At 37.2% G+C, this 45,700-nt stretch carries 36 protein-coding genes and 3 pseudogenes; 20 read left to right on the forward strand and 19 right to left on the reverse strand.

The window, feature by feature from the left end; all coding sequences use genetic code 11:
- The 4 genes and pseudogenes from ASG38_RS18340 to mobA form a co-directional block, all read right to left on the reverse strand.
- Nucleotides 1-349, reverse strand: a pseudogene (locus ASG38_RS18340) (DNA (cytosine-5-)-methyltransferase); the annotation flags it as partial.
- A 15-nt stretch (nucleotides 350-364) separates the two neighbouring features.
- Nucleotides 365-583 carry a helix-turn-helix domain-containing protein gene (locus tag ASG38_RS15390; RefSeq protein WP_056073103.1) on the reverse strand — a complete coding sequence of 73 codons (219 nt, stop codon included), beginning with the start codon at nucleotides 581-583 and terminating at the stop codon, nucleotides 365-367.
- A 126-nt stretch (nucleotides 584-709) separates the two neighbouring features.
- Complete coding sequence (gene mobB, locus ASG38_RS15395) at nucleotides 710-1,972, reverse strand: conjugal transfer protein MobB (protein WP_056073106.1); 1,263 nt, start codon at nucleotides 1,970-1,972, stop codon at nucleotides 710-712.
- 4 nt (nucleotides 1,973-1,976) lie between these two features.
- Nucleotides 1,977-2,411 (reverse strand): annotated as a pseudogene (gene mobA / locus ASG38_RS15400) (conjugal transfer protein MobA).
- A gap of 535 nt (nucleotides 2,412-2,946) precedes the next feature.
- Here mobA and ASG38_RS15405 point away from each other — a divergent pair.
- From ASG38_RS15405 to ASG38_RS15420, 4 genes are all read left to right on the forward strand, one after another.
- Complete coding sequence (locus ASG38_RS15405) at nucleotides 2,947-3,390, forward strand: DUF3408 domain-containing protein (RefSeq protein WP_056073109.1); 444 nt, start codon at nucleotides 2,947-2,949, stop codon at nucleotides 3,388-3,390.
- Between the two features lie 511 nt (nucleotides 3,391-3,901).
- The gene (locus tag ASG38_RS15410; protein WP_235498610.1) at nucleotides 3,902-4,300 is read left to right on the forward strand and encodes a hypothetical protein; all 399 of its coding nucleotides are present in this window, start codon (nucleotides 3,902-3,904) and stop codon (nucleotides 4,298-4,300) included.
- A gap of 36 nt (nucleotides 4,301-4,336) precedes the next feature.
- Nucleotides 4,337-4,633, forward strand: a complete 297-nt coding sequence (locus ASG38_RS15415) for a helix-turn-helix domain-containing protein (protein WP_056073112.1) — start codon at nucleotides 4,337-4,339, stop codon at nucleotides 4,631-4,633.
- Complete coding sequence (locus ASG38_RS15420) at nucleotides 4,630-4,911, forward strand: helix-turn-helix domain-containing protein (protein ID WP_056073115.1); 282 nt, start codon at nucleotides 4,630-4,632, stop codon at nucleotides 4,909-4,911. The genes ASG38_RS15415 and ASG38_RS15420 overlap by 4 nt, the downstream gene beginning before the upstream one ends.
- Nucleotides 4,912-4,988: 77 nt before the next feature.
- Here the strand turns inward: ASG38_RS15420 and ASG38_RS15425 are convergent, their stop codons facing one another.
- From ASG38_RS15425 to pheT, 3 genes and pseudogenes are all read right to left on the reverse strand, one after another.
- The gene (locus ASG38_RS15425; protein WP_056073119.1) at nucleotides 4,989-5,780 is read right to left on the reverse strand and encodes a hypothetical protein; all 792 of its coding nucleotides are present in this window, start codon (nucleotides 5,778-5,780) and stop codon (nucleotides 4,989-4,991) included.
- Between the two features lie 84 nt (nucleotides 5,781-5,864).
- A pseudogene (locus ASG38_RS15430) lies at nucleotides 5,865-7,115 on the reverse strand (site-specific integrase).
- 277 nt (nucleotides 7,116-7,392) lie between these two features.
- Entirely contained in the window at nucleotides 7,393-9,816 is a 2,424-nt protein-coding gene (pheT, locus tag ASG38_RS15435) for a phenylalanine--tRNA ligase subunit beta (RefSeq protein WP_056073122.1), read from the reverse strand.
- 238 nt (nucleotides 9,817-10,054) lie between these two features.
- Here pheT and ASG38_RS15445 point away from each other — a divergent pair, with 238 nt between their 5' ends.
- Complete coding sequence (locus ASG38_RS15445; RefSeq protein ID WP_056073127.1) at nucleotides 10,055-11,998, forward strand: KUP/HAK/KT family potassium transporter; 1,944 nt, start codon at nucleotides 10,055-10,057, stop codon at nucleotides 11,996-11,998.
- Between the two features lie 395 nt (nucleotides 11,999-12,393).
- On the opposite strand, the gene ASG38_RS15450 is transcribed toward ASG38_RS15445, so the two are convergent.
- Both ASG38_RS15450 and recG read right to left on the reverse strand, forming a co-directional pair.
- Nucleotides 12,394-13,260, reverse strand: a complete 867-nt coding sequence (locus ASG38_RS15450) for a bestrophin family protein (RefSeq protein ID WP_056073131.1) — start codon at nucleotides 13,258-13,260, stop codon at nucleotides 12,394-12,396.
- Between the two features lie 22 nt (nucleotides 13,261-13,282).
- Nucleotides 13,283-15,388, reverse strand: coding sequence for an ATP-dependent DNA helicase RecG (gene recG / locus ASG38_RS15455; RefSeq protein ID WP_056073134.1), 2,106 nt, complete (start codon nucleotides 15,386-15,388; stop codon nucleotides 13,283-13,285).
- Nucleotides 15,389-15,545: 157 nt separating this feature from the next.
- Between recG and ASG38_RS15460 the strand changes: the two genes are divergently transcribed.
- Nucleotides 15,546-17,240, forward strand: coding sequence for a carbamoyltransferase C-terminal domain-containing protein (locus tag ASG38_RS15460; protein WP_056073137.1), 1,695 nt, complete (start codon nucleotides 15,546-15,548; stop codon nucleotides 17,238-17,240).
- Between the two features lie 118 nt (nucleotides 17,241-17,358).
- On the opposite strand, the gene ASG38_RS15465 is transcribed toward ASG38_RS15460, so the two are convergent.
- Both ASG38_RS15465 and ASG38_RS15470 read right to left on the reverse strand, forming a co-directional pair.
- Nucleotides 17,359-18,045: an aspartyl/asparaginyl beta-hydroxylase domain-containing protein gene (locus ASG38_RS15465; RefSeq protein WP_056073139.1), complete on the reverse strand. Its 687-nt coding sequence runs from the start codon at nucleotides 18,043-18,045 to the stop codon at nucleotides 17,359-17,361.
- A 4-nt stretch (nucleotides 18,046-18,049) separates the two neighbouring features.
- A complete protein-coding gene (locus ASG38_RS15470; protein ID WP_056073142.1) occupies nucleotides 18,050-18,553 on the reverse strand; it encodes a hypothetical protein in 504 nt (167 codons plus the stop codon).
- 126 nt (nucleotides 18,554-18,679) lie between these two features.
- On the opposite strand from ASG38_RS15470, the gene ASG38_RS15475 reads away from it, so the two are divergent.
- A complete protein-coding gene (locus ASG38_RS15475; RefSeq protein WP_056073147.1) occupies nucleotides 18,680-20,749 on the forward strand; it encodes a M1 family metallopeptidase in 2,070 nt (689 codons plus the stop codon).
- A gap of 65 nt (nucleotides 20,750-20,814) precedes the next feature.
- Entirely contained in the window at nucleotides 20,815-21,717 is a 903-nt protein-coding gene (locus ASG38_RS15480; protein ID WP_056073150.1) for a patatin family protein, read from the forward strand.
- A gap of 33 nt (nucleotides 21,718-21,750) precedes the next feature.
- Here ASG38_RS15480 and ASG38_RS15485 read toward each other — a convergent pair whose 3' ends face one another.
- Nucleotides 21,751-22,272 carry a hypothetical protein gene (locus ASG38_RS15485; protein WP_056073153.1) on the reverse strand — a complete coding sequence of 174 codons (522 nt, stop codon included), beginning with the start codon at nucleotides 22,270-22,272 and terminating at the stop codon, nucleotides 21,751-21,753.
- Nucleotides 22,273-22,497: 225 nt separating this feature from the next.
- On the opposite strand from ASG38_RS15485, the gene ASG38_RS15490 reads away from it, so the two are divergent.
- From ASG38_RS15490 to ASG38_RS15500, 3 genes are all read left to right on the forward strand, one after another.
- Nucleotides 22,498-23,832 (forward strand): peptide-N-glycosidase F-related protein, encoded by a 1,335-nt coding sequence (locus ASG38_RS15490; protein ID WP_162239711.1) that lies wholly within the window; start codon nucleotides 22,498-22,500, stop codon nucleotides 23,830-23,832.
- Nucleotides 23,833-23,940: 108 nt separating this feature from the next.
- Nucleotides 23,941-26,277, forward strand: coding sequence for an ATP-dependent helicase (locus ASG38_RS15495; protein ID WP_056073156.1), 2,337 nt, complete (start codon nucleotides 23,941-23,943; stop codon nucleotides 26,275-26,277).
- 124 nt (nucleotides 26,278-26,401) lie between these two features.
- Nucleotides 26,402-27,022 (forward strand): L-threonylcarbamoyladenylate synthase, encoded by a 621-nt coding sequence (locus ASG38_RS15500; protein ID WP_056073159.1) that lies wholly within the window; start codon nucleotides 26,402-26,404, stop codon nucleotides 27,020-27,022.
- Nucleotides 27,023-27,235: 213 nt separating this feature from the next.
- Here the strand turns inward: ASG38_RS15500 and ASG38_RS15505 are convergent, their stop codons facing one another.
- The 4 genes from ASG38_RS15505 to ASG38_RS15520 form a co-directional block, all read right to left on the reverse strand.
- A complete protein-coding gene (locus ASG38_RS15505; RefSeq protein ID WP_056073162.1) occupies nucleotides 27,236-28,075 on the reverse strand; it encodes an OmpA family protein in 840 nt (279 codons plus the stop codon).
- Nucleotides 28,076-28,150: 75 nt separating this feature from the next.
- Complete coding sequence (locus ASG38_RS15510) at nucleotides 28,151-29,146, reverse strand: glycosyltransferase family 2 protein (RefSeq protein ID WP_056073763.1); 996 nt, start codon at nucleotides 29,144-29,146, stop codon at nucleotides 28,151-28,153.
- Between the two features lie 18 nt (nucleotides 29,147-29,164).
- Entirely contained in the window at nucleotides 29,165-29,608 is a 444-nt protein-coding gene (locus tag ASG38_RS15515; protein ID WP_056073165.1) for a type I restriction enzyme HsdR N-terminal domain-containing protein, read from the reverse strand.
- A gap of 25 nt (nucleotides 29,609-29,633) precedes the next feature.
- Nucleotides 29,634-30,392, reverse strand: coding sequence for a phosphatase PAP2 family protein (locus ASG38_RS15520; protein WP_056073168.1), 759 nt, complete (start codon nucleotides 30,390-30,392; stop codon nucleotides 29,634-29,636).
- Nucleotides 30,393-30,650: 258 nt separating this feature from the next.
- On the opposite strand from ASG38_RS15520, the gene ASG38_RS15525 reads away from it, so the two are divergent.
- From ASG38_RS15525 to holA, 3 genes are all read left to right on the forward strand, one after another.
- On the forward strand, nucleotides 30,651-31,475 hold the full coding sequence (locus tag ASG38_RS15525; RefSeq protein ID WP_056073172.1) for a helix-turn-helix domain-containing protein: 825 nt from the start codon (nucleotides 30,651-30,653) through the stop codon (nucleotides 31,473-31,475).
- Between the two features lie 116 nt (nucleotides 31,476-31,591).
- Nucleotides 31,592-31,996: a hypothetical protein gene (locus ASG38_RS15530; RefSeq protein WP_056073175.1), complete on the forward strand. Its 405-nt coding sequence runs from the start codon at nucleotides 31,592-31,594 to the stop codon at nucleotides 31,994-31,996.
- Nucleotides 31,997-32,219: 223 nt separating this feature from the next.
- Entirely contained in the window at nucleotides 32,220-33,224 is a 1,005-nt protein-coding gene (gene holA / locus ASG38_RS15535) for a DNA polymerase III subunit delta (RefSeq protein ID WP_056073178.1), read from the forward strand.
- Between the two features lie 243 nt (nucleotides 33,225-33,467).
- Here the strand turns inward: holA and ASG38_RS15540 are convergent, their stop codons facing one another.
- The gene (locus tag ASG38_RS15540) at nucleotides 33,468-38,621 is read right to left on the reverse strand and encodes a GEVED domain-containing protein (protein WP_082482240.1); all 5,154 of its coding nucleotides are present in this window, start codon (nucleotides 38,619-38,621) and stop codon (nucleotides 33,468-33,470) included.
- A 1,073-nt stretch (nucleotides 38,622-39,694) separates the two neighbouring features.
- Here ASG38_RS15540 and ASG38_RS15545 point away from each other — a divergent pair.
- From ASG38_RS15545 to ASG38_RS15570, 5 genes are all read left to right on the forward strand, one after another.
- Nucleotides 39,695-40,348 carry a hypothetical protein gene (locus ASG38_RS15545; RefSeq protein ID WP_056073183.1) on the forward strand — a complete coding sequence of 218 codons (654 nt, stop codon included), beginning with the start codon at nucleotides 39,695-39,697 and terminating at the stop codon, nucleotides 40,346-40,348.
- 351 nt (nucleotides 40,349-40,699) lie between these two features.
- Nucleotides 40,700-41,206, forward strand: a complete 507-nt coding sequence (locus tag ASG38_RS15550) for a hypothetical protein (RefSeq protein ID WP_056073184.1) — start codon at nucleotides 40,700-40,702, stop codon at nucleotides 41,204-41,206.
- Nucleotides 41,207-41,247: 41 nt separating this feature from the next.
- Nucleotides 41,248-41,814 carry a YdcF family protein gene (locus ASG38_RS15555; RefSeq protein WP_056073187.1) on the forward strand — a complete coding sequence of 189 codons (567 nt, stop codon included), beginning with the start codon at nucleotides 41,248-41,250 and terminating at the stop codon, nucleotides 41,812-41,814.
- Nucleotides 41,815-41,819: 5 nt separating this feature from the next.
- The gene (locus ASG38_RS18160) at nucleotides 41,820-42,929 is read left to right on the forward strand and encodes a GyrI-like domain-containing protein (protein WP_200937046.1); all 1,110 of its coding nucleotides are present in this window, start codon (nucleotides 41,820-41,822) and stop codon (nucleotides 42,927-42,929) included.
- A gap of 162 nt (nucleotides 42,930-43,091) precedes the next feature.
- Complete coding sequence (locus ASG38_RS15570) at nucleotides 43,092-43,274, forward strand: CAL67264 family membrane protein (protein WP_056073191.1); 183 nt, start codon at nucleotides 43,092-43,094, stop codon at nucleotides 43,272-43,274.
- A gap of 49 nt (nucleotides 43,275-43,323) precedes the next feature.
- Here ASG38_RS15570 and ASG38_RS15575 read toward each other — a convergent pair whose 3' ends face one another.
- Entirely contained in the window at nucleotides 43,324-44,322 is a 999-nt protein-coding gene (locus tag ASG38_RS15575) for an AraC family transcriptional regulator (RefSeq protein ID WP_056073194.1), read from the reverse strand.
- Between the two features lie 116 nt (nucleotides 44,323-44,438).
- On the opposite strand from ASG38_RS15575, the gene ASG38_RS15580 reads away from it, so the two are divergent.
- Nucleotides 44,439-45,167 (forward strand): siderophore-interacting protein, encoded by a 729-nt coding sequence (locus tag ASG38_RS15580; RefSeq protein WP_056073197.1) that lies wholly within the window; start codon nucleotides 44,439-44,441, stop codon nucleotides 45,165-45,167.
- Nucleotides 45,168-45,198: 31 nt separating this feature from the next.
- Here ASG38_RS15580 and ASG38_RS15585 read toward each other — a convergent pair whose 3' ends face one another.
- Entirely contained in the window at nucleotides 45,199-45,528 is a 330-nt protein-coding gene (locus ASG38_RS15585; RefSeq protein WP_056073199.1) for a multidrug efflux SMR transporter, read from the reverse strand.
- Nucleotides 45,529-45,700 lie beyond the last annotated feature (172 nt).

A 45,700-nucleotide genomic window follows, 5' to 3' on the forward strand; every position in this document is an offset into this window, starting at 1 on the left:
TGGCTAATCTGAATCCACCAATTCCTGCAAACAAATCAATAAATCTAAATTTGGGTTGTTCAGGAGAAGGAAAAGGTATATCCTCAATTCTATAATTAAATAACAAATACTGCATAGCATTTTCCGCAACAGTATTAGTGATTTCAATCTCTGGATATTTTAACTCTAATAAATGTTTTAAGTACAAATGTGCACTCTTTTTGTAGTATTTTGAGACTCCATTGGTACTATTGTGTAAATAATGCGTTAACGATGCTTTCCCATAATCAAGGCTTTCAATTAACCTTATTTTATAGGTTTTGCCGTTAATTTCCTCTAATGATATTTTTTCTACTAAATCTAATTCCATTCTCATTTTTACTATCTATGAAAGTTTTGCGGGAGTTTTACTTACTTTTATTTCTGTCAATAATTCTTTAGGCTCAACATCCAATATTTTTGCTATTTCAAATAGAATTTCCAATCTGGGTTGTTGTCTATTTTGAGTATAGGAATTTACCATATTATAGCTCTTACCAAGTCGCTCGGCAAGCCATTTTTGTTTGATACCTTTTTCTTCCAAAACTTCTTTAATTCTATTCATAACTCTAAATAGTTCCAGTCGGCTAATTTAGTCTTTATATCATTAATATCTCATTTTTTGAGATAAAAAAATATAATAAGCTGATAATGTTTAAGGTATTTTAAAACACGAAAATAGAAAAGTATGTTACAGTTTTCTTCCTTTCTTCTTTTTCTTCATTTGTTTAGCAAACTGTTCTTCTTCGTAGTCCTCGCTCTGTGCATCTGGTAACAGGCTGAACAATCCCAAATCAGAATTAGACGAATGCTCATTTGAAAGAAACTCAAAAAGGTTGTTAGTTGGTAAATCGGTCATTGTATTCGTTTTGGAAACAGGTCTGTCCTGTATTTTTAATTCGGGCTTAGTGCCGTTGTTCCACCAATCGTTAAACATATTTGCCGACAAATTTCTGTCTAATTGTGAACCGTTCCAAACGCTACGGCTTTCGTGGTCAATAAATGTTATACCGTAAATCCGTCCATTGTCGTTCCTACGGACAACGGTATTAATACCTTGTTCGGTCAATTGTTTTCTAAATTCTCTCTCGTTTCTTGTGCTATGCATGGCAAGCTCCACCGTGTTTTTCAGAACAGACCTTGCAGGGTTGGTTTTCATTTTCTCGTTTGACTGTTCAAAGTGCTTTTGTAGTTCTGTTACTCCTGCATCTTTTCCGAAAATTGATGTTTTGAACGGATTGCTAACCTTGTTGCCGTTTTTATCCAATGCCACATACACCAATCCGTTTACGGTCTGACCGTTCCGCTCGCCTTTGACTTCTTCTGCTGTGATATTGAAAAGGGAAAGTAACGCATTGTAGCTACCCATAGTTGAAAAGGTATAATACTTCGGCAGATGCCGTACTATCGAAGCAATTTGGCTCTTGATGTCACCATTTTTATAATTTACAGGCTTGAAAACTTTATTGGCTTGTTTCTGCTCTTGTTTAGTTGCCTTTGTCATATTATATTTATGTTCCAAATCCCTACAGATTGCCATTGAGCGTGGATGGTCGTAATCATCGGGGATTTTCTTGCCGTCAATGCCCACGCAGGTCGAAACGATATGGATATGTGTGCGGTCAATGTCCGTATGCTTGAAAACTATGTAAGGTTGATTGCCGTAGCCCATACGCTCCATATACTCCTGAGCCATTTCGGTAAACTGTTCATTGCTGACCTTATCCTTAGGATCTGGGTTCAGCGATATATGCCGTACCGTCTTTTCCGTTTTGATGTTTGCCGATAAATATGGCTCAAAGCATTTATTAAAATAGGCTACGGAATACTTACCGTCCACCGTATCGGGTATCTTGTTCAGCAATAAAACCGCTCCGTTTTCCTTATCCACTTTTTGTTGATTGTACAAAATCGCTCCGTACATATTGCTTCCCTTTCCGATTTTTGCAATCATAACTTTACTCTTTTTTCAGGTACTTATCTTCAAATTCCTGTGTCAAAAGGATAAGCTCTTTAGTAACTTTTATCAATTCTATGGTTTCCTTTTCCAATCTAAAAAGATATGTTCCTGCTTTTTTCTCTGAAAAATTGCGGTACAATATCTTCACAATCTGATTGTAATTTGTTCCGATTGCTCGGAACTGGCTAAAAAATCGGGTCAACTTTTCGTGATACTCGATGGCATCCATATCAATCTTTACGGTCTTTACGGTCTTCTAAAAGATGCAAGCGGTAATAAAATGAGCAATTACTTTCATTTCTGATTGGTCAAAGAGGGCAAGAAATTTGGCATTGTCCTCTGCGTTCAGGTTGATGGAATATCGATGAACCGCTGGGTCAATCTTTGGTTTTCTTCCTGATTTCTTAATCTGTTTTCTGTTTTTCTCTTCCATAATAATCCATTTTAATTTTTAAACAAACGGGCGACTTCGGAGCCGTTTCCAGCCCCCTGCAAGGGCAAGTGCTCTTGAGGTGCGGAAATTTATTTCGAGGACCTCAAGAGATAACTTGCTCTGAACACGGGTTCAGAAATTCCGTTTTGCAAACGGATTGGAGTTAGCAGGGAAAATCCATGACTTCCGATTACAAAGTTCGATAAGACTATTTGAATAACAGTCATTTACAATTACGCCAAATAAAGCCAATGGATGCCAAATAGTGCCACCTCTATACGGATTGGGACTGCTTTTATTTTCTTTGTATATGGTTAGCAGGTTGATTGGTTATATCCTCAATTAAGTATTTGAATGGCAAAAGAATCGATAGCAAATCTGCGTGAATGAATGCGGGCTAATTACATTTTTTTGAGTTAATGAACTAGCCAGTTAAGTGTATGCAGGTACGTAGGTAAATAGTTGGTTACATAGATACAACAGTATATACAACTAACCAGATAGCTAATTGGATATAATATTAAAAATAATAGATATGATACACGAAGAAAACAAAAATCAGCAACCCGAAAAAGAGGATTTCTCTATTGAAAATTTCCTAACTGATGAAAAGAAACAACCTTTGACGGAACAACAGGCAGTAACACATCGGGAAGATTTTGCCAAACCCGAAGTAGACGAGGAAATAGCCAAACCGTCAGCGAAGACCACGAAAAAAAGTATCTCCATGCCAAAGAAGCTGAACACAGAGGACTATTGCAAACAGTTTTTTAAAATTCCGACCACAACGGCAAGCAAAGGAAAATCGGTCTATGTACGGCAGGAGTACCACGATAAGTTTAACAGGCTTACGGGCATTATGGGCATTGACAAGCTGACGATTTATGCGTATCTCGACAACATTATTGAATACCATTTTCAGGAATTTGGGGAATTGATTAGCGAAATCTACAACGATAAGCACAAACCATTGTTCTGATTGTGGTGCGGTGTCGGGTTTGGTGCGTTGCTCCCTCTTAAAATTATTTTCCAAAACAAAAAAACAGAAAAAAAAGAAAGCCATTTTAACAAGGCGTACAAGGGAAAAACCAAAAGGAAACGGAATTAGTCCCGAAGGGTGGCAGGGCAAACACTACAACTCGGCGAAGCCACCATATTTGCCCTGCCATTATGCCGTAGTCTTTTGGTTGAGTGGTGCGATGGCTGTCCGCCTTAGCTTTGCTACCTTTTTGTTCTTTTTTTAATCCATTCCAATCAAAGAAAGCTTACTAAAAACATTTAGGGACTAAGGATAGGGTGTTTTTGGTATGCTTTTCCATTATCCGCACAAAACTTTTTAAATGTGTGAGGGCTTTGCGAGGAAAATTTAAAGTGTTTTGAGGATTGCTTTGCATTCATATTGTGCCAACACAAGCCAAATAATCCCACTAAACGCCAAAGGAAAACAAAACATTCCCTTGTGTTCTATATTGGGCAAAAATTTTGAACCTATGGCACAAAAAGCAACAACCGACAAAGAACGGAAAGAGAAAGAGCAAATCAAGAAAAAAGAGCATAACCCTTTGATACAGGTTGATAAGCACGGCGACCCGATTTCCAATTTCATCGCCAACTTTAAACGCCAATTCAAGGAAGCAAAAGGCTTATTAAATTGGGGCAAGCTGTTCGGGGGCAAACCTACTGAACCGCCAAAACAACCTGCCGAACCCGAAAGCGTAATAGGTGCGACAAAAACGGTTGTCCGTTCGGATTACAAAAACGCTGACAACAATCAAAACGCAACAAGCTCGCCCGAAAAACAACAAACCAAAATTGGGATTGTAGTACAGTATTCGGCAACTGAACGCCAAATGCTACCTCTGACTGCAACATTGGAACGCCCTTTATAAGTACCTTATACATTTGAAGTCTAAATTGATTGGAATATGGAAATAACAGTTTTAGACATTCAGATTTTGAAAGTATTGCACAAGGAAGTAAAGGAAGTTTCCAACCTGATTGCGGAAATGACTGCACCCTACAAGGCATTGCAACAGGCAACGAAATGGCTCGACCAACAGGAAGCCTGCCAACTGCTGAATATTAGTAAACGCACGTTACAAACGTACAGGGCAAAGGGTATTCTTGGGGCAACGCAAATCAATCGGAAAACGTATTTCAGATTATCCGAAGTGGAATTACTGATGCAGGGAGAGCGACCATTAAAAAAGCAAAAGAAATGAAACAGATTGGAAATTCAAACGAGGATATGCTTGCCCTACTCGAAGCTGTGGTAGGTATCAAAAACGAACTGCTGTATATCAGGGAATATTTCCACCCTCTGTTGCAGGGGGAAATCTACCTGACAGGCGAACAGGTCTGCGAGATGTTGCATATCAGCAAACGGACGTTGCAACAGTACAGAGATGACGGACTGATACCGTTTATCAAACTCGAACGGAAAATACTTTTCCGTGAAAGTGATATTATCAAGGTGTTGGAAAATGGTTATCAGCGTTAGCCGATTGTTTGAAATTGTAACCGTATCAGTCAATTAAAGAAACAGCCCACTACTTTAAGCGGTGGGCCGTGTTTTGCCTAATACCCTGTAGTTGTGGGTGTTTTTTCAAAATAACGAATTGGATTTGCCATTCCTCTAATTTTAGGAACTTCTTTATTCAGATATATATCAAGAATTTCTTTTACAGTAACTTCTGAACCTTCAAATCCCCATCTTTTTACACCTCTATTTTCAATATCTTGAACCCATTTTTTAGGCTTAAATATCGCTCTTATTACGCCTTTATACTCGGCTAAAACAAAATCTGAATTTTCTGCTCTGTTTTTGTCTAATACCCACCAACCTCTAGTTGCTTCATAAATATTTGGTCTGTCATAAATTGGGTTATCACTTTTCTTTTTTCGTTTATTATCGTATGTTTTGTTTATATTGATTACTAAAATATTATGCTTAATATCTTCATTTTTTAATACTTCACAATTGTAAAGTATTTCACACTCATTAACAGTTTTTATTCCTTGATTAAATGAATAATGTCCTGCAACAATATTTGAAATTTTCGCAATCTCCGCAAAATCCTTAAAAGTTAAAAAATCAATTAAAACAGATTCAACTATTAGTGCTTCATTTTCTTCTAATCCGTGTCTAACTATAAAGTGTTTTACTTTTAGATTTTCTAATTTAATAGCTCTTATAATCTCTAATTTTTCAGTTCCGCTTGGGTTGAATATAGCTTCATTAATATGAAAAAAAACACGATTTCCATAACCTTTTCCAACGTAGAATATTTTATTATCTCTTGGGTCTATCAAAATATAAACATAATATTTTAATTCTTCTTGCACCTTTTGTGAAAATTGTTCAATCATATTTTATATGTTTTATTGACTTCAAAAATACAAAAAAGCCAATGCAGTTTTTTGCATTGGCTTTCTTTAATCACTTCATTAGTTTTATAATTGCGAAACAAAAGACTGTTCCATTCCTTTAAATTTATGCGATACCTTTTGCATATCCTTTCCAACTTTCTCATTAAGTATCTTGGCATAAATCTGTGTGGTGGCAATGTTTTTATGCCCTAGCATTTTGCTTAAGCTTTCCAAAGGAACGCCCTCACTCAAAAACAATGTGGCAAAAGTATGACGTGCTAAATGAAAGGTTACCTTCTTTTCTTTAAGGCTTTCAATCAATTGAGATATTCTTTTTAAGCTGTCATTACAAACAGTATTTGAGGGTACAGGAAATACTTTGCCGTCCTTTGAAAATCCTGCATATTTTTCGATAATCATTTTAGGAATATCCAACAACATCACATTTGATGATGTAGCTGTTTTCTTCCTGCGTATAATAATCCACTGGTTACCGTCAAAGAAATCTTGGATATTACTGTTTCTTAGCCCTTTCATATCGGAATAGGATAGCCCCGTGAAGCAACTGAAAACAAACAAATCTTTAACCAATTCGTCTTTCTTTTTCTCGCAGTTGAATGTTACAAGCTGTTCCAACTCGCTTCGTAACAGATAACCTCTGTCTTTGTCCTTTTTGGTATTCTTGTATTCGCTGAACGGATTAAAAGCAAGGTGCTTTCTACTCATTGCCAATCGGCAAAGCGTGGTAAATCCAATCATATACAGCCAAATGGTGTTGTGTGTCAAGCTTTTGTCGTCACGCAGGTAATAATCAAAGTCCTGCACAAAATCTGAAGTAAGGTCATTGAATGATAAATCAGAGTAACCGTATTTTGTAAGTGCAAAATTTCGTAGGTGTTTCAAAAGTGTTTTGTACTTACTGCGTGTACCATTCACCCGAAGTCCATTATTGACCTTTTTCTCATAGTCAGAAAGGAACTGTTCGTAGAATTTGAAAAAGGTCAGTTCTTCGCTTTCCATTCCGAGAAAGGCATTCTTAAGTTTGGTACTGTTTACAGCTCCCTCATTCTTCAGAATTTTGGAATAGCATTCCTCAATACCCAAACGGATTTTGTCAAGTTTGCTGTTAGTGTCTTGGGCTTCTCGGCTCTTTCATAAAACCCTACCGTATTTCAAATCCCAATTTGTTGCGGAAATATCCAACTTGGTACTGAATGCAGACTGCTTGCAGTTTACGGTAATCCTACACATAATTGTAACCTTTCCGTTTTTCTTCGGGGCATTCTTTTTAAGGTAGAACAATACCTTAAACGTTGATTTTTTTGTCGTTTCCATACTCACAATTCTTAATGATAAAATTAAACCTATGTGAGCTACGGGACAATACGAAAAACTATGCAGAAAGCTGAAATACAGTATTTTACATGTGTTGGTTTTTGTTTTCAAAAGTAACGTTTTAGTAACCTTACTTTTGCCAAACCTCGCTTTTCTCTGCTTTTTACCTCATTACTAAAAAATCAAAAAACGATTGTAAAGCCTTTATTTACAATCGTTTTCCCTGTTATTAATCTTTGATGTGTTTTTACTGAAAATTTATTTTATAAAGTAAGTCTTAACGAAGAACAGCTCCAAGCTCTGTTTCGAGATTGTTCTTTAATTTGCCCATAATCTTGTCAATTTGGGCATCTGTAAGGGTTTTTGAACTATCCTGAATAATAAAGCTAACGGCATAGGATTTTTTACCTTCAGGAAGGTTTTTGCCTTCATATACGTCAAACAGATTGATGTCTTTGAGTAAAGATTTTTCAGTCTGGCGCGCAACAGTGTAAATGGAATCAAATGCTACATTCTGGTCAACCAAAAGCGCCAAATCTCTCCTTACCTCAGGATATTTAGGAATATCGGTAAACTTAATTTTGTTTGAAATCAATTTCAAGATCGAATTCCAGTTAAAGTCGGCAAACAAAACTTCCTGCTTGATGTCAAAATGTTTAAGAACCGATTTTTTTACTGTTCCTAACTCCACAATGATATCGTTTCCAACAGCAATGGCAATTCCTTCTGCAAATACGTCAGATTCAACCGGTTTGTTATTTGTTTTTTCAATCCCCAGCCTTGACAGGATTCCCATTACATAACCTTTGAATAAGAAGAAATCCGAAGGTTTTTGAGGCGTATTCCAGCTTTCTCCCAAACGATTTCCGGTTGTAAACAGGGTAAGGTGTTTGTTTTCGGTATATCCGGAAGGTAGTTTGTGGTATGATTTCCCGAATTCAAACAATTTTAAGTCTGAATTTTTTCGGTTAATATTATAAGAAACAGCTTCTAATCCGGAGAATAGTAACGACTGTCTCATTGCAGACAAATCATTGCTCAACGGATTCATGATTAATACGTTGAATTCTTCGCGAAGCATTTCAGATAGTTTTACATATTCCGGTGAAGTAAGCGAATTGGCCATCATTTCATTGAATCCCTGTGAATTCAATTGGGTAGCGATAATATTCTGCACCTTGTAATCTTCTGTTCTTGCCGCATTGGAAACGGTAGCGTTGAATTTTTTAGTGAAGTTGATATTATTATAACCGTAAACTCTTAGTATTTCTTCAATCACGTCAATTTCACGTTGCACGTCAACGCGATAGGAAGGTATAATCAGACCTAATCCCGCATCCGATACGCTGTTTACTTTTATGTCAAGCGAAACCAAAATCTTCTTGATGGTTTCTTTAGATATTTCCTGCCCGATAATTTTTGTTGCTTTTGCAAAATTCAGGAACACAGGGAAATCTTCGATCTTTTTTGGATAGATATCAATAATGTCAGAAGTAATTTCGCCTCCGGCTACTTCCTGAATTAATAATGCCGCACGCTTTAACGCATATTCGGTAATGGTTGGGTCAATACCTCTTTCAAAACGGAAAGAAGCATCGGTATTCAATCCGTGTCTTTTGGCAGATTTTCTGATACAAACCGGATTGAAGTATGCACTTTCCAGGAAAATAGAAGTTGTGTTTTCTGAAACCCCTGAGTTTTTACCGCCAAAAACCCCTGCTATACACATTGGTCCATTTTCATCACAAATCATCAGGTCTTCTTCATGAAGTGTTCTTTCTACATCATCAAGAGTTGTGAATTTTGTTCCGGCAGCTACTGTTTTTACGATTACCTTATTACCCTTTATTTTGGCAGCATCAAAAGCATGCAAAGGCTGTCCCAATTCATGCATTACATAATTGGTAACATCCACGATATTATTTTTTGGAGTCAGTCCAATAGCCTTTAGTCGGTTTTGCAGCCATTCCGGTGATTGTTTTACGACGATTCCGGAAATTGTCACACCACAATATCTTGGTGCCAGTTTTGCATCTTCAACTTTGATATCCATCTTTAACGTCCTTTTGTCAACCCTGAAGTTGCTGACAGAAGGCGTAATCAGTTCAGTATGTGCATTGGTCTGGAGCATACCGGCTCTTAAATCTCTGGCTACTCCAAGATGGCTCATTGCATCGGCTCGGTTAGGAGTCAGCCCTATTTCAAATACTTCGTCATTTTCAATACTGAAAACTTTTGATGCCGGTGTTCCCGGAGCATATTTGTCATCAAGAATCATAATTCCGTCATGACTCGTTCCCAGGCCTAATTCATCTTCTGCGCAAATCATACCGTGGCTTTCCTGGTCTCTGATTTTTCCCTTTTTAATCTGGAATGAATTTCCATCCTTGTCATATAGTGTAGTTCCTATAGTAGCTACAGGCACTTTTTGTCCGGCAGCTACATTGGATGCGCCGCAAACAATCTGCACCGGGCTACCGGTTCCAAGGTCTACCGTAGTTACTTTCAGACGGTCGGCATTGGGATGCTGAACGCACGTCAGGACATGGCCCACAACAATACCTTCCAAACCGCCTTTTACAGACTGGTATTTTTCAATACCTTCTACTTCCAATCCCAAATCGGTTAGGAGTGATGCGGTCTCATCAGATTTTAAATCTGTTTTGATAAATTGCTTAAGCCAGTTATATGAAATTTTCATTGTTGTTTTTGGTATTATTTTTTGTAAGGATGCAAAGATAGGTTTTTTTGATTTTTCAAAGAATTTTAAGGCTTCTAAATTAAAGAAAAATGTCTTAAAATTATTGGAAACCGAACAATATCGGACAGGAAAATACAATGTTTCAGACTTCTAAAAATTTTGTTAAAATAATACCTGCCTGATTTTAATTTGGATATGGTAATTATTTGTAATTTTGTCTCTTTTAAATTGACTTTCCGTGGGAAAACATATTCACAAATTATCTGCTGCCGGATTATTAGTTACTTTAGGGATTATTTTTGGTGACATCGGAACTTCTCCGTTGTACGTTTTAAATGCGATAGTTGGGAGCGATCCCATTAATTCCAGAGATATCGTAGGTGCCATTTCCGCCATATTTTGGACACTGACATTACAGACTACCGTAAAATATGTAATTATAACACTCCGTGCCGATAACAAGGGTGAGGGTGGAATTTTTTCCTTATATACCTTAATCAGAAAAACGAAAGTAAAGTGGCTGCTTTTTCCGGCTATTATCGGAGGAAGTACGCTTTTGGCCGATGGAATTATTACACCTCCGATTTCAGTTTCTTCGGCAATTGAAGGTCTTAGGGTAATCAATCCCGACATCCCTACTATTCCTATTGTTATTGCTATTATTACCATTCTTTTCGGTTTACAGCAATTCGGAACCAAACTTATTGGTAAATTTTTCGGACCAATTATGTTTACCTGGTTCTCAATGCTCGGAATTCTGGGAGGAATCCAATTGAGTACAAACATCAATGTCCTTTCGGCTTTTAACCCTTATCATGCTTATGAACTTTTGATGAATCATAAGCAGGGATTCCTGATTTTAGGTGCTGTGTTTTTATGTACAACAGGAGCAGAAGCCTTGTATTCTGATTTAGGACATTGCGGAAAAGAAAACATTCGTGTAAGCTGGATTTTTGTAAAAAGTATGCTTTTGCTCAATTATTTCGGACAGGGAGCATGGCTGATTTCACATGAAGGGAAAACCCTGAAAGAGGCCGGAGTAACGAATCCGTTTTATGCCATTATGCCGGATTGGTTTCTGCCTTTCGGAATTGGAATTGCGACTTTGGCTGCTGTTGTTGCCAGCCAGGCTATGATTAGCGGTTCGTTTACATTGATTAACGAAGCCATTCGTTTGAATTTCTGGCCAAAAGTAAAAATCAAATATCCTACAGAACTAAAAGGACAGTTATATATTCCTTCATTAAATTGGATGTTATGGATAGGCTGCGTTTTGGTAGTTTTATATTTTAAGGAGTCTTCAGGGATGGAGGCCGCTTATGGTCTGGCTATCGTAATGACGATGCTAATGACAACTTCACTTTTGAATTACTACCTCATTCTAAAAAGATACAATAAGATTTTTATTGCGGTATTGATTACGACCTATGCCGTTATAGAAATTTCATTCCTGATTGCCAATCTTCATAAATTCTCAGATGGAGGTTATATCACATTGCTTATTGCAATGATGCTTATGGCAACGATGTTTGTCTGGTACTTTGCCAGAAAAATCAGAAACCGCTACCTGGTGTTTGTTAAGTTGTCAGATTACCTGCCGGTTCTGGAAGATTTGAGCAAAGATTTGAGCGTGCCAAAATATGCTACGAACCTGGTTTATCTGACAAGCGCTGACCACAGGACTGAAATTGAATCAAAAATCATGTATTCGATTTTGAACAAACAGCCAAAACGTGCCGATATTTATTGGTTTGTCCATGTTCATGTTGTTGATGAACCGTATACAATGGAATATCGTGTCAATGAATTTATTCACGATGATGTAATTCGTATTGATTTCAGGCTTGGTTTCCGTGTGGCACCAAGAATCAGTCTGATGTTTAAAAAGGTAGTAGAGGACATGGTAAAAAATAAGGAAGTAGACGTAACCAGCCGTTATGCTTCGTTAAATAAAAACAATATCATTGGCGACTTTAGGTTTATATTGATAGAGAAATTTATTTCTTATGACAACGATTTGCCGTTCTATGAAAAATGGATTTTGGACTGCTATAACATCCTGAAGAAAATGGGACTTTCAGAAGAGAAAGCATTTGGTCTCGATTCCAGTTCCGTGACCATTGAGTCGTTCCCGTTATTGATTACGGCTCCTAGAGAAATTTGCCTGACAAGGGTTGATTAATCTTGATAGAAATAAATAAAAAAGTCGAAGCATTGCTTCGGCTTTTTTATGCTAATAAACCAGAACTTTATGCCTGAATCTAAAAAGCTTTTGGATTATAAATTTTTATTTCAGTTACATATTAAATGTTGGCACTGGATTTAAGAGGTCTGCTTTAACAACTTTCTCTTTTACCCAAAATCACATAAGCTTAGTGCTACGGGATCCTTAACTGCTTAGTAACTTTTAGCCGCAGATTAAAAGGATGACACAGATTTAAAGAGTTATCATCAAAAAGAAGATAAAAAAGAATATTCACTTCAATTACTTTCTTTGCGACACTGCGCCTTTGCGAGCAACATTTTTACACAAAGATCCGGAGTCGCAATAGTGGCAATAATCACTTAAACGAGCTATTAATAAATCAATTCCTCTACATTTTTTTGAATGTTTTCAGAAATCTTCTGTGTTGGCAGGTCATTCGGGTCATTTCCGAAAGGGTCTTCAATTTCTTCTGCAATAAGCTCCAAACTCGCCAGTACATAAAAGATAAAAACAACTACAGGAATGACATAGTAGCCCAATTGGAAAACATAGCCAAAAGGTAATGTAAGTACATACGTAAAGATGAATTTTTTAATAAAGGCACTGTAGGAATAGGGAATAGGAGTGTTTTTGATTCGTTCGCAAGCACCACAGATATCAGTAAAAGATTGTATTTCGGCATTCAGGACAATGAGCTGGTCGCCGGTAATTTTTCCGTCTTTATACATGTCGTTGATGCGCTGTATCATTGTTTTGGCTATTTGGTTAGGCTTGTGCTTGTAGTGGTCTTGTGATAAGGTTTTATCGTCAAAAAGTTCATGACTGATACTTTCCATCTTTAAATGCAGATTCAGTACAGAAGCATAGGCAGGGATGATTTTCTTGAAGAACTCTTTGTCTTCTTTATCCGTCAGCATTACGGACAGCTTTATAGCCAGATTACGGCTGTTGTTAACCAATGCGCCCCACATTTTTCTACCTTCCCACCAGCGGTCATAAGCGGTATTGGTTCGGAACACCAACAAAAGGGAAATGACAAACCCGAGCATGTTGTGCATTACCGTTATGTTTTTCACAAGGCTATTGGCAGACAGCTTCCAGTACTCCAATTCCAGATAGGCAATTCCGGCTGAATAGAGGGCGATAAGAATCATTATCCAGAAAAGCTTCCGGAAAGTATCGCCCTTATGAAAGTAGAAGATAAACGAAAGCCATTCTTTAGGGTTGTATGAAATCATGTATTTTGAGGTTTAAGGGTTCTTAACTGATATAGTTCCAAATATTCTTCTTTTTTGACATTTCGATAAAAGCCTGACGCAGGTTCTGATGTTCCGGTTTTACCATTGGTGCATCGTCTTTTAATAACTTAACGGCACAATGTCTGGCCAATTGCAGGATTTCCCGGTCTTTTACCAAATCAGCTATTTGCAGGTTCAATACACCGCTTTGCTGGGTTCCCATAATATCGCCCGGACCACGAAGTTTTAAATCAACTTCGGCTATTTCAAATCCGTCATTGGTTTTCGTCATCGTTTCCATGCGAATTTTACTGTCATTGCTTAATTTGTGTCCTGTCATCAGTATGCAATAGCTTTGTTCCGCACCACGACCTACGCGTCCGCGAAGCTGATGCAATTGTGACAAGCCAAAGCGTTCGGCACTTTCAATAATCATGACACTGGCGTTTGGGACATTCACCCCGACTTCAATAACGGTTGTGGCTACCATAATATTAGTTTTGCCTTGCGAAAAGCGTTGCATTTCGGAGTCCTTATCGGCCGGTTTCATTTTTCCGTGTACAATGCTCACACTGTATTTTGGCAAAGGAAAATCTCTTGAAATACTTTCGTAACCATCCATAAGGTCTTTATAATCCATGCTTTCAGATTCCTGAATCAGGGGATAAACGATATAAATCTGCCTTCCTTTTTCTATTTCGTCCCGGATGAATTTCCAGACTTTTAATCGGCTGGAGTCATAACGGTGTACGGTTTGAATGGGTTTTCTTCCCGGTGGGAGTTCATCAATTACAGAAATATCAAGGTCGCCATATAAACTCATGGCTAATGTTCTTGGAATTGGTGTTGCTGTCATGACCAGAACGTGAGGAGGAATTTCGTTCTTTTTCCAAAGTTTGGAACGTTGTTCTACTCCAAAACGATGCTGCTCGTCAATAATAGCAAGACCTAAATTATGGAATTTCACTTTGTCTTCTAATAGGGCATGGGTGCCAATAAGGATATGCAGACTGCCATTTTCCAGTTCTTCATGAATGATTTTTCTATCTGAAGTTTTAGTGGAACCTGTTAGTAATTTTATATTTATATTCAAAGGTTTAGCCAATTCTACCAATCCGTTAAAATGTTGGTTTGCCAGAATTTCTGTAGGTGCCATAAGACAGGCCTGAAACCCATTGTCGAGTGCCAATAACATGCTCATTAAAGCCACAATAGTTTTTCCGGAACCCACGTCACCTTGCAGCAAACGGTTCATCTGTGCAGGATTTCCCATATCGTTCCGGATTTCTTTCAGCACTCTTTTTTGAGCATTAGTCAGGTCAAAAGGCAAATGATTGTTGTAGAAATCATTAAAATAGACGCCTACTTTTTCAAAAGGATGCCCTTTGATTTTGTTCTTTCGAATCAGATTTTTTGTAATGAGCTGCAGTTGTATAAAAAACAATTCTTCAAATTTTAACCGGAATTGTGCTTTGGCTAGTAAGTCAGGGCTTTTAGGGAAATGGATGTTGAACAGCGCAGCATTTTTTGGAATCAGTTTTAATTCTTCCAGAAGATAATCAGGCAGTGGCTCCTTAAAAGCGGCTTGCGTTTCAATAAAAAGTTGTTGCATGATTTTGTTAATCGTGCGGTTTGAAATTCCTCTTTGGGTCAGTTTCTCCGTAGAAGGATAAACGGGTTGCATGGCTGAACGAAGGTTCTGCTCATGTTCTGCAAGCAATTCCATTTCGGGATGCGCCATATTGAATTGGCCATTGAAGGAAGTGCATTTCCCAAAAATAACATATATGGTATTCAGCTTTAAATTTTCACGTATCCATTTTTGCCCCTGAAACCAAACCAGTTCCATTTCTCCCGTTTCGTCAACAAAAGTAGCCACAAGGCGTTTTCCTTTTTTTTGCTCAACGGTTTTGATGTGGATAATCTTTCCAATGATCTGGACTTCAGCATTGGTATTCTGCAGTTCATTTATTTTGTAATAACGTGTGCGGTCAATATATCGGTTTGGGAATAAATTTATCAGGTCTCCATATTTGTGAATGCCTAATTCTTTGCGAAGCAATTCGCCGCGGGCTGGCCCGACGCCTTTTAGGTATTCAATAGGGGTTTCTAATAAATTGTTTTGCATTGCTATATGAAAACACGAATATAAGCCATTAATTGAAAACTATAAAATGGTATTTTGATTGGAAAACAGATTCCTCAATTGCGGTTTTGATTTATAAAAGTAAGATTTTGGCTAAAGAAAATGATATATTTGAAATTTAGAAATAGGAATCAAAATTATGGCAAAACCTATATATATCCTGGGAACAGGTCTTTCACATAACGGTTCGGCAGTTTTACTCAAAGACGGGCGTGTTTGTGTAGGTATCGAAAAAGAACGTTTGAGCCGCAAAAAGCATGATGGAGGTAATGACACGCTGGCGATACAATATTGTCTGGATGCTGAAGGAATAGGACTAGATGACCTTGCTCTTGTGGTTCAATGTGCCAATTTTGACATCCCGAACCGGAATTATTTTAAAGGAGAGCGGATTTTTTCAGGTCATGAAAAAATCGAGATTATAGATATTTCTCATCATTTAGCCCATGCCTACAGCGCAGTAGGAACTTCTCCTTTTTCGGAATGCAATGTGATGGTAATTGATGGTTGTGGAAGCCCACTTGAGCAGTTTTTAAAGTTGCATCCCGAGCAGGAGAAACAGATTGCTCCTGAATATTTAAATGAGGTAAGGATGCTTTGTGAAAAAGATAGCTTTTATCATTTTGACGGACAAAAGTTAGTGCCTTTAGTCAAGGATTTCAGTGTAATGTCGAATCAATCCGGCAACTTTTCACTACCTACGACCCAACACTCTATTGGTGGTTTTTATGCGTCCGTAAGCAATTATGTTTTTGGCGATATGGATGATGTGGGCAAGTTGATGGGATTGGCTCCGTATGGGAAATCCGGCATATATGATTTTGAGGCTTTTGAATTTCAATCGGGAAATTTATTTGTTAAGGAAGATTGGAAGAAAAAATTTGATAATCCGTCAACCGGATATGAATATTTTAAAGAACATTTTGAATACTATGCCAACATTGCACGCTGGGCACAGGAACAGGTAGAAAAGGCTGTATTGCAGTGCATCCATAACCGGTTGGAAAAGTTTCCCCATTCCAATCTTTGCTATACCGGAGGTGTAGCACTTAATGCCGTGGCCAATGCAAAACTGCAGGATTCCGGAATTGTCCGCGAAATTTATTTTGAGCCTGCTGCCGGAGATAATGGTTTGGCTTTAGGATGTGCTTATTATGGCTGGTTGGAATATCTGAAAATGCCAAAAATGCCTCATGATGGCAGCACCTGTTTTGGGAGGCCGTATTCTGAAGCAGAAATTGATGCTGCATTCCAAAAAGAAGAAAACAAAAAATATGTCCCGAAAAGAATAACCAATGAAGAGGAGTTGTTGGATTATTGCGCAGCAAAACTAAAAGAAGGAAAAACCATAGCCTGGTTTCAATCCGGTTCAGAGTTTGGGCCAAGAGCTTTAGGAAGGAGGAGTATTCTGGCACATCCCGGTATTGAAAAAATGAAAGACCATATTAATCTGGATATTAAGTTTCGGGAAGATTTTCGTCCTTTTGCACCGGCCGTATTGAAATCTAAAGTTGGTGAATATTTTGAATCGGCACGTTATAGTCCGTATATGATTCTGGTTGACAGAACGCGTGAAATATATTATAAAGAATTAAAAAATGTCACGCATGAAGACGGTTCCGCCCGGGTACAAACCGTAGAAGAAAGCTGGAATCCCAGGTTTGCCAAGCTCATAGAAGCCTTTTATAAGAAGACAGGTATTGCCGTTTTGCTTAATACCAGCCTGAATAAGAAAGGGATGCCTATAGTTGAAACACCGGAAGAAGCACTCTATTTGTTTGGAATAACAGACCTTGATGTGCTAGTTGTGGAAAATACGGTGGTTGAAAAATAATTAGCTTAGCTGCTCTGCGCCTTTGCAATTTTCTCTCGCAAAGGCACAGAGTCGCAAAGATGGAGAAGTGGGATAGTTCTTTCTTTCTTTCTTTCTTTCTTTCTTTCTTTCTGTTAGCTTATTCCAGAGTTTTTAATAGTTCTAAGGCGGCAGGTGTATTCATGCGTTGCAGTTCGGCTATCATCAGTCTTTTTTGTTCGTCACTTATGGTGGCTTCCGGTTTTATAAATCTGTCAGGTTTGGCTTCTTTGAAAAATAATTCGTCCGTCCATGCATTTCTTAACCCGTCAATAACCAAATGAATACGGTCTTCATTGCCACGATTGGCAACAGAATGCGTAAAATTAGCGTCAATATACCAGCATTCGCCTTCATTCATCATTAACCGGTTTCCATCCAAAATAAATTCGACTTCGCTGTTGGTAATTACCGGGATATGCATTCTGAAACAGCCATCTTCATAACCAAGGCAGTTGTCACTGTGTGGTTTCACTTCGGCACCAACAGCCAGTCGTAATAAACGGACAGCTGTTTTTTCAAATAGTAAACTATCAAGGATTTCCTGGAAATAGGTACATGAATTTAAAATTTCGGTAGGTACCAGTTTTTCAGAAACGGGCGAGGCATAAATCTGGTCTGATTTCCCACTTTCAGACATTAGGGCTATGGAAGTCCATTCGCCTGTATAATCCCTGGCATTATAATGGGCCGTCCAATTTTTATCAATAATTTTACTAAGGTCGTTTTTAAGCCTTTCGGTATCAAAAAACAATGGGAATTTTATGGAGCGTACTAAATTTTCCATGGTGCTATTCTCTTAACCATTTTGTCATTACAGGAAAAGCCTGCTTTCCTTCTTTTAGAGCACGTTCTTTTCCATAAGCCAAACCTGCCCATTCCAGCAATGGCAATCCGATATAATTCTCACTGTCGAAATTAGAAATCAGCCACTCAGAATTATCCTTATAGCCATTAGGATGAAATACAAATTCTACAGGTAGTTCTATATGTTTTACAGCGGCATATGACCAAAGCATGGCCGCAATTTCTTCTCCCTGTGTGGGCCATTCCGGGGCCATTTGTTCCGTTCCTGCAACATTTCTTTCTGCCGGAGTTGTAACGGCCAGATGCCCTGCTTCGTGTAACAGGTCGCCGGGATATTTTAGCTTTTCATAATCCACATAAATAACTCCGGGACCCAAAGCCAATCCGGGAAGGAAAGTACTGTCATTCAGTTTTTTTTCAGTAACCGGTATACCAATTCCCTCCAGAAATCGAACCGTTTTTTGCAAATCAGGATTTTTATCAACCATAATTATGATAGGTTTTCGCGATACAATATAGCAAATCCATCGCAATCCGAATCAAAAAAGTTCTTCAGAAAGGAACAGCAATTGTTTCTGAAACCTTCGTAACTTTGAAATCAAGATATTTTTAAAATGAGACGATTATTATATACTTTCCTTCTTGTTCCTTCTTGTCTTTTTTCACAGCAGTTCCAAAAGGTTGATTTTAAAACCTTAAATGCTACGCTTGCTTTAGATGCATCCCATAAAAAAATATCGGGACAAGTGACCTATACCTTTGAAGTACTTTCAGCCATTGACACCATCCGTATTGATGCCAGGAATATGGCTTTTTCAAATCTGAAGGTTAACAATGCCGTTACGGAATTTAAAAATTCAGGTAAAGAATTGCAGCTCTACAAAGGCTTTAAGAAAGGGAAAAATACGCTGACGTTTGGGTATGAGGCCATTCCTAAGCAGACACTGTATTTTATAGGAGAGAAGGAACACCTTCAAATATGGACACAGGGACAAGGGAAATATACCAGCCATTGGCTACCGAGTTTTGACGATGTAAATGAAAAAGTCGTCTTTGGATTGAGTATTTCATACGACAAAGATTTTGAAGTCTTGTCTAATGGAAAATTAAAAAGTGTGTCGGATAAAGGAAATGAAAAACAATGGGAGTACCAGATGGAAAAGCCCATGAGTTCCTATCTGGTCATGCTTGCTATTGGAAAATTTGCAAAACAAACCGAAACGGCAGCTTCCGGTACGCCTTTGGAAATGTACCTTTCTAAAGAAGATGCTTCAAAATTTGAATATACCTACAGATACAACAAGGCTATTTTTGACTTTCTTGAAAAAGAAATAGGAGTCAGATATCCATGGGGAATTTACCGTCAGGTTCCTGTAAGAGATTTTTTGTATGGAGGAATGGAAAATACGACAGCCACTATTTTTTCTGAGGATTATGTGGTGGACGAAATAGGTTATAATGATAGGAATTATATTAACGTAAATGCCCACGAACTGGCCCATCAATGGTTTGGAGACTTAATTACGGCCACTTCAGGAAAGCATCATTGGCTGCAGGAAGGATTTGCAACCTATTATGCCCTACTGGCAGAAAGAGAGCTGTTTGGAGAAGATCATTTTAACTGGCAGCTTTATGAAATCGCTGAAAGGCTCCAACAGGCCTCAAAAACTGATACGATTCCGCTGCTAAATGAAAAAGCAAGTTCGCTGACATTCTATCAAAAAGGAGCCTGGGCCTTGCATATACTAAGAGAAAATATAGGCGCAAAAAACTTTAACAAGGCCGTTAAAAAATACCTTGAAAAATATGCGTTTAAAAATGTCAGCACGGCTAATTTTTTGGCAGAAATTAATGCTGTTTCTAATTATGATACCAGGAGATTCCAACAGGTTTGGCTTGAACAATCCGGATTTGAAGTAGCAGAAGCTTTAGGAATATTGAAGAAAAATAAATTCATTGAACAATACTTAAATGTACTTTCAATGGCAGAAAAGCCTTTGGCAGAGAAACAGCAGGTCTTTGCGGAAACAATAGTATCTGATGTCTATTATCCGGTAAAGGAAGAAATACTTTTTCAGTTACAATCTGTAGATTTTTCTGAAAAGGAACCTATTATCAGACAGGCCATGCAGTCAAACAATATTAAAGTAAGGCAGGCTGTAGCAAAAACACTCAACCAGTTTCCGGAATCATTCAGGCCTGATTTTGAAACTTTTTTGGATGATAAATCGTATGTGACAAAAGAAATTGCCTTAAATGTTTTATGGTCACAGTTTCCGGATGACCGTGCCAAATATCTTGACAAATCCCGTAACTGGACTGGCATGAATGATAAAAATCTTAGAATCCTATGGCTCACAATGGCCCTGGCAACAAAAGATTTTGAGCCTGAACACAAACCTGCTTATTATGATGAACTCTTAGATTATACTTCACCTGATTATGAGAGTTCAATTCGACAGAATGCCATAACCAATCTTTTGTATATAAATGGGAATGACACAAATGTTTTAAAAGCGCTTGTCAATCCGCTGACCCATCACAAATGGCAGTTTTCCAAATTTGCAAGAGATAAAATACGGGAACTGGCCAAAAAAGAACGCTACAGATTGTACTATTTAGAACTTCTGCCATCATTGCAGGATAATGAGAAAACTATTCTGGAAAAATTGTTAAATTCATAGGATTGTTAAAGTTCGTCTCAATTTGACAGAATAACATTATTTTTAGAGAAAACATTAAAGAATTTATGCGAGCATTAGTCATTTCGGGTGGAGGAAGCAAAGGGGCATTTGCTGGTGGCGTGGCCCAATATCTCATGAAAGAAAAAAATATTGATTATGATTTATTTATAGGGTCGTCAGCAGGAAGTCTTTTGATTCCGCATTTGGCTTTAAATAGAGTAGACAAAATATTTAAGTTGTGTACAAATATTGACATGAATAAAATTTTCAGTGTTAATCCTTTCATCGTTAAGCATAAAAAAAACCAAGAAGTGATTACAATTAATCACTTTAATGTTATTATGCAGTTTATGAAAGGCAAACGCACTTTTGGTGAAAGCAAGAACCTGAAAAATTATATTGAAGACAATCTATCCAAGGAAGAATATGATCAATTACAAAATTCTTCAAAAGAAATTGTTGTGGCCGTTACCAATATCACTAAAAACTGTGTGGAGTATAAATCCATATTAGAATGCTGTTACGAAGATTTTTGCGATTGGATTTGGATTTCCTGTAATTATATTCCATTTATGAGTCTTGTCACTAAAAACCGGTTTGAATATGCCGATGGTGGAATTTCTAATGTTATCCCAATACAGGAAGCAATTAATCGTGGTGCAACTGAAATAGATGTCATCGTATTGGAAACAGAACAGAATACGTCAGAAAAAGTTATTGGAAAAAATCCATTCTCACTCACTATTGATTTGTTCGGGACAATTATTGATCAGGTAGAACGGAAAGATATTATTATTGGAAGGTTGGCTGCAGCTGCTAAAAATGTCAAGCTCAATTTTTATTATACGCCCACTAAATTGACAGATAATCCATTGGTGTTTAATAAAAAGTTGATGCACGATTGGTGGCATCAGGGCTATGAATACGCTAAAAACAAGAGCGAGACTATGAGCCAGATCCAGATATGAAAAAAGCCTCAAATTTTGAGGCTTTTTTTATTTTTACCAAAGTCCGCCGACTTCGTCTTTTATATAGGCTAACGCATTGTTGCTAGGGGATTGTTTTTCCAGCAATTCATTTAACACCGCTTCCCGTAATTTATTGGCAGTATCGACTTCAGGATTTAAAGCTGCTTTTCGAATCATCTGGATTGTGGCATTTTTTGCAGTTGTGATGATAGTCCAGCACTCGTCTGACAGATAGATTTGTTGCGTAAGATTGTGTTCAAATTCATTTTCAATATGCATGACAACCAGATTTTGGTAGTCCATTTTGTCACTTGAATTTGGTGCAATACGAATTAACAGGTTGGATGGATTGATTCTTTCTAAAAACAGGGCCATTCTTTCATAAGCCTGTAATCGGATTGGAAGGGCACTTTTTTGCGCATCTCTTTGTATTAAATATCTGCGGCGTCCTTCTTCGTTTTTTGTGTGTAGTTTAAAAAAGTAAAAAGCTACGCCTCCTGTTATTACTGCAGGTAATGTATAGCTTAACAGCTCAATTATTTTAGTTGTGTCCATAGAATTTATTTAATGAATGCAAAAATAGAATAAATTAAGTATAGTCAATTTATTTATTAGTTGATAGTGTATAGTTGATAGTGTATAGTTGATAGTGTATAGTTTGGTAACGTAGAGTCAAGTTAATTAGTGTTTAATTTTTAAATTGTTATAAAATTGTTTTTATTTTAAATATTTATATTTTTACATTAAATAATATAACTTGAATTTAAAATAAATTAATTTATGAAAAAAACGCTACTGTTTTTAACTTTCGGATTATTGATGTTGTCCGAAATAAAAGTTCAAGCCCAAAATGTACTTACTGTTTTTGATGAGATTTTATTTTATGACGGATATGCCGCAGTCGTAAATTTTCCGACTCCCGATGGTGTTATTCGACATAGAAATGATTTGTACGCCAAAAGAATTAATGGAGGATTACAGATGCCTTATGGATCTTCCATGACTATTGAGATAACAATTAAGGCGGCATGTGATAATTATGACCGTATAGGAAATGTGAATCTGGTATTGGCTCCAAAAGGATTGGTGAGTTATAATCCTGATAACGTAAGACGAATAGAATTAGGTAGGTTTATCACACCTTTTATGAATAAAAACAGGCAACCAGACGAAGTTCCGTATACTTTTACTGTAGATAATCTGTCACAAATATTAAATGATACAGGTTTAAATGCGTCTTATGATTTTTGGATGGAACTGGAAGTTTTTGGAGTTCCTTATGCTGCAAATACTCAGGTTGCCGGATGTTCCGGGAGGAATGATGTGTTTTTTGGAACCTTAAAGCTTATTTCAGAAGGCGCATCAACAACTTCGCTGCCTGCTTTTTTACTTCCGTTGAATTTCAAAAAGAATTTGAATAATTATAATGAAAATGCGACCGATGTTGTAGGTCAGACTGTTAGGACAATAAATTTTAACCTTCCTAATTCTATCACAGATGCAAAATTTTATCTGATAACTTCAAATCATGGTGCTAACAGCGGAGGAGAGGAATACAATAGAAGATTGCATTATATCACATTTGACGGCACTCCGGTATTGACTTACCGTCCCGGAGAACCTACTTGTGAGCCTTATAGAATTTATAATACACAAGGTAATGGCATTTATGGAGCTGCACCAAAAACACCAGAGCAATGGCAGTCATTTAGCAATTGGTGTCCGGGTTCTGTTATTCCAATCAGGGAGATTTCTGTAGGTAATCTGAATGCCGGACAGCATTCTTTTAAGATTGAAGTACCGGATGCTGTTTTTATAGGAGGCGAAGGTTACTTCCCCGTTTCGTTATACCTGCAGGGAACAGGACAGGCTCTTGATATAAAAAAGTTTGAGTCCAATGTTTATAGCCTCTTGCCAAATCCGACAAGAAATGTGGTGGCAATAGAAACGAATCAGGAGGTGAAGGGCTATGCTGTTTTTAGCCTTTTGGGACAAGAAATTTTGAAAGGAACCGGTAAAATGATCGATCTGTCAAAGGCTGCTCAAGGTACTTATCTTGTTCGGATAGAATTTATGAATAACGAAATTGCCACTCAAAAAATCGTAAAACTATAGACAAAACGGAATAATTATTATTGGGATATAATCTGCTGTTCTTCTTCCAAAATCCAATTATTTTTCTACAATCTAAATGCGTATTTTTGCAAGAGAAAAAGAATAAAAATGCAGCATTATATAAGCCAGCTTAATGAAGCTCAACAGGCGCCTGTCCTTCAGAAAGACGGGCCAATGATTATTATTGCAGGAGCAGGTTCTGGGAAGACAAGAGTATTGACCATTCGTATTGCATATCTGATGCATCAGGGTGTTGATGCTTTTAATATCCTGGCCCTCACGTTTACGAACAAGGCAGCACGTGAAATGAAAAAGCGTATTGCCGATATTGTTGGATCAAGTGAAGCAAAGAATCTTTGGATGGGAACTTTCCACTCTGTTTTTGCAAGAATTTTACGTTCAGAAGCGGACAAGCTTGGTTATCCTTCTAACTTTACAATTTACGATTCTCAGGATTCCGTAAGGTTAATAGGTGCCATTATCAAGGAAATGCAATTGGATAAAGATGTTTACAAGCCAAAACAGGTATTGGGACGGATTTCATCTTATAAAAACAGCTTGATAACTGTCAAGGCTTATTTTAATAATCCGGAATTGCAGGAGCAGGATGCCATGTCAAAAAAACCGCGTCTGGGTGAAATCTATCAAAATTATGTAGACCGTTGTTTTAAAGCCGGTGCTATGGATTTTGACGACCTGCTGTTGAAAACGAATGAATTGTTGACTCGTTTTCCGGATGTTCTGGCAAAATACCAGGATCGTTTTCGTTATATTCTGGTGGATGAGTATCAGGATACCAACCATTCTCAATATTTGATTGTACGTGCCTTATCAGATAGGTTCCAGAATATTTGTGTTGTTGGAGACGATGCACAGAGTATTTATGCTTTCCGCGGAGCCAATATTAACAATATCCTAAATTTCCAGAAGGATTATGATGGTGTGAAAACCTACCGTTTGGAACAGAATTACCGTTCCTCAAAAAATATTGTAGAAGCGGCGAATTCTATTATTGACAAGAACAAAACAAAACTGGATAAGGTGGTTTGGACTGCCAATGCTGACGGACCAAGGATAAAAGTACACCGAAGCCTTACAGATGGTGAAGAAGGAAGATTTGTTGCCAGTGAGATTTTTGAAAAAAAGATGCAGCTTCAAATGATGAACGGGCAGTTTGCCATTTTGTACCGTACGAATGCGCAGTCACGTGCTATGGAAGATGCTCTCAGAAAACGTGATATTCCTTACAGGATTTATGGAGGGCTGTCATTCTATCAAAGAAAGGAAATCAAGGACGTACTTTGCTACCTTAGGTTGGTTATCAATCCTAAGGACGAAGAGGCATTGGTACGTGTAATTAATTATCCGGCCAGGGGAATAGGCGATACAACTGTTGAAAAACTGACAATAGCGGCAAATCATTACAAGCGTTCTATTTTTGAAGTAATGGAGCATATCGACAAAATCGATCTTAAATTGAATTCGGGAACGAAGTCAAGGATACAGGATTTTGTCACAATGATTAAGAGCTTTCAGGTTATCGACCAGAACCATGATGCCTTTTATCTGGCGGAACATGTAACCAAAAAGACCGGACTGATTCAGGAACTGAAGAAAGATGGTACGCCGGAAGGTATTGCAAGGCTTGAAAATATTGAAGAATTGCTGAATGGTATCAAAGATTTTATTGAAGGTCAGAAAGAAGTTGACGGGGCAAGAGGAGCATTGTCTGAGTTTTTGGAAGATGTTGCCCTTGCAACTGATTTGGATAAAGATACGGGAGATGATGACCGTGTAGCCTTAATGACCATTCACCTGGCGAAAGGACTTGAATTCCCGTATGTTTTTATTGTGGGAATGGAAGAAGACCTGTTTCCGAGTGCGATGAGTGTCAGCACACGAAGCGAATTGGAAGAAGAAAGAAGACTTTTTTATGTGGCACTTACCAGAGCAGAACACCAGGCTTACCTGACCTATGCCCAGTCACGTTATCGCTGGGGAAAATTAATGGATTCTGAACCATCACGATTTATAGATGAAATTACGGGCGAATATTTAGAATATCTAACCCCTACAGAAAGCAATTATCGTTACAAGCCGATGATTGACATGGATATTTTCGGTGATGTAGACAAATCAAAGCTGAGGTTGTCAAAACCAGTTAATGGCACACCACCAAAAAGATACGATGATGACGAACCTTCACCTAATCTGAATATTCGAAAGTTAAAACCTGTTGCTTCTAATCCGCCAACAAGTTCAGGTAGTTCAGCATCAGATACTAAATTGAATGTTGGCAATATTGTGATGCACGAACGTTTTGGAAGAGGGCAGGTGCTGAATATTGAAGGTGCCGGAGCAGACAAAAAAGCAGAAATCAAATTTGAAGTAGGAGGCATTAAGAAATTATTGCTTCGTTTTGCAAGACTTGACATATTGTCGTAACTTTAAATATGATACGAACTATTTCAAAGATAAGCTTTGTGTCCTTGCGGCTTTACGTGAAATAGTTTCTCGCAAAGTATTTAAGTTCCCAAAATCACTAACTTTAAATATAAAATGACAGCATATGGCTCAGTTTATTAAAATATACCCTCAAAATCCGAATGAAAAAGAAATCGCGAAAGTGGTCAAAGTACTTCGGGATGGAGGATTGGTGATTTATCCAACGGATACGGTTTACGGACTCGGATGTGACATTACCAATACGAAAGCATTGGAACGCATTGCCAAAATCAAAGGTATCAAACTGGAAAAGGCTAATTTCTCATTTGTCTGCCATGATTTGAGCAACCTTTCTGATTATGTGAAACAGATTGATACTTCTACATTTAAATTATTGAAAAGGGCATTACCGGGACCGTATACTTTTATTCTTCCGGGAAATAACAATCTTCCAAAGGAATTCAAGAAAAAGAATACAGTAGGTATTCGTGTGCCTGATAATTCGATAGCGCTTGAAATTGTAAAACAGTTAGGAAACCCGATTGTATCTACATCTATTCATGATGATGATGATGTAATAGAATATACCACCGATCCGGAATTGATTTTTGAGAAATGGCAAAATATTGTGGACGTAGTAATAGACGGAGGTTATGGCGATAATCAGGCTTCTACCATAATCGATTTATCCGGAAGCGAACCTGTAGTAGTCAGAGAAGGGAAAGGAAGTATAGATATTTTATAATCTGTGTGGGTTTTTTCGTAAAATTTTGGCTGTTGCGATAAATAATTGCTAAATTAGCAGTACCAATTAATAAGAATCCTACTAGTGATAACGATTTATACCATATGCTATTCTTAATTTAAATATTTAATTGGTTATTAATAAAAAAAATTAGGGATACATAAAAAGCAGGCCCAAAAGCCTGCTTTTTCATTTACTCTTTATTCTGATGGCTTATTGTTTTGCCGTCATATTTTTCATTTCTTTTTCGATCATATCATAGAACTGGTCGATTTTTGGCAATACCACAATTCTGGTTCTTCTGTTGATTGATCTGTTTTCAGCTGAATTATTATCAACTAATGGAATGTATTCGCTTCTTCCCGCAGCAATCAATTGTTTTGGGTTTACGTTCAATTCCTGTAATACACGGATGATTGATGTAGAACGTTTTACGCTCAAATCCCAGTTATCAAGCAAAACTCCGTTTGATTTATAAGGAACATTATCAGTATGTCCTTCAACCATACATTCAAAATCAGGCTTGCTGTTTACTACTTTAGCTACTTTAGCCAATACTTCTTTAGCTCTGTCACTTACAACATAGCTACCGCTTTTGAAAAGAAGCTTGTCTGCAATAGAGATGAAAACCACTCCTTTTTCAACGTTAACCTGAATGTCCGGATCGCTGATACCAACAGAACTCTTTAAGCTGGTTACCAAAGCCAATGTTACAGAGTCTTTTTTCGTTAGGGCATCCTGAAGACGTGTAATTTTTAAGTCTTTTTCTTTCAGGCTCTCCAATGATTTTTCAAGATTTTCAGCTCCTTTTGAAGACAAGGTAGTCAGGTTACCCATATTGTTGATCAAATCAGAATTGTTCTTTTTCAGGAAATCGATTTGATGCGCCAATGCGTCTCTCTCTGTCAAACAGGTATTCAATTTTACTGTGGCAGTGTTTAGTAAATCTTGAATTTCTTTGTTTTTAGCTTCTAATTCAGCAATCTTCTTTTTTGAACCACACGAAGTCAGCGTGAATGCTGCAATCGAAAGTATAAAAATGACTTTTTTCATAGGTTTCGGTTTTAAAATTTTAACAAATTTAAGGATTAAAAATAGGGTTTCAAGTTTAACAAGTATAAACTATTGTTAAAATTTGTTTTCAAAAACCTTGCCTTTTTTGACAAAATAGTGGTAGGTGATGCTTTTGATTTTGTAGTAATTGTCGTATTGTTTTGATTCTCTTTTGTTTAAGAATCGGAAAAGTTTTAAATAAAAATAAAAATGAGCTTTGAGGATTGCCCAAAGATGGGAGAACTTACCTTCCGTCATAAATTTAACTCCGGCAAGCCCATCTTGTGCAAGCCGTAGGAAAAGGACAGGGAAGAGCTTATTTTTTGGCAGATTTTTGAGCATCATCCAAAGCGAATTGCGGAAATTAAGAAATGTTTTATGCGGATTTGAATCTTTTAAAGTCGCACCGCCCACATGATATACTGTAGATTTTCCACAATATTTTACTTTTAGATTTTGATTGAAAGCACGCCAGCAAAGATCAATTTCTTCCTGATGGGCAAAAAAGTCTTCATCAAAGCCATCTAAGTTTCTGTAGATTTCTTTACGTATAAAAAAGCAGGCACCGGAAGCCCAAAAGATATCAATAGTATCATTGTATTGACCCCTATCTTTTTCCAATGTCTGGAATATTCTTCCTCTGCAAAAAGGGAAACCGTATTTGTCAATAAATCCGCCACCGGCCCCTGCATATTCAAACATTTGCTTGTTTTTGTAGTCTAATATTTTGGGCTGGATGATAGCTGTTTCGGGTTCACTGTCAAACAAATCGATTACAGGTGTCAGCCAATTTTCAGTTACTTCAATATCAGAATTCACCAGGGCATAATATTCTTCTTCTACAAATCGGAGTGCCTGATTGTAACCTTTGGCAAAACCAAAGTTGTCTGTATTTTGAATAATTTTGACAGACGGGAAAGTATTTTTTATAAAAGTAACAGAATCGTCTGATGAGGCATTATCAGCTACATAAATAGTGGCCTCGGAAGAGAATCGCACAACGGAAGGCAGAAATTCCTCAAGCAGTTTTTTTCCGTTCCAGTTGAGTATGACGATTGCTGTTTTTTTCATGACTGTTGTTTGCTTCATCTAATTGAAAGCAGGAAGTTCTTTTAGAAAATTATATTTTTCGTTTTGATAATCCATCTGGCAAAAATAATGATTGAGTCCATTTGTTACCATTAAATATTCGGACTCCAGTACCATATTATAACGGGCAATCTGGTCGAAGGTGGTTTGGTTTATGACAATATCTGTTGATTTGCATTCTACTAACAGAAATAATTTGCCATTGGGTTGGAAGACTACTACGTCATAACGTTTTACAAGTCCGTTAATTTTGATGACCTTTTCTACGTTAATATACGATTTCGGATATTTTTTTTCCTGCAGCAGGTATTGTACTACGTTTTGACGAACCCATTCTTCCGGTGTCAGGATAATAAACTTTTTTCGGATTTCGTCAAATATGGAAATCCGTCCTTCTGTATTCCTAAACCGAAAATCATAGGAGTTGAAATTGAGTTGCTGCATGAATGCAAAGTAACAAAATTCTGGTTTAAAAATTCATTACGAATCCACATCCCAACTGTTTTCCATTATAGAATGGAGCCATCATTACTGTGGATTTGGTTTCCTTTTCTCCAAAAAATGTTCTTTTGATGTAAGGATGCAGCCAATAGGCTACTTTGGTACTGAGGATTCCTATTCCGGCTCCGGCAGCAACATCAGTAAGCCAGTGACGATCGTTGTAAATACGGAATAGCCCGGTTCCTGTAGCTATCGCATAACCTGTAATACCATACCATATGGAGACATCTTTATATTCCTGCCATAAAAATTCAGCACCGGCAAAGGCAGTAGCCGTATGTCCGGAAGGAAAAGAATTGTTGGAACTTCCATCTGGCCTTTCAACCTTGGTGATGCCTTTGAGGCTTAATACTGTTCCACTCATTAGCAGATAAGATGTGCCTAAAATAATAGAACGGTCTTTGAAGTTGTGTTTTCCTTTGATTCCTAAAGCATTTAAACCATACACAGATACAAAAGGAGCATATTGCGTAAAGTCATCTATGGTTATTTTTTTATCAATGTCTTCATTAACCTCTTCTTTGATTTCAGAGTTGAATCCTTTGAGCCAGTCGCTTTCCAGTCCAATAACACCATATCCTATCAGGGCCCCCGGTATAATTAAGGATTTGTAGTTAAATTTCAGGCTGTCTGGTTTTAAGACCGGGATAGAATCTGTTGCGTTTTGTTGGGCATAAGTCGCTATTGCATTGCAGACAATACATAATAGCACGATTTTTTTAGACATAATTTAAGATTATGAAGGTTACTTTCAGATTTAACGTAACAGGAGAATTTTAATTGAGAGCCTATGACTACTTTAATCAAATCTTAAGGATTGGATTTATGAACTTTTTTGCCTGCTATTTTTAAATCTTAAATATTTGTACATTTGGCATTGAAATAGGATGTAGAATGTAATAAATAAGCAATATTCAGAAGAATATTGAAGCATTGATGTATTAATTGTATTCTGCCAATTTGTAAGCAATGAGGATTCAGGACTATGAATTATAAGCAATATCCCGTACATCCGGCCCTTAAAAACTGGATACGTTATTTCTGGAGTTATGATGTTTGCACATCGGCTACAGAAGCTTTGCATATCCGTTCTTTTGCTGACCGTTATCCACGACTTGTTTTTCAGGATATTTGTTCATTTTCGCCTATCAAAGATGCCCAAGGCACTATAAAGCCCATATGTTATTTGAGTGGCGTAGATACTCAGCCTACCGATGCTTATTGGGAGAGTCATTTTTCTCATTTTGGAATAAGTTTCCAACCCCATGCTTTACATTTCCTTTTTGGTATAAATGCTGCTGAACTGACCAATCAGACGCCTGATATCCAGCTTCTGGACAAGACTGAAATTCCGGGTTTATTATTAAAGGCTAAAAATCATCTTGAAAGAGTTTCGATACTCAGCGAATATTTTTATAAAAGAATATCGAAAGCAAAAGGAGATGTGGTTATTCACCATCTTTTCCTTGGAAATTGGGCAGATCGTTTAGATAATGAAAAAAATCTGGCAACAATTGCTTCTCACTATCAGATTTCTGAACGGCAGCTGCAACGCAGGTTCAAACAAAATGTGGGTGTGTCTGCCCGAAAATTTGCCAGGGTTGCAAAATTTGAAAAGTCATTACCGGCTCTGTCTTTGACAGATTATGGGAGCCTTACCCAATTGGCCTATGATCTTGAGTATTCAGATCAGTCTCATTTTATAAAAGATTTTAAATTATTTTCCGGCCTTTCTCCTTATGAATTTGTCAAGCAATCCAGCCTGGGTTCTGAAAGCGCCTCCTTTATTTATATTGAAGAATTGGCCTGATGTCGTTCTGATACAATTCTGTTCGCATTTCTGATTTTAATTTTGAAAAAGATTTTTGTTTTAACCCAGAGATAATCTGAAATAAATCTTTAACGATTAAAATCATTACTGTAACTATGAAAACAAGGAAAAAGAAAATTACTAGTTTGTTTATTTTGACCATGATATCGCTTGCTTTTACAGCATGTTCCAAGGATGATGGAGGGTCAGATAATGTACCAAATGCATCGGTACATAAAATGATTTTGAAGGCCGAAACTTCGGGCTCAACCATCCATCACATTCTTTACGGATATGATGATGAAATGACTTCGGTGTCAGGAATAAGTGAAACTTCCTGGACAAGTCAGGAAATCGTTCTGCCTGAAAATGCAAGTGTAGCGAATTTTACCGCTAACGCAGTAGGAGTAAATGATGCTTCAACATTAAAATTACAGATATTTATAGATGGTGTTTTAAAAAAGGAAGAAGTGGGAACGGGCACAATTTTGTCCGTTCGCACTCACCACAACCTCAGATAATATCATCGTTTTAACTGGCAGCCACCTACACTGTCATGGATTTGGGACTTATTGCTGTTTTGGCAATAAGTTCTTTTTTTATATAATCATTAAAAGGATTTGAGAATAGGTCTAATTCCAAAAAAAACTCAAATACAAATAATGTGAGCTTTTGTATTTTTTTTGATAGTTCTGCTATTAAAGCCTTATTTTTGGTTTTTGATAAATACCAAATATAAAAGCAGTGGATGAGGTTTTAAAAATTGTCAATGATATTAAGGCAGGAAACATCAAGCCAATTTATTTCCTGATGGGCGAGGAGCCTTATTATATCGATAAGCTTACGGAATATATGGAAGCAAACCTTCTTTCTGAAGATGAGAAAGGTTTTAACCAGACCGTGCTGTATGGAAGGGACGTGTCTGTTGACGATATAGTTTCTACGGCAAAACGTTATCCTATGATGGCAGAGCGGCAAGTAGTCATCGTAAGGGAAGCACAAGAACTTTCGCGAAGCATTGACAAGCTGGAAAGTTATGCTGAAAATCCGATGCCCACGACGGTGCTGGTCATTGCCTATAAATATAAAACGCTAGACAAAAGAAAGAAACTGACCAAGTTTTTAGATAAGACCGGTCTTGTATATGAAAGCAAGAAACTGTATGAAAATCAGGTAGGCGACTGGCTAAAGCGGGTGTTGGCCGGAAAAAAATTAAATATTGAGCCTAAAGCCGCGGCAATGTTGGTTGATTTTTTAGGTACAGACTTAAGTAAAATAGCCAATGAATTGGATAAATTAGCTATTATTTTACCACAAGGTAGCACCATAACACCGGAAGTGATTGAAGAAAATATTGGTTTCAGCAAAGATTTTAATGTATTTGAACTCCGTAAGGCGATTGGCGAGCGTAACGTAAAAAAAGCCTATCAGATAGCACAATATTTTGCAGACAATCCGAAAGACAACCCATTAGTGTTAACAGTAGGCCAGACTTTTGGTTTTTTTGTCCAATTGCTCAAATACCATGGTTTGAAAGATCGCAGCCCAAAAAGCGTTGCTTCTGCTTTAGGTATTAACCCTTTTTTTGTGAAGGAATATGATGTGGCTATTAAGAATTACCCAATGAAAAAAGTGAGCCATATTGTGGCTTCTCTTCGGGATATTGATGTTAAAAGTAAGGGAGTTGGAGCCAATGGGTTACCGCCCGGTGATTTGATGAAAGAAATGCTGGCAAAGATATTCAGTTAAAAGAAGAAATTACCAATTTATAATTGATGCGTACTTTTTTAAAGTGCGCATTTTTTTTACTCATTAGGAAAAATATTACCTCTTAATAAAAAAACACTCCAGGAAACCTGGAGTGCTTCTGGACATTAAGATCTACTACCACCGCGATCTTAATAATTTGGGCATATATAGAACAAGAAGCCCTATTTCTATCTCTATCTGCTATATGCCCGATTTAAAAGAAACCTAAACTTAATCCAATTATTAATCTTGTTTGATTATCTTGATAGTCTTCACGGCATTATCAGCAGTTACTTTAACCATATAAGTACCGGCTGGCAGACCAGACATATCAATTTGTCCTTTGTCATTGTTTATTGTTCTTGTCATCACTTGCTGTCCGATAAGGTTGAATACGGCAACATCGCTGATGTTTTTGTCATAAGACAGATTCAGGATATTTTTAACCGGGTTTGGATATGCCTTAAAGGATGTCGCATCAAAATCAGGATTAGATAAAGCCACATCAACAGAGATGTTATCTATATAAATCTGAGCCCTGTCTGTGATTGAATAAGCATTGAAACCGATATAATATATACCGCTGGCTTCTACTGTAAAAGTAGTAGACGATTCTAACTGAGAGTCGTTTACAATAGACGGATAATCAGCTAAATTCCTTGCCATCGCATTAAAATCTGCAGCAGTTCCGATGTTAACTTTCACACTTTCTACATAAGTTGTATTACCACTGTTAGCATATTGGAATTTCAACGTATAGTTTGTTCCTGCTTCCAATTGTATTCCGTTAGTATAGAACCACGCATTAGCCGGATTTGAAGAATTATAGCTATAGTTCAATACTTTAGAATTGAATCCACCTCTGGTAATATTGTCTGTCTTCCAATTGTTCCCAGTTCCGGCATTCTGGCTTGAGGTACATGCCGGTAATCCCGGTGTGGTTGCATCTTCAAAATCAATTAAATAAGGAACTGTTTGTGTTCCACACGTTGTTCTAAAAGCAAATGGTCCTCCCCAGGTACTCTTATCTCCGGAACCACAATCTCTGCGCACATAGAATTGGTAAGCGGTATTAGCAGAAAGTCCTGAAATCGTATGTGAGTTAGCTACTCCAGAAACCGTAGTTCCTGTTCCTAGTGTAAATCCTCTTGGCCCGTACTCAATGTCGAACAAAGTTCCAGAACTTGTCCATGATAATTGTGCTGTTGCAGTTGTCAGGCTTCCTGCAATTCCTCCTGTTGGAGCAGGGCAGGATGGTGGAGTGATAACTTCAAAAGTATAATCTTCTGCTTCACCATTTCCTGAATTAAACGAACAGGCATCAGTTGGGTTACTGTTATTATAATCCATACGGATTCTCATTCTGTAGTTTCCTACAGGCGTCAATGCCGGAACGGTAATAGTTCCAGTAGCAGCAGCACCATAAGCTGTAGTGTTGAATACTCTTTCAGAAGCTTCAAAAGTCATGTTGTTGTTCCAGTCAATCCAGATGGCAAAACCGGAACCACTGCTGTATGCCGCACTGAAATCTACAGAAGCACCTTCATATTGTTGTACTTTCATAGTAGTGTGGTTGGAATAACCGCCTGTTCCTATACTTGTATTTGTATTGCTGATGTTTGTCGCACCACCGGTAGTGGTAAAGCTATTAATATAGTAGCTTGTTGAGGTAGCGGTTGGCCTACAATATGCCGTTGTGAAACGGAATGGTCCAGCCCATAGGCTCTTGTCTCCAGAACCACAGTCTTTGCGCACATAGAACTGGTAAGCAGTATCTGCAGTTAAATCTGTAACACTGTATGGGCTTGTTACACCGGTACGTGTAGTTCCTGTGCCTTGTGTAAATCCATTTGGTCCGTATTCAACATCAAACAATGTTCCGTCGCTCGTCCAGGCAAGAAGTGCCGTTGTTGGAGTCATACTTGCAATGTTCAGATTTGTTGGAGGTATACAAGATGGCACAGCAATTACTTCAAGTGTATAATCTTCTGCTTCTCCATTTCCTGAATTAAATCCACAAGCGTCTGAAGGACTGCTGTTGTTGTAGTCCATACGGATTCTCATTCTGTAGCTTCCTATTGGAGTTCCAGCTGGAACAGTAATGGTTCCTGTAGATGATGCACCATACGCTGTAGTATTGAATACTCTTTCGTCAGCATCAAAAGCCATGTTTTTGTTCCAGTCTACCCATATAGCAAAACCGGAACCACCGCTGTATGCTGCGCTAAAATTGATTGTTCTGCCTTCAGATTGCTGTACTTTTAAGGTTGAGAAGTTGGAATAACCTCCGGTTCCTATTGCAGTACCTGTATTGCTAATGTTTACATATCCTTCTGTAGTAGAGAAATCTCTGATAAAGTAAGAAGTAGATGTAGCAGCAGGAAGACAGTATCCGGTTCTGAAACTAAATGGTCCAGCCCATGGACTCTTATCTCCGGAACCACAATCTCTACGCACATAGTATTGATAATTAGTATCTGATGTTAATCCTGTAGCATCATAAGGATTTCCTACAGAAGACATTAGTGTTCCTGTTCCTTGCGTGAAACCTGTAGGACCATATTCCACATCAAATACGGTTCCTTCACCCATCCAGGAAAGCTGTGCCGTTGTAAAAGTCATATTTCCGGCACCCAATTCTGTTGGAGGCATACAGCTTGGAGGAGTAGTTACTTCAAAAGTATAGTCTTCTGCCTCACCGCTATAGTATACATCACCCCAATCCCAATCTTCATATTCAACAAATTCACAAGGGTTGTTTGGATTACTTGTATTGTTATCCATCATTATTCTCATTCTGTAGTTGCCCAGAGGTGTGCCAGCAGGAACAGTAATAGTTCCGGTAGCAGCTGAACCATAGGCTGTAGTGTTGAATACTTTTTCCGAAGCTTCAAAGGTCATGTTGTTGTTCCAGTCAATCCAGATTGAAAATCCGGAACCGCTGCTGTATGCAGCGCTAAAGTTTACAGTTCCGCCTGTAAATTGTTGTACTTTCATGGCTGTATAGTTGGAGTAACCTCCGGTACCAAAACCTGTATTCAGATTGTTGATGTTTATAAAGCCGCCAGTTGTTGTAAAGTTCTTTACAAAATAACTTGTCGTATTTGCCACAGGCTTACATGGTCCGGTAAAGAAACGGAAAGGTCCGGCCCATGGACTCTTATCGCCCGCACCGCAATCTCTGCGCACATAGTAGTGGTATGCAGTATCTGGTGTTAATCCTGTAGCATTGTATGGATTAGCAACAGAAGAAACGATAGTTCCGGTTCCTTGCGTGAAACCTGCAGGTCCATATTCAATGTCAAATACGGTTCCTTCGCTCATCCATGAAAATTGTGCTGTTGTATATACTATATTTCCAGCTCCTAATTCTGTTGGAGGCATACATGTTGGAGGTGTAACTACTTCAAGAGTATAGTCTTCTGCTTCTCCATTTCCGGAGTTAAATGAACATGCATTTGAAGGATTACTATTATTATAATCCATACGGATTCTCAAACGGTATTCACCAACAGGCGTTCCGGCAGGAATAGTAAAGCTTCCTGTTGAAGATGAGCCATAGGAAGTCGTATTATATACTCTTTCATCGGCATCAAAAGCCATGTTTTTGTTCCAGTCAATCCACATTGCAAAACCTGAACTGCCGCTATAAGCTGCGCTAAAGTTAACAACTCCGGTTTCGTAGTGTCTTACCTTCATTGTAGTATGGTTTGAATAACCACCAGTTCCAATACCTGAATTTACGTTATTGATATTGGTGATAGCACCCGTAGTAGTAAAATCTTTTATTAAATAGTTTGTAGATGTTGCAGCCGGAACACAGTAGCCTGTATAGAAGCGGAAAGGTCCTGCCCACGCACTTTTGTTATCTGCCCCGCAACTTTTACGCACATAGTATTCGTAGGAAGATTCAGGAGTCAGTGCTGTAACATCATATGGGTTTCCAACAGAAGAAGCCATAATTCCTGTACCTCTGGCAAATCCTGCAGGCCCATATTCTACGTCAAATACAGTTCCGTCGCCCAACCAGGAAAATTGTGCCGATGTAAAGGTCACATTTCCTGCTCCAAGGTCTGTTGGAGGCAAGCAAGATGGTGTTGGTATTACTTCAAAAGTATAATCTTCTGCTTCTCCGTTACCTGAGTTGAATCCGCAGGCATCAGAAGGGTTGTTGTTATTATAATCCATGCGGATTCTCATTCTGTAGTTACCCACAGGAGTTCCGGCAGGAACGGCAATACTTCCTGTAGACGAAGAACCATATGCCGTAGTATTGAATACTCTTTCATCAGTGTCAAATGACATGTTATTGTTCCAGTCTACCCAAATAGCAAAACCGGAACCACCACTGTAAACTGCACTGAAGTTGACTGAGCCACCTTCGAAGTAACTTACTTTCATAGAAGCGTTGCCAGAATTGTTGGTATAACCGCCTGCTCCAATACCGGAATTAGTATTGTTGATATTGCTTATTCCACCTGTTGTTATAAAATCTTTTATAAAGTAACTTGTAGAGGTAGCAACCGGAAGACAATAGCCTGTGTAAAAGCTGTATGGGCCAGACCATATGCTTTTATCGCCGCCTCCACAATCAGTACGTACATAAAACTGATACATCGTATTTGCTGTAAGTTCGCCAGGAGTATACGGATTTGCCACAGATGAAGCAAGTGTACCGCTACCTAATGCAAAACCTGAAGGACCGTATTCTACATCGAATAGGAATCCTTCACTCATCCATGAAAGTTGAGCTGAATTAAATGTAACGTTTCCGGCACCAAGAGCTGTTGGTGGCATACATGTTGGCGGGTCTCCAACTTCTAAGGTATAATCTTCTGCTTCTCCGTTTCCTGAATTAAAACCGCATGGATTGTCCGGATTCGACTTGTTGAAGTCAGCCAGGACTCTCATACGGTAGCTGCCATTGGCAGTACCTGCAGGAATTGTAATTGTTCCTGTAGCAGAAGATCCGTATGACGTTGTATTAAAAATTCTTTCTGAAGCTTCAAAAGTTGTATTACCATTCCAATCAATCCATATGGCTAAACCATAAGTTCCTGAGCTATAGACTGCCGAAAAGTCAAATGAACCTCCGGCTGACTGACGTACAATTTTTGTAGTAGCATTTGAATAACCTCCGCTTCCTATTCCGGAGTTAGTGTTTATAATGTTAAGAAAACCTCCCGTAGTGGTAAAGTCCTTAATAAAGTAGCTGGTTCCTGTTCCTGCTGGTGTACAATAGGCTAGTGTACCTGCTGTAGCAGTTGTTTTTTGAGGCTGTAGCATTTCTGGTCCTGAGTAGGCATACAGAAAAATGCCCATGCCCATACAATACAGCAATGTGAGCCATTGCTTGGTTCGGAATTTCTTCCGATGGGATTGGGTAAAATTTTTCATTCTAAGTATATTTGATTAAAGTTAAACAGGCGCTATCACAGCGCTATATTGTTGAAATTTTTAGTATATATAAAAGCCATAACGGAATGATGTGGCTCATATCCGTATGGCGTATTTTTCTTTTTCATTGAGTCTTATGCTAAAAAGTAAGGCGCTCTCCAATTTTTTTGACTCTGTATAACGCAATAATTTTCCATTTATAAACTATGATGATTAAAATCTTTTTATGAAAAATGTTCGGAGAGCAACCTTAACATCTTAGCCGAACTCTTATAATTTTGACTCCAACTAACGAAATTTAAATCTATACCCCCGTATGGTAAATCCCGTTGTTGATTATAAGAGGTCTTTATCTTCCAAAGTGTTTGGTCGTAATTATTTAAAAAGTACTTCCCGTATTCATAAAACTAAACCATGAAAAAAGCAGGGAAGCACTTTATAGTAGTTAAAGAAAGCTGCTCTTCATTTTTTATAAGTTATAATTGCTGTTAATCAAAATAAACTAATCTGAAAAAAATTACGCAAGCAGCTGTTCTTACCTTAATATTCTTTTATTCTTCATTCTATTCTGTGTGTAATTATATATAACTGTGAATTTTCAATCGAACGTTTTTTAAAGTGCCTCCGGGCTTTATTTTGTATTAACTAAACCTAAAGTTTATGAAGAAACTTGCAGAGGCACTTATTAAAAAAAAAAATTAGTATTTAGTATTTAATGCATTTTCATAAGTTGATTATAACAAGCCAAAGATTGTTTTTTGTTATAGATATGGCAATACGAAAAAAGTATATGACAGTTATGAATGAGAATTTGATTGATATGATTCGATAAATGTATTCTGGAGCTTGACGTATGTTTGCACTTTGTTCTCTTAGATAGAGAAAGGATGCAAGGTTTTACGGTAGTTTATAAAAAATAGTAAATAATTCGTGTATAGGTGTTTTTAAACCTATAGTAACATCAAAACTCATTAAGTATTCTTCTATTTTTGCACTTTATTTCTTACGAAATGCTTTAGCAGTGGAATATTTGTCTGCATAGGATAATAAAATATAAATAACCAGAGATAAAAATGAATGATAAATTAAAAGATATTGAAAATCTAAATTTTATTGAAGCCCATAAAATTATATTGCAGATATGTAAAGATAGACTATATCTTTCACTAGACGATATAAGCTTTATTTTAAATTTAAAAAATAAAGAGCTAGTAGAGTCTTTCTTAACAGAGTATGCTCATTTCCATGAAAAAGAATTACTATATATTGAAAATTTTATTAATTCAAATTTAGAACATGAAAACAAAGAATTTTTGTCTGATTTAATCTATTTTGCAACAGATTTTGGTTTAGACATAAATTATAAAAGAATTCTAAAATTTTTAATTATTGAAGTAGAAGATAATAATTTTTTAGTTTTAGCATCCCTTCATTACCTAAGTGAAAATATTAAATTTTTATATATAGACTCCATAATAGATAATTTGATTTATATAAGAGATAATGAAGTTTATCATCAAAACGAACAATTACTGGCAAGCTTAATTCTATTTAGAATCACCCATAAACCCGATTATTTGGTTTTTGTAAAAGAGCTGATTGAACACGATGAAAGCAACCTGGAGTTTTTTAATAATGTTATTAAAGATGATATGTATGATCAAAAATATTTTAATATAAAATATTTTTTAGGAATTTTAAAAACAGGTAATCTCTTTTTAGATTAATATGAACAATCAGCCCTAATAAATCATTAAAAAACATAAATGAGAATTGTAGATTTTATTTTTTACAGGTTTTAGTTATTCTATCATTTACTTTTTTATATAAAAAGATACAAGCAAATAATTGAACGTTATGAAGATGAAGCAGATTCTGCAGTAATAAAAGGAAATATTTGCTTAATAGCCTATTTGGTTTTTACCATTCTTTTCATAGGGCTAACCTTTTATATAATAGCACAAAATTATTAGCAACTGTAACAGATTGGACATTAGGTATTATTGCTGAATCAGCAACTGCATACAGGAGGAAAAAAGGAATACGGGAGAAGACATTATAAATAATTTAAATATATTATGGAACTGATAGACATAAAAATTAGCAGAAGACCAAAGTTGATTACAGGTGTTAAAATAAAAGAAGGAAATCAATGGGTTTTAGTGAATCATAATCTTGTAGATTATGTATTAGACGGATATTCTTTTATTAATAAAAAATATATAAAGAAAGTAGTAGAAGTATCTAAAGAAGTGATTGATTATAAGATAATTAAGATGAGGTATCATGAGAAAATATCCGATTCCTTTTCCGATTTACTACTTGAAAGTTATCAAAGTTTACTTTCAAGCTTTTTAAATACTTCAAAATTAGTTGCATTTGAATTTGAAAGTAGTGAATATTGTATTATTGGAGTAATTACTAAAATAAATGAAAAATCATTTAGAATAAATAAGTTGAGTACAAAAGGCATATTTTTAGGAGAAGAAAATTTTGAATTTAACTCTATAAGGATAATTGATATTGAAACGGATTATTTAAATGCTCTTGAGGGATTTTTAAATGAAAGTAAGAATGAAAAATAAGCTAACTGAAAGGATAAGTTATTCATAATTTGATATACTTCATGAACTATAAAAAAATAATAAAATTTTTAAGTATTCTTCTTTTTTTATGGTTCAGCATACACATCATCTACACTATCATTGATGGAAATAAAGACGAAGGGAAATCAGCTGATATCGCAGTAATTTTAGGAACAACTGTAAATACAGATGGTACTTTGTCTGAACGGTTGGAAAAACGAATGGAATGCGGTTTAAAGCTATACAAAGATGGACGCATAAAAAAGATTATTGTTAGCGGTGGACTTGGAAAAGAAGGCTTTTTGGAAGGTGACAAAATGAAAGAGTATCTGATAGGAAAAGGAATACCGGATTCTTTGATTATTGCAGATAATAAAGGCAATAATACTACAGCTACAGTGGCAAATACACTTCAAATGAGAGATAGTTTGCATTACAACAGTGTTATTGTGGTTTCCCAATATTTTCACGTGACAAGAACCAAAATGCTGTTTAGGAAAGAAGGTTTTGAAAATGTAAGCAGTGTAAGCCCTGATTATTCCGAATACAGGGATTTTTATTCGCTATTCCGGGAATTTTTTGCTTATTATTACGACCGATTAAAATAAGTATGATGGAGCCAATAATAAAAACACTTCCCATGACATGCCTTGTTGGAATACATAAGGAAATGTCGCTGGCGAATAACCAAACCTTTGCACTTTGGAATGCTTTTATGCCCAGACGTAAGGAAATAACAAATAACCTGAATACTGATTTGTTTTCCATGCAAATCTATGATGCCGCCTATTTTGAAAATTTTAGACTAGATAAGAAATTTACGAAATGGGCAGCCATAGCCGTAGATAGTTTTGAAAGTATTCCTGATGGTATGGAAAGTTATACCTTAGAAGGTGGAGAATATGCCGTTTTTACACATAAAGGCGGACCCGAAACCGGAGCAGAAGTATTTGGATATATTTTTAACACCTGGCTTCCCAATTCAGATTATGTACTTGATAGCAGAGAACATTTCGAATTGTTAGGCGACAAATACAAACACGGCGACCCGGAATCAGAGGAAGAAATCTGGATACCCATAAAACCAAAGGTAACTGATAAAACAAAGATAGCCGTAGCTCTTTTTGATAAGCTGGCCGATAGATATCAGGATAAATTTATGGACGTCGGGCTATATGCCGATTCGCTGAATCTGTTTTGCGACAATATTACAAAACCAAATGCCTCAATCCTGGAAATTGCTTGCGGACCAGGTAATGTGACCAAATATTTGCTCGGAAAACGTCCTGATTTTAAAATATTAGGTACCGACCTGGCACCCAAAATGATTGAATTGGCAAAAGCCAATAATCCCTCAGCAACATTCCGGTTAATGGACTGTCGTGATTTGGATAAAGTTTCCAAAACCTACGATGGTATTGTATGTGCTTTTTGCCTGCCTTATCTTTCCAAAGAAGAAACCCAAAAACTCATTGCAGATGCCTACCATAAGCTGGAACAAGATGGCCTGCTTTTTATCAGCACAATGGAAGACAACTATGAAACATCAGGATGGGAAAAAGGAAGTTCAGGCGATGCCATATACATGCACTATTATCCCGCAGATTTTTTACTGACAGCATTACAGACAAACGGATTTACTATCATTGACGAAGGCCGCAAAAAATATGACGGCCCTAAAAAAGTTCCAGTAACCGATTTACTGTTAATTGCTAGGAAGTAAGAGAAAAGAAGAAAAAAGGTCCTAAGGTCCTAAGGAAAAACCTTAGCACCTCAGAACCTCAGCATCTCAGAACCTCAAAAAAACATTTTCCTTTCGGCAAAACAAATATTTTACCGAACTTTGCAATTCACTTCTTTTTAAAAAGAGCAAACAAATATATTTATGGGAATGAATAAAAACACCATTCTGGGCTGGGCAACCTTTGTTATGGTCCTGATGGGGCTGCTGCTAATTGGCTTAGGCATCTTTCGTTATGACGATGTAGCCGGTTGGGGTTTTGGGGCAGTAGGAATAGGCTTTTTTGCCATTGCATGGGTTTTCAGTTCGCTGAAAGGGCGTGTATAAAAAACATACGCGAGTTATCGATAAAAAATCCGCTTTTTAGCGGATTTTTTTATGAATGCACAAGTTTGCCCGGTGTAATACCAAACTTGTTTTTAAAGGCAGTCGTAAAATGCTGTACATACTGATAGCCGCAGTAGGCCGCTACTTCCTTAACCGGTTTATTTTCTTCCAGCAACATGCGTTTTGACTGTTGCATCCTAATTTCATGTAAGTAGCCAAACACAGTGGTACCAAAAAGTATTTTAAAACCTTTTTTGAGTTTAAAATCATTAAGACCCACTTTATGGGCGAGCTCTAAAAGTGAATAAGGTTCTGATATGTTCTGTTCCAACAATTTTTTGGCATAGTAAATCTTTTCTACATCTTCTTTTTTTAGTTTTTCGGAAGTTGGGGTCAATTGTATGCTTTCAAACTGTTCAATCTGAAGCATGAAGAGTTCTAGGATTTTTGATTCCAAGTACAATCGCTTTAAGACACCTTTCCGTTGGCATTGGTTGATTTGCGAAAGGATAAGATTCATCTGCGCTGTTATGGGCATATGGTGCGGACTCAGGCAATTACTGATTTCCTGTTTGTCAATTTGTTTCAGAAACTTATCAATAGTCTTGCTTTCAGAATCAACAAAACGGTTGAAATAGTTTTCTGTAAAATGGATTTCAAAAACCTCGTTGGGTTTTTCCTGTTTGCCGCCCCTAAACTTTCCTTCAAAATTACTGGAATAAAAGAAATTATGCTGTTGAGGTCCGAATGAATAATCAAATTTGGAATTGAGCGATTCTACTTCGGCGCTTCCTGTCAAAGAAAAATGCATCTCAAATACAGAGAGGTCACTTTTGGCAACCAAACAAACTTCCTGATTCAATTGCGAACGCCGACGTAACGTATGTACACCATCAAACCATATTTCTGAAATATCAGTATACCCAATCTTGTTATCAAACAGTTGGGTTTCCTGTTCCACAATATCTGTTAACCCGTCATAAGCTGCATGAAAATCTTTTTCAAAAATAATTTCATCCAAATCGCTATCATTTATGGTAATTCTCATCCTAATCCGTTTTGCGTAAAACAACATCCGTCTTGCGTAACTAAAATAGGCAAGAATAGCAGACATTTGTACAAAGATAATTATTTAGAATCAATCTAAACAAATAAAAATCAAAAATGACAAAAGTACCAAAATGGCTGGGAGATACCATGGAAGTTGTGTATCAGCGATTCATGTATGAAACAGTTATAACCAATGTAGAATATTTAGATGAAAAATTAAAAAGAGTGCGTTTTGAAGGCGATTTCAGAAAGATAAAATTTATGCCGGGCAATGTAGTTAAAGTACGGGTTAATGATACGGAATATCGCCATTATACGCTATCTGCTTTTGATGCCAAAACAGGATTTTGTGAAATTGTATTCTATCTGCACGGCCTGGGACCGGGAAGCAACTGGGCAGAAGGATTAAAAATGGGGGATAGGGCAAAGTTGTTGGGTCCGGGTGGAAAACTTTATTACTCTGAAAACCGGGTAAACCATTTTTTATTTGGCGATGAAACTTCCTTAGGCTGGATGAAATGCATGGAAGAAGAAGCGGAACGCAGAGGCGAATTTTTCTTTGGTTTTGCAGAACTTGATGAATCGCATCACGATTGGGCAGAAAGATTGGGCAGCTCCGTAAAAATTGTAGGCAAATCATCAGAATTTCCCGCTCAGCCTGTTATCGACATTGTAAAGGAATGGGAAGAAGATTTTTGGCTAACAGCAGTAGATACGGTTTTTTATCTGACAGGACGGACAAAATCAATTCAGGCATTCCGAAAGTTTTTGTTGTCAAAAGGAATCAGTAGTAAAAAGATAAAAACAGAACCCTATTGGGCAGATGGAAAAAGCGGGCTGTAACAGCCCGCTAATGTATTTCAGATATTGTTTATTAATGAGCTGAAACGGCTTTCAGTCCTACAATGGAAGCAATCAATGTTACAATAAAAAAGATTCTCCAGAAATTGGCAGGGTCTTTAAAAACAAATATTCCAAGCAATACGGTTCCTACGGCCCCAATACCTGTCCATACAGCATAGGCCGTTCCAAGTGGAAGATTTTGTGTGGCTTTAATCAATAGCGACATACTAATAATACACGCAACAAGAAAACCACCATACCATGCATAAGCTTCATTGCCTGTGGCTTCTTTAGCTTTACCTAAACAAAAGGTAAAAGCAACTTCAAACAATCCGGCAATGATTAATATAATCCAGTTCATAAACTTTTTTCTTTAAAAATTCCATGCAAAGGTCGGTTCTTAGGATGAAAATATTTTTTACAAATGATAAAAAGTGACAGAGGTAGCTGTGGTGTTAGGTTCTGAGTTTCTAAGATACTGAGTTACTAAGTTTTTGTGCTTTTAAGTAAAAGAGAAATTATTAAAATAAGTT

Source organism: Flavobacterium sp. Leaf359 (genome assembly GCF_001423985.1).
Taxonomy (GTDB): Bacteria; Bacteroidota; Bacteroidia; order Flavobacteriales; family Flavobacteriaceae; genus Flavobacterium; species Flavobacterium lindanitolerans.

Excerpts from the sequence above, each read along its gene's own strand:
- ASG38_RS15390 (WP_056073103.1), bottom strand. The coding sequence starts at position 583 with ATGAATAGAATTAAAGAAGTTTTGGAAGAAAAAGGTATCAAACAAAAA.
- mobB (WP_056073106.1), bottom strand. The coding sequence starts at position 1,972 with ATGATTGCAAAAATCGGAAAGGGAAGCAATATGTACGGAGCGATTTTG.
- ASG38_RS15405 (WP_056073109.1), top strand. The coding sequence starts at position 2,947 with ATGATACACGAAGAAAACAAAAATCAGCAACCCGAAAAAGAGGATTTC.
- ASG38_RS15410 (WP_235498610.1), top strand. The coding sequence starts at position 3,902 with ATGGCACAAAAAGCAACAACCGACAAAGAACGGAAAGAGAAAGAGCAA.
- ASG38_RS15415 (WP_056073112.1), top strand. The coding sequence starts at position 4,337 with ATGGAAATAACAGTTTTAGACATTCAGATTTTGAAAGTATTGCACAAG.
- ASG38_RS15420 (WP_056073115.1), top strand. The coding sequence starts at position 4,630 with ATGAAACAGATTGGAAATTCAAACGAGGATATGCTTGCCCTACTCGAA.
- ASG38_RS15425 (WP_056073119.1), bottom strand. The coding sequence starts at position 5,780 with ATGATTGAACAATTTTCACAAAAGGTGCAAGAAGAATTAAAATATTAT.
- pheT (WP_056073122.1), bottom strand. The coding sequence starts at position 9,816 with ATGAAAATTTCATATAACTGGCTTAAGCAATTTATCAAAACAGATTTA.
- ASG38_RS15450 (WP_056073131.1), bottom strand. The coding sequence starts at position 13,260 with ATGATTTCATACAACCCTAAAGAATGGCTTTCGTTTATCTTCTACTTT.
- recG (WP_056073134.1), bottom strand. The coding sequence starts at position 15,388 with ATGCAAAACAATTTATTAGAAACCCCTATTGAATACCTAAAAGGCGTC.
- ASG38_RS15460 (WP_056073137.1), top strand. The coding sequence starts at position 15,546 with ATGGCAAAACCTATATATATCCTGGGAACAGGTCTTTCACATAACGGT.
- ASG38_RS15465 (WP_056073139.1), bottom strand. The coding sequence starts at position 18,045 with ATGGAAAATTTAGTACGCTCCATAAAATTCCCATTGTTTTTTGATACC.
- ASG38_RS15470 (WP_056073142.1), bottom strand. The coding sequence starts at position 18,553 with ATGGTTGATAAAAATCCTGATTTGCAAAAAACGGTTCGATTTCTGGAG.
- ASG38_RS15475 (WP_056073147.1), top strand. The coding sequence starts at position 18,680 with ATGAGACGATTATTATATACTTTCCTTCTTGTTCCTTCTTGTCTTTTT.
- ASG38_RS15480 (WP_056073150.1), top strand. The coding sequence starts at position 20,815 with ATGCGAGCATTAGTCATTTCGGGTGGAGGAAGCAAAGGGGCATTTGCT.
- ASG38_RS15485 (WP_056073153.1), bottom strand. The coding sequence starts at position 22,272 with ATGGACACAACTAAAATAATTGAGCTGTTAAGCTATACATTACCTGCA.
- ASG38_RS15490 (WP_162239711.1), top strand. The coding sequence starts at position 22,498 with ATGAAAAAAACGCTACTGTTTTTAACTTTCGGATTATTGATGTTGTCC.
- ASG38_RS15495 (WP_056073156.1), top strand. The coding sequence starts at position 23,941 with ATGCAGCATTATATAAGCCAGCTTAATGAAGCTCAACAGGCGCCTGTC.
- ASG38_RS15500 (WP_056073159.1), top strand. The coding sequence starts at position 26,402 with ATGGCTCAGTTTATTAAAATATACCCTCAAAATCCGAATGAAAAAGAA.
- ASG38_RS15505 (WP_056073162.1), bottom strand. The coding sequence starts at position 28,075 with ATGAAAAAAGTCATTTTTATACTTTCGATTGCAGCATTCACGCTGACT.
- ASG38_RS15510 (WP_056073763.1), bottom strand. The coding sequence starts at position 29,146 with ATGAAAAAAACAGCAATCGTCATACTCAACTGGAACGGAAAAAAACTG.
- ASG38_RS15515 (WP_056073165.1), bottom strand. The coding sequence starts at position 29,608 with ATGCAGCAACTCAATTTCAACTCCTATGATTTTCGGTTTAGGAATACA.
- ASG38_RS15520 (WP_056073168.1), bottom strand. The coding sequence starts at position 30,392 with ATGTCTAAAAAAATCGTGCTATTATGTATTGTCTGCAATGCAATAGCG.
- ASG38_RS15525 (WP_056073172.1), top strand. The coding sequence starts at position 30,651 with ATGAATTATAAGCAATATCCCGTACATCCGGCCCTTAAAAACTGGATA.
- ASG38_RS15530 (WP_056073175.1), top strand. The coding sequence starts at position 31,592 with ATGAAAACAAGGAAAAAGAAAATTACTAGTTTGTTTATTTTGACCATG.
- ASG38_RS15540 (WP_082482240.1), bottom strand. The coding sequence starts at position 38,621 with ATGAAAAATTTTACCCAATCCCATCGGAAGAAATTCCGAACCAAGCAA.
- ASG38_RS15545 (WP_056073183.1), top strand. The coding sequence starts at position 39,695 with ATGAATGATAAATTAAAAGATATTGAAAATCTAAATTTTATTGAAGCC.
- ASG38_RS15550 (WP_056073184.1), top strand. The coding sequence starts at position 40,700 with ATGGAACTGATAGACATAAAAATTAGCAGAAGACCAAAGTTGATTACA.
- ASG38_RS15555 (WP_056073187.1), top strand. The coding sequence starts at position 41,248 with ATGAACTATAAAAAAATAATAAAATTTTTAAGTATTCTTCTTTTTTTA.
- ASG38_RS18160 (WP_200937046.1), top strand. The coding sequence starts at position 41,820 with ATGGAGCCAATAATAAAAACACTTCCCATGACATGCCTTGTTGGAATA.
- ASG38_RS15570 (WP_056073191.1), top strand. The coding sequence starts at position 43,092 with ATGGGAATGAATAAAAACACCATTCTGGGCTGGGCAACCTTTGTTATG.
- ASG38_RS15575 (WP_056073194.1), bottom strand. The coding sequence starts at position 44,322 with ATGAGAATTACCATAAATGATAGCGATTTGGATGAAATTATTTTTGAA.
- ASG38_RS15580 (WP_056073197.1), top strand. The coding sequence starts at position 44,439 with ATGACAAAAGTACCAAAATGGCTGGGAGATACCATGGAAGTTGTGTAT.
- ASG38_RS15585 (WP_056073199.1), bottom strand. The coding sequence starts at position 45,528 with ATGAACTGGATTATATTAATCATTGCCGGATTGTTTGAAGTTGCTTTT.